This is a genomic window from Streptomyces sp. NPDC005931, assembly GCF_042871235.1.
Classification (GTDB): domain Bacteria; phylum Actinomycetota; class Actinomycetes; order Streptomycetales; family Streptomycetaceae; genus Streptomyces.
Map to the genome: position 1 here is coordinate 110720 of NZ_JBIAIG010000011.1, position 54230 is coordinate 164949.

Annotated in this window: 56 protein-coding genes and 1 pseudogene (2 of these 57 running past the window's edge); 30 read left to right on the plus strand and 27 right to left on the minus strand. The window is 73.9% G+C overall.

The window, feature by feature from the left end; all coding sequences use genetic code 11:
• From ACFYOV_RS24255 to ACFYOV_RS24275, 5 genes are all read right to left on the minus strand, one after another.
• Positions 1-372: the 5' portion of an ATP/GTP-binding protein gene (locus tag ACFYOV_RS24255; protein ID WP_389090546.1), read on the minus strand. Its footprint begins 234 nt before the window's first position; 372 of the gene's 606 nt are visible here — the first part of the coding sequence; it begins with the start codon at positions 370-372; its stop codon lies beyond the left edge, outside the window.
• Entirely contained in the window at positions 353-724 is a 372-nt protein-coding gene (locus tag ACFYOV_RS24260) for a DUF742 domain-containing protein (RefSeq protein ID WP_389090547.1), read from the minus strand. Before ACFYOV_RS24260 ends, ACFYOV_RS24255 begins: the two co-directional genes overlap by 20 nt.
• Positions 721-1131: a roadblock/LC7 domain-containing protein gene (locus ACFYOV_RS24265; RefSeq protein WP_389090548.1), complete on the minus strand. Its 411-nt coding sequence runs from the start codon at positions 1129-1131 to the stop codon at positions 721-723. The genes ACFYOV_RS24260 and ACFYOV_RS24265 overlap by 4 nt, the downstream gene beginning before the upstream one ends.
• The gene (locus tag ACFYOV_RS24270; RefSeq protein WP_389090550.1) at positions 1128-2852 is read right to left on the minus strand and encodes an ATP-binding protein; all 1725 of its coding nucleotides are present in this window, start codon (positions 2850-2852) and stop codon (positions 1128-1130) included. Before ACFYOV_RS24270 ends, ACFYOV_RS24265 begins: the two co-directional genes overlap by 4 nt.
• A 178-nt stretch (positions 2853-3030) precedes the next feature.
• A complete protein-coding gene (locus tag ACFYOV_RS24275; RefSeq protein ID WP_389090551.1) occupies positions 3031-4191 on the minus strand; it encodes a GlxA family transcriptional regulator in 1161 nt (386 codons plus the stop codon).
• Positions 4192-4261: 70 nt separating this feature from the next.
• Here ACFYOV_RS24275 and ACFYOV_RS24280 point away from each other — a divergent pair, with 70 nt between their 5' ends.
• From ACFYOV_RS24280 to ACFYOV_RS24295, 4 genes are all read left to right on the plus strand, one after another.
• Entirely contained in the window at positions 4262-5212 is a 951-nt protein-coding gene (locus ACFYOV_RS24280) for an NADP-dependent oxidoreductase (protein WP_389090552.1), read from the plus strand.
• Between the two features lie 191 nt (positions 5213-5403).
• Positions 5404-5781, plus strand: coding sequence for an anti-sigma factor antagonist (locus ACFYOV_RS24285; RefSeq protein WP_389090553.1), 378 nt, complete (start codon positions 5404-5406; stop codon positions 5779-5781).
• 140 nt (positions 5782-5921) lie between these two features.
• Positions 5922-6584 carry a DUF4230 domain-containing protein gene (locus ACFYOV_RS24290; protein WP_389090555.1) on the plus strand — a complete coding sequence of 221 codons (663 nt, stop codon included), beginning with the start codon at positions 5922-5924 and terminating at the stop codon, positions 6582-6584.
• Between the two features lie 85 nt (positions 6585-6669).
• The gene (locus ACFYOV_RS24295; protein ID WP_389090557.1) at positions 6670-7218 is read left to right on the plus strand and encodes a VanZ family protein; all 549 of its coding nucleotides are present in this window, start codon (positions 6670-6672) and stop codon (positions 7216-7218) included.
• A 106-nt stretch (positions 7219-7324) separates the two neighbouring features.
• Here the strand turns inward: ACFYOV_RS24295 and ACFYOV_RS24300 are convergent, their stop codons facing one another.
• Both ACFYOV_RS24300 and ACFYOV_RS24305 read right to left on the minus strand, forming a co-directional pair.
• A complete protein-coding gene (locus ACFYOV_RS24300) occupies positions 7325-7570 on the minus strand; it encodes a hypothetical protein (protein ID WP_389090560.1) in 246 nt (81 codons plus the stop codon).
• A gap of 76 nt (positions 7571-7646) precedes the next feature.
• Positions 7647-8459 (minus strand): SDR family oxidoreductase, encoded by an 813-nt coding sequence (locus tag ACFYOV_RS24305; RefSeq protein WP_389090561.1) that lies wholly within the window; start codon positions 8457-8459, stop codon positions 7647-7649.
• Positions 8460-8584: 125 nt separating this feature from the next.
• On the opposite strand from ACFYOV_RS24305, the gene ACFYOV_RS24310 reads away from it, so the two are divergent.
• The 4 genes from ACFYOV_RS24310 (at position 8585) to ACFYOV_RS24325 (ending at position 13027) form a co-directional block, all read left to right on the plus strand.
• A complete protein-coding gene (locus tag ACFYOV_RS24310; RefSeq protein ID WP_389090564.1) occupies positions 8585-9625 on the plus strand; it encodes a PHP domain-containing protein in 1041 nt (346 codons plus the stop codon).
• A gap of 42 nt (positions 9626-9667) precedes the next feature.
• A complete protein-coding gene (locus tag ACFYOV_RS24315; RefSeq protein ID WP_389090566.1) occupies positions 9668-10324 on the plus strand; it encodes an HAD family hydrolase in 657 nt (218 codons plus the stop codon).
• A gap of 30 nt (positions 10325-10354) precedes the next feature.
• A complete protein-coding gene (locus ACFYOV_RS24320) occupies positions 10355-11566 on the plus strand; it encodes an aromatic acid exporter family protein (RefSeq protein WP_389090569.1) in 1212 nt (403 codons plus the stop codon).
• A 429-nt stretch (positions 11567-11995) separates the two neighbouring features.
• Positions 11996-13027 carry an SDR family oxidoreductase gene (locus tag ACFYOV_RS24325; RefSeq protein ID WP_389090571.1) on the plus strand — a complete coding sequence of 344 codons (1032 nt, stop codon included), beginning with the start codon at positions 11996-11998 and terminating at the stop codon, positions 13025-13027.
• A gap of 113 nt (positions 13028-13140) precedes the next feature.
• Here the strand turns inward: ACFYOV_RS24325 and ACFYOV_RS24330 are convergent, their stop codons facing one another.
• Together ACFYOV_RS24330 and ACFYOV_RS24335 are read right to left on the minus strand one after the other, a co-directional pair.
• Positions 13141-13491: a hypothetical protein gene (locus ACFYOV_RS24330; RefSeq protein ID WP_389090574.1), complete on the minus strand. Its 351-nt coding sequence runs from the start codon at positions 13489-13491 to the stop codon at positions 13141-13143.
• A 59-nt stretch (positions 13492-13550) separates the two neighbouring features.
• Positions 13551-14840, minus strand: a complete 1290-nt coding sequence (locus ACFYOV_RS24335) for an ROK family protein (RefSeq protein WP_389090576.1) — start codon at positions 14838-14840, stop codon at positions 13551-13553.
• Positions 14841-15147: 307 nt separating this feature from the next.
• Here ACFYOV_RS24335 and ACFYOV_RS24340 point away from each other — a divergent pair, with 307 nt between their 5' ends.
• The 4 genes from ACFYOV_RS24340 to ACFYOV_RS24355 all read left to right on the plus strand — a co-directional run bounded on the left by ACFYOV_RS24340 (position 15148) and on the right by ACFYOV_RS24355 (position 19855).
• Positions 15148-15639, plus strand: coding sequence for an FBP domain-containing protein (locus ACFYOV_RS24340; protein WP_389090579.1), 492 nt, complete (start codon positions 15148-15150; stop codon positions 15637-15639).
• 523 nt (positions 15640-16162) lie between these two features.
• Positions 16163-17416 carry an aromatic acid exporter family protein gene (locus tag ACFYOV_RS24345; RefSeq protein WP_389090581.1) on the plus strand — a complete coding sequence of 418 codons (1254 nt, stop codon included), beginning with the start codon at positions 16163-16165 and terminating at the stop codon, positions 17414-17416.
• A gap of 92 nt (positions 17417-17508) precedes the next feature.
• A complete protein-coding gene (locus ACFYOV_RS24350; protein WP_389090583.1) occupies positions 17509-18564 on the plus strand; it encodes a hypothetical protein in 1056 nt (351 codons plus the stop codon).
• A gap of 94 nt (positions 18565-18658) precedes the next feature.
• Positions 18659-19855: a lactonase family protein gene (locus ACFYOV_RS24355; protein WP_389090585.1), complete on the plus strand. Its 1197-nt coding sequence runs from the start codon at positions 18659-18661 to the stop codon at positions 19853-19855.
• On the opposite strand, the gene ACFYOV_RS24360 is transcribed toward ACFYOV_RS24355, so the two are convergent.
• Together ACFYOV_RS24360 and ACFYOV_RS24365 are read right to left on the minus strand one after the other, a co-directional pair.
• Positions 19823-20551 carry a DUF2470 domain-containing protein gene (locus tag ACFYOV_RS24360; RefSeq protein WP_389090587.1) on the minus strand — a complete coding sequence of 243 codons (729 nt, stop codon included), beginning with the start codon at positions 20549-20551 and terminating at the stop codon, positions 19823-19825. The genes ACFYOV_RS24355 and ACFYOV_RS24360 overlap by 33 nt on opposite strands.
• A gap of 102 nt (positions 20552-20653) precedes the next feature.
• The gene (locus ACFYOV_RS24365; protein WP_389090589.1) at positions 20654-21262 is read right to left on the minus strand and encodes a TetR/AcrR family transcriptional regulator; all 609 of its coding nucleotides are present in this window, start codon (positions 21260-21262) and stop codon (positions 20654-20656) included.
• A 125-nt stretch (positions 21263-21387) separates the two neighbouring features.
• Here ACFYOV_RS24365 and ACFYOV_RS24370 point away from each other — a divergent pair, with 125 nt between their 5' ends.
• Positions 21388-22911, plus strand: a complete 1524-nt coding sequence (locus ACFYOV_RS24370) for a cytochrome P450 (RefSeq protein ID WP_389090592.1) — start codon at positions 21388-21390, stop codon at positions 22909-22911.
• On the opposite strand, the gene ACFYOV_RS24375 is transcribed toward ACFYOV_RS24370, so the two are convergent.
• The 5 genes from ACFYOV_RS24375 to ACFYOV_RS24395 form a co-directional block, all read right to left on the minus strand.
• Positions 22873-23715 (minus strand): pentapeptide repeat-containing protein, encoded by an 843-nt coding sequence (locus tag ACFYOV_RS24375; RefSeq protein WP_389090594.1) that lies wholly within the window; start codon positions 23713-23715, stop codon positions 22873-22875. The two genes, ACFYOV_RS24370 and ACFYOV_RS24375, sit on opposite strands and share 39 nt — an antisense overlap.
• 63 nt (positions 23716-23778) lie before the next feature.
• The gene (sigJ, locus tag ACFYOV_RS24380) at positions 23779-24663 is read right to left on the minus strand and encodes an RNA polymerase sigma factor SigJ (RefSeq protein WP_389090597.1); all 885 of its coding nucleotides are present in this window, start codon (positions 24661-24663) and stop codon (positions 23779-23781) included.
• A gap of 5 nt (positions 24664-24668) precedes the next feature.
• Entirely contained in the window at positions 24669-25412 is a 744-nt protein-coding gene (locus ACFYOV_RS24385; protein WP_389090599.1) for a PIG-L deacetylase family protein, read from the minus strand.
• 89 nt (positions 25413-25501) lie between these two features.
• A complete protein-coding gene (locus ACFYOV_RS24390; RefSeq protein ID WP_389090601.1) occupies positions 25502-26803 on the minus strand; it encodes an alpha/beta fold hydrolase in 1302 nt (433 codons plus the stop codon).
• A 114-nt stretch (positions 26804-26917) separates the two neighbouring features.
• Complete coding sequence (locus ACFYOV_RS24395; RefSeq protein ID WP_389090604.1) at positions 26918-27943, minus strand: LacI family DNA-binding transcriptional regulator; 1026 nt, start codon at positions 27941-27943, stop codon at positions 26918-26920.
• Positions 27944-28031: 88 nt separating this feature from the next.
• Between ACFYOV_RS24395 and ACFYOV_RS24400 the strand changes: the two are divergent.
• From ACFYOV_RS24400 to ACFYOV_RS24425, 6 genes and pseudogenes are all read left to right on the plus strand, one after another.
• Positions 28032-28495, plus strand: a pseudogene (locus ACFYOV_RS24400) (FGGY-family carbohydrate kinase); the annotation flags it as partial.
• A gap of 99 nt (positions 28496-28594) precedes the next feature.
• Positions 28595-29350 carry a (Fe-S)-binding protein gene (locus tag ACFYOV_RS24405; RefSeq protein WP_389090839.1) on the plus strand — a complete coding sequence of 252 codons (756 nt, stop codon included), beginning with the start codon at positions 28595-28597 and terminating at the stop codon, positions 29348-29350.
• Positions 29347-30825, plus strand: coding sequence for a lactate utilization protein B (locus tag ACFYOV_RS24410; protein WP_389090606.1), 1479 nt, complete (start codon positions 29347-29349; stop codon positions 30823-30825). The genes ACFYOV_RS24405 and ACFYOV_RS24410 overlap by 4 nt, the downstream gene beginning before the upstream one ends.
• Positions 30822-31526 carry a lactate utilization protein C gene (locus ACFYOV_RS24415; RefSeq protein ID WP_389090609.1) on the plus strand — a complete coding sequence of 235 codons (705 nt, stop codon included), beginning with the start codon at positions 30822-30824 and terminating at the stop codon, positions 31524-31526. The genes ACFYOV_RS24410 and ACFYOV_RS24415 overlap by 4 nt, the downstream gene beginning before the upstream one ends.
• A 103-nt stretch (positions 31527-31629) precedes the next feature.
• Complete coding sequence (locus tag ACFYOV_RS24420) at positions 31630-32490, plus strand: AAA family ATPase (protein WP_389090841.1); 861 nt, start codon at positions 31630-31632, stop codon at positions 32488-32490.
• Positions 32487-33845 (plus strand): VWA domain-containing protein, encoded by a 1359-nt coding sequence (locus ACFYOV_RS24425; protein ID WP_389090611.1) that lies wholly within the window; start codon positions 32487-32489, stop codon positions 33843-33845. Before ACFYOV_RS24420 ends, ACFYOV_RS24425 begins: the two co-directional genes overlap by 4 nt.
• Positions 33846-33893: 48 nt before the next feature.
• Here the strand turns inward: ACFYOV_RS24425 and ACFYOV_RS24430 are convergent, their stop codons facing one another.
• The gene (locus tag ACFYOV_RS24430) at positions 33894-34736 is read right to left on the minus strand and encodes a class I SAM-dependent methyltransferase (RefSeq protein ID WP_389090612.1); all 843 of its coding nucleotides are present in this window, start codon (positions 34734-34736) and stop codon (positions 33894-33896) included.
• 193 nt (positions 34737-34929) lie between these two features.
• Between ACFYOV_RS24430 and ACFYOV_RS24435 the strand changes: the two genes are divergently transcribed.
• Positions 34930-35607 (plus strand): winged helix-turn-helix transcriptional regulator, encoded by a 678-nt coding sequence (locus ACFYOV_RS24435; RefSeq protein WP_389090614.1) that lies wholly within the window; start codon positions 34930-34932, stop codon positions 35605-35607.
• A gap of 403 nt (positions 35608-36010) precedes the next feature.
• On the opposite strand, the gene ACFYOV_RS24440 is transcribed toward ACFYOV_RS24435, so the two are convergent.
• From ACFYOV_RS24440 to ACFYOV_RS24450, 3 genes are all read right to left on the minus strand, one after another.
• The gene (locus ACFYOV_RS24440) at positions 36011-36370 is read right to left on the minus strand and encodes a cupin domain-containing protein (RefSeq protein ID WP_389090617.1); all 360 of its coding nucleotides are present in this window, start codon (positions 36368-36370) and stop codon (positions 36011-36013) included.
• A gap of 142 nt (positions 36371-36512) precedes the next feature.
• Complete coding sequence (locus ACFYOV_RS24445; protein ID WP_389090619.1) at positions 36513-37490, minus strand: pyridoxal-phosphate dependent enzyme; 978 nt, start codon at positions 37488-37490, stop codon at positions 36513-36515.
• Positions 37487-38290: a transcriptional regulator gene (locus ACFYOV_RS24450; protein ID WP_389090622.1), complete on the minus strand. Its 804-nt coding sequence runs from the start codon at positions 38288-38290 to the stop codon at positions 37487-37489. The genes ACFYOV_RS24445 and ACFYOV_RS24450 overlap by 4 nt, the downstream gene beginning before the upstream one ends.
• 243 nt (positions 38291-38533) lie before the next feature.
• Here ACFYOV_RS24450 and ACFYOV_RS24455 point away from each other — a divergent pair, with 243 nt between their 5' ends.
• Positions 38534-39094, plus strand: coding sequence for a DM13 domain-containing protein (locus ACFYOV_RS24455; protein WP_389090844.1), 561 nt, complete (start codon positions 38534-38536; stop codon positions 39092-39094).
• 148 nt (positions 39095-39242) lie between these two features.
• Here the strand turns inward: ACFYOV_RS24455 and ACFYOV_RS24460 are convergent, their stop codons facing one another.
• Positions 39243-39518, minus strand: coding sequence for a hypothetical protein (locus ACFYOV_RS24460; RefSeq protein WP_389090624.1), 276 nt, complete (start codon positions 39516-39518; stop codon positions 39243-39245).
• A 481-nt stretch (positions 39519-39999) separates the two neighbouring features.
• On the opposite strand from ACFYOV_RS24460, the gene ACFYOV_RS24465 reads away from it, so the two are divergent.
• On the plus strand, positions 40000-40953 hold the full coding sequence (locus ACFYOV_RS24465) for a Ku protein (RefSeq protein WP_389090627.1): 954 nt from the start codon (positions 40000-40002) through the stop codon (positions 40951-40953).
• Here the strand turns inward: ACFYOV_RS24465 and ACFYOV_RS24470 are convergent.
• Positions 40950-41288 carry a DUF6233 domain-containing protein gene (locus tag ACFYOV_RS24470; protein WP_389090629.1) on the minus strand — a complete coding sequence of 113 codons (339 nt, stop codon included), beginning with the start codon at positions 41286-41288 and terminating at the stop codon, positions 40950-40952. The genes ACFYOV_RS24465 and ACFYOV_RS24470 overlap by 4 nt on opposite strands.
• A gap of 45 nt (positions 41289-41333) precedes the next feature.
• On the opposite strand from ACFYOV_RS24470, the gene ACFYOV_RS24475 reads away from it, so the two are divergent.
• On the plus strand, positions 41334-41555 hold the full coding sequence (locus ACFYOV_RS24475; protein ID WP_389090632.1) for a LexA family protein: 222 nt from the start codon (positions 41334-41336) through the stop codon (positions 41553-41555).
• Between the two features lie 202 nt (positions 41556-41757).
• Here ACFYOV_RS24475 and ACFYOV_RS24480 read toward each other — a convergent pair whose 3' ends face one another.
• Entirely contained in the window at positions 41758-42360 is a 603-nt protein-coding gene (locus ACFYOV_RS24480; protein WP_389090633.1) for a TetR/AcrR family transcriptional regulator, read from the minus strand.
• A 78-nt stretch (positions 42361-42438) separates the two neighbouring features.
• Here ACFYOV_RS24480 and ACFYOV_RS24485 point away from each other — a divergent pair, with 78 nt between their 5' ends.
• The 3 genes from ACFYOV_RS24485 to ACFYOV_RS24495 all read left to right on the plus strand — a co-directional run bounded on the left by ACFYOV_RS24485 (position 42439) and on the right by ACFYOV_RS24495 (position 46652).
• Positions 42439-43578: an acyl-CoA dehydrogenase family protein gene (locus ACFYOV_RS24485; protein ID WP_389090636.1), complete on the plus strand. Its 1140-nt coding sequence runs from the start codon at positions 42439-42441 to the stop codon at positions 43576-43578.
• Between the two features lie 66 nt (positions 43579-43644).
• Positions 43645-44415, plus strand: coding sequence for a 3-hydroxyacyl-CoA dehydrogenase (locus tag ACFYOV_RS24490; RefSeq protein ID WP_389090638.1), 771 nt, complete (start codon positions 43645-43647; stop codon positions 44413-44415).
• A 491-nt stretch (positions 44416-44906) separates the two neighbouring features.
• Positions 44907-46652 carry a VanW family protein gene (locus ACFYOV_RS24495; protein ID WP_389090640.1) on the plus strand — a complete coding sequence of 582 codons (1746 nt, stop codon included), beginning with the start codon at positions 44907-44909 and terminating at the stop codon, positions 46650-46652.
• Positions 46653-46742: 90 nt separating this feature from the next.
• Here the strand turns inward: ACFYOV_RS24495 and ACFYOV_RS24500 are convergent, their stop codons facing one another.
• Positions 46743-47708 carry a pirin family protein gene (locus ACFYOV_RS24500; RefSeq protein WP_389090642.1) on the minus strand — a complete coding sequence of 322 codons (966 nt, stop codon included), beginning with the start codon at positions 47706-47708 and terminating at the stop codon, positions 46743-46745.
• 58 nt (positions 47709-47766) lie between these two features.
• Here ACFYOV_RS24500 and ACFYOV_RS24505 point away from each other — a divergent pair, with 58 nt between their 5' ends.
• The 3 genes from ACFYOV_RS24505 to ACFYOV_RS24515 all read left to right on the plus strand — a co-directional run bounded on the left by ACFYOV_RS24505 (position 47767) and on the right by ACFYOV_RS24515 (position 50716).
• On the plus strand, positions 47767-48198 hold the full coding sequence (locus ACFYOV_RS24505; protein ID WP_389090846.1) for a tetratricopeptide repeat protein: 432 nt from the start codon (positions 47767-47769) through the stop codon (positions 48196-48198).
• A 61-nt stretch (positions 48199-48259) separates the two neighbouring features.
• Positions 48260-49012, plus strand: a complete 753-nt coding sequence (locus tag ACFYOV_RS24510) for a peptide deformylase (RefSeq protein ID WP_389090645.1) — start codon at positions 48260-48262, stop codon at positions 49010-49012.
• Between the two features lie 117 nt (positions 49013-49129).
• Entirely contained in the window at positions 49130-50716 is a 1587-nt protein-coding gene (locus ACFYOV_RS24515) for an ABC-F family ATP-binding cassette domain-containing protein (RefSeq protein ID WP_389090647.1), read from the plus strand.
• Between the two features lie 28 nt (positions 50717-50744).
• Here ACFYOV_RS24515 and ACFYOV_RS24520 read toward each other — a convergent pair whose 3' ends face one another.
• The gene (locus tag ACFYOV_RS24520) at positions 50745-52175 is read right to left on the minus strand and encodes a dihydrolipoyl dehydrogenase family protein (RefSeq protein WP_389090650.1); all 1431 of its coding nucleotides are present in this window, start codon (positions 52173-52175) and stop codon (positions 50745-50747) included.
• 119 nt (positions 52176-52294) lie between these two features.
• Between ACFYOV_RS24520 and trxA the strand changes: the two genes are divergently transcribed.
• Positions 52295-52693 carry a thioredoxin gene (trxA, locus tag ACFYOV_RS24525; protein ID WP_389090652.1) on the plus strand — a complete coding sequence of 133 codons (399 nt, stop codon included), beginning with the start codon at positions 52295-52297 and terminating at the stop codon, positions 52691-52693.
• 30 nt (positions 52694-52723) lie between these two features.
• Here the strand turns inward: trxA and ACFYOV_RS24530 are convergent, their stop codons facing one another.
• Both ACFYOV_RS24530 and ACFYOV_RS24535 read right to left on the minus strand, forming a co-directional pair.
• Positions 52724-53761 (minus strand): LacI family DNA-binding transcriptional regulator, encoded by a 1038-nt coding sequence (locus tag ACFYOV_RS24530; RefSeq protein WP_389090654.1) that lies wholly within the window; start codon positions 53759-53761, stop codon positions 52724-52726.
• A 129-nt stretch (positions 53762-53890) separates the two neighbouring features.
• Positions 53891-54230, minus strand: partial view of a TetR/AcrR family transcriptional regulator gene (locus ACFYOV_RS24535; protein WP_389090657.1) — the 3' portion only. It continues 323 nt past the right edge of the window; the window shows 340 of its 663 coding nt (coding positions 324-663); its start codon lies off the right edge, out of view — the gene reads right to left on this strand; its stop codon occupies positions 53891-53893.

Below are 54230 nucleotides of genomic sequence, written 5' to 3' on the forward strand. Positions count from 1 at the left end.
GCTGGAGGCCAGCCGCCGGGTGTCCACCAGGACCACCGCGCCGAGCGCGCCCTTGAACAGGCCGTTCCACAGGAACCAGAACCGTTCCTGGCCGGGCGTGCCGAACAGGTACAGCACCAGGCTGTCGTTGAGGCCGATCTTGCCGAAGTCCAGGCTGACGGTGGTCTGCGTCTTGTCGGTGACCCCGATGAGGTGGTCGACGTCGGCGCTGGCCTGGGTCAGGGTCTCCTCGGTGGTGAGCGGCTTGATGTCGCTGACCGAACGGACCATCGTGGTCTTCCCGGTGCCGAAGCCGCCGGCGATCATCACCTTCACCGAGCGGGTGTCCCCGGCAGCCTGCCGACCGGGTTGGTCAAAGCCTTTGAAGTCCACTGAGTACCTCCTCAAGGAGCGCGAGGTCGGGCCCGCGGCCGGCGCCGTGCGCCGGGATGGGGTCACGGGCTTCGACACGGCCTGCGTCCAACAGGTCCGACAGCAGCACCGCGAGAATGTTGAACGGCAATCCGAGGTGGGCGCCGAGTTCGGCGACCGAGAGCGGATCACGGCAGCGCCGGATGATCTCCTCGTGCTCGTGCTGCATGCCCGGGACGGGCCCCGAGCGGGAGACGATGAGGGTCGCCACGTCGAGGCTCGACGCCGAACCGCCCGGCCCGCTGCGCCCTCCGGTGAGGACGTAGTAGCGCTCGAGACCGGACGGGTCCGTCGGTCGGCGGGGAGCACTCATCCAGAGTGCTCCTCCAGGCGCGGAGTGGTGCCCAGGAGCTCGCCCATCCTGCGGGCCAGGTCCCTCATCTGGTGTCCGAGCAGGCCCTGGTCGAGGCCCTCGCGGGCGAGGACGCCGAGATAGGTCTCCACGCCCGCGCGGACCACGAAGAGATGGCCGCCGTCGACCTCGATCATCGCCAGCCGCAGTTGTCCCGCGTAGCTGGGGAACTGCTCGGCGACCGGCTGGGCCAGCGCCTGCAGGCCGGCCACCACGGCCGCGAAGCGGTCCACGTCGTCGGGGTCTTCGGCGCCGTAGGAGGTGATGGCCTTGCCGTCGCTGGAGGCCACGAGGGCGAAACGGATCTCCTGGATGCTCTCCACGAGATCACGGAGCGCCCAGCTCACGTCGGTTCCCTGTTGCGTCATGGGGTCTGGTCGCTCTCCTCGGTGCGGTGCTCGGCGGACTCGCGTCCTGGGGGGGTGCCGCGGACGTCGGCCGGTTCGCTCGCCTCGCCGGTGCCGCGTCCGGCGGTGGCGAAGGCGGCGAGTCCGGCGAAGGACGCGTCCGGGGGTACGACGGCGACGGTGGCGCGTTCACCGGGTTCGGTGTGCTCGCCGGCGTCGGCGGTCCGGCCGGTGGGACGCGGCCGGTCCTCGGCGGACCGCCTGCTGCGGCGGCGGGGCAGCCCGCCGGGGGTGGTGTCCATCGACCCGGCCGGCGCGTCCGGGGCGGGGCTTCCCGCGCGCTCCGGGACGGACGGCACGGCGGGCGCCTCCGGCGCCGGGGCGGACGCGGCGGCGACGCTCGTGGGCAGCGGGCTGAAGTAGGTGTGCGGCACCACGACGACGACGGAGGTGCCGAGCCACGGCGAGTCCGCGAAGGTGACGCGGATGCCATAGCGGCGGGCGAGGGTGCCGACCACGCGGAGGCCGATGTTGGCGTCCTCGGTGATGCCGCCGATGCCCGCTCCGGGCGCGGTGCCCGCGAGGGCGTGCTCGGCCTCGCGCTTCTTCTCCTCGCTGAGTCCCTTGCCGGAGTCCTGGATCTCGATGCCGACGCCGTTCGGGACCTCCTTGCCGGAGACGACGACGGGTTCGCTGGGCGGCGAGTAGCGGGCCGCGTTGTCCAGGAGGTGGGCGAAGATCAGCGTGAGATGGTCCACCAGGCCGCCGTCGACGCCGAGTTCGGGCAGGTGGCGCAATTGGACGCGGTGGAAGTCCTTGATCCGGCCGATGCCGCCGCGCACCACGCTCAGCAGCCGCTGCGGCTCCTGCCACTGCCGGCCGGGCCGGTCCGTGCCGCCGAGCACGCCGATGCTCGCGGCGAGGCAGTCGGCGGGGCCGATCTCCTGGTCGAGTTCCATCAGACCCCGGGCGACGGCCGGCAGCCGGCCGTGCTCCCCCTGCAACTCGTGCAGCCGGCCGCGGAGTTTGCTGGTCAGTACGTGGATGCGGTTGCCTATGCTGATGACGGCCTGTTCCGCCGAGGTGGAGCGGTTGAACTCCTCCTCCAGGGCGATCAGGGCGGTGCGCAGCACCTTGCGCAGTTCGGTCTGGAGCTCCGCGCCGACCTCGGCGTCGGGGTCGACGACCGGCAGCAGGTCGTCGATGGCGTCGCCGGCGCGCAGCCGCTCGATGGCTCCCGGAAGCCGCTCCTCGGCGAGCCGGGTCACCGCGGCCAGCTGGCGCTCGACCTGTTTCCGCCACGCCTGCGTCCGCTCGGCCAGCGTCTCCTCGTAGGCCCTCGCTCGATCGGCGAACCGGGCCTCGTGGGCCGCGCTCTGCTCCGCGAGCCGGTGCTCGTACGCGGCGCCCTGCTCGGCGAGCCGGTTCTCCTGGGCCGCGCGCTCGGCGGCGAACTTCCTCTCCAGGCCGGCCACGTGCTGCTGCCACTGCTGGGTCGTCTCGGCCTGCGAGGCGCGGAACGCGCCCTCCGTCCGCCGCAGCCGGGCCCGGCAGCCGAGCAGCAGCCGTACGCAGGCGGCACCGGCCGCCGTCGCGGCGGCACCGGCGACGGCCACCGTGATGCGCTCCGTACTCATGAACGTGGCGGCGACCGTTCCGCCGCCCAGGCCGAGCGGCATGAGCCACCAGCCGTACCAGGCGACAGGGGGCCGCGCCGCCGGTGGCGGAGTGGCGAGTTCCATCGGCATCCTTCGAGGCAAACGATCGAACAGGGGGTGTGGATGGGGGACCGCACTCATGAGTACTACGCACCGCGCGCCGAGCATCGCTATTGCGTCAACTCGCAGCGCCGACAGGGAGCTTATCGGTTGCCGACCTGAAAAGATCAAGTTGGGAAGGCTGCCGGAAGTGAGGGTTCCGTCACGCGCCGGGGAAGGGCCGGGGGTCGGCGGGTCCGCCCGCCGACCGTGCGGCCGGCGGCTGCGTGCGCCGCTCTTCCCGGTGTGCCGCGCGGAACGTGCGCCGGTACGTCTGGGGTGACACGCCGATCGCGGCGTGCAGGTGCCGGCGCAGGGAGGCACCGGTCGCGAAGCCGACCCGGCCCGCAATCTGATCGACCGTCAGGTCACTGGCCTCCAGCAGGTGACGCGCCCTGGCCACCCGCTGCTGGATCAGCCAGCGCCCGGGGCTCAGGCCGACCTCGTCGTGGAAGCGGCGGGCGAAGGTGCGCAGACTCATCCGCGCGTGGGCCGCGAGGTCGGCCAGCGTCAGCGGTTCGCCGAGGCGCCCCAGGGCCCAGGCGCGGGTGGCCGCCGTGCCGGCGGCACCCTCCTCGGGGACCGGCTGCTCGATGTACTGGGCCTGCCCGCCGTCCCTGAACGGCGGCACCACACAGCGCCGGGCGACGGCGTTGGCCAGCCGGCTGCCGTGGTCCTTGCGCACCAGGTGCAGGCAGACGTCCAGGCCCGAGGCCGCTCCGGCGGAGGTCAGGATCCGGTCCTCGTCGACGAAGAGCACGTTCGGGTCGAGCTCCACGTGCGGGAACATGCGCCGGAAGAGCCCGGCGAGCTGCCAGTGCGTGGTCGCCCGTCGCCCGTCGAGCAGACCGGCCGCGGCGAGCACGAAGGCTCCGGTGCAGATGGAGACGATGCGCGCGTCGGCGGGGATCAGCGCGAGGGCCGCCGTGAGGTCGTCCGGCAGTCGACCGGTCACCCGGGCGGGGGAGACTGGCGGGATCACGACCGTGTCCGCCGTGGCGAGTACGTCCGGACCGTGGTCGGTGGTAATGCCGAAGTCGGCGTTGCTGCGCACCGGCAGGCCGTCGACGGTGCAGGTCAGCACCTCGTACCTGCCGTCGGCCGCGCCCAGGACACGGGCGGGGATGCCCAGTTCGAAGGGGTAGACGCCGTCCAGGGCGAGCACCACGACCCGTTCCGCGCGCCGCGTGCTCTCCGGGCGCTCACCGCGCCACGCACCGTACAGGCGCTCACCGCACCACGCGCTGTCCGGGCGCGCGGCGCGCCCCGGGCGTCGGCTGTCCCCCGCGGGGCCCGTCTCCGTCTCCGTCTCCGCCTCCGGCATGGCATGATCGTATCGAAAGGTGGCGATCGTGCCACTTTCCCGGGCGGGGCCGCCCCGGCAGGCTGGCCCCATGAGCACTGACATCACCATGCGCGCCATCAGCCAGGACGTCCTCGGCGGTCCCGAGGTCCTGAAGGAGGTGACGGTGCCGCGCCCGTCGCCGCGGCCCAACGAGGTACTGGTCCGGGTGCGGGCCGCCGGAGTCAACCCCACCGACTGGAAGCACCGCGAGATGGGTGGTTTCCTCGGTGAGCCGCCCTTCGTACTCGGCTGGGACGTCTCCGGCGTCGTCGAGGAGACCGGAATCGGTGTCGCCCACTTCCGGCCGGGCGACGAGGTGTTCGGCATGCTGCCCTACCCGTTCGGCCACGGTTCGCACGCCGAGTACGTCATCGCCCCGGTGCGCGCCCTGGCCCCGAAGCCGGCCGGGATCGATCACGTCCGGGCCGGCGCCCTGCCGCTGGTCTCGCTGACCGCCTGGCAGGCCCTGGTGGAGCACGCGGACCTCCGCGCGGGTCAGAGGGTGCTGGTCCACGCGGCAGCCGGCGGGGTCGGGCACGTGGCGGTGCAGATCGCCAAGGCGCGCGACGCCCATGTGATCGGTACGGCGAGCGCGGGCAAGCACGACTTCCTCCGCGGCATCGGCGTGGACGAGCCGGTCGACTACCGGGAGACCGACTTCGCCGAGGCGGTGAAGGACGTCGACGTGGTGCTGGACACCATCGGCGGCGACCACGCGCTGCGCTCCCTGCGGGTGCTGCGGCCGGGCGGGGTGGTGGTCTCGATCCTTCCCGTGGGCACGGACGAGTTCTACGAGGAGGCCGAGCGGCTCGGGGTCCGGGCGGTGCGGATGCTGGTGGACGCCGACCACACCGGCATGCAGGAGATCGCGGCGCTGGCGGCGTCGGGCGCGCTGCGCGCCACGATCGCCGGGACCTTCCCGCTGGCGGACGCCGCCGAGGCCCACCGGCGGGGCGGGACCGGCCGGACCACGGGGAAGCTGGTGCTGCTCGTCGACTGAGCGTCACCGCCGTACCCAGGGTTTCGTGCGTGTGACGCGTGCGTACTTCCGGGTAACTCGGCCACAATTCGAAGACATATGTCAATCGAACATGCTCAAATTCAGTCGTCCGAGGGTAACTTGCAGGGCGGGGACCGGCGTTGGGACCGGTCCCCGCCCCTCGTACGGAGCAGGCTGGAGGCGATGGCGTCGTGCGGCAGGAACCTGCACCGTTGACCCGGCATCTGCGTGTCCATCAGGACCGGGGTCACACGGTGCTGGAGTTCCGCGGTGAGATCGACATCGCCGCGGCCGCCGAGATCGCCCCGCACCTGGACGCGGTGACGGCCCGGCCGGACACCCCGGTCGTGATCGACCTGACGCCGGTGGAGTTCTTCGACTGCTCCGGACTGCGCCTGCTGTACCGGGCCCGGCACCGGATCCCCGACCCGGGCCGGCTGCACCTGGTGTGCGCCCATCGGCTGACCCTGCGCATGCTGCGCGTCACCGGCCTGTCGCGCCTGCTGCCGCCGTATCCGTCCCTGGACGCGGCCCTGACCCGGACCGGGGCGGCGACCGGACGGCAGTGAGCGGCGCCGCTCGCACCCACGGCTGCCCGGCGTGCGCCCCCGCGTGCTCCCGCCGGCGCCGTCCGGACCCCAACCCGCTTGCCTGACACGGGGAGTGAGGGGCATCCGGACAGCAGGAGGCAGGAAGGAGGGCCGTCGCCGTGACGACTCCCATCAGGCGCGCGTCCGGGCGCGTACCGGGCTGGGCGAAGGTGCTGGGCGTGGTGGTGCTGCTGCTCATCGTGCTGTTCGCCGGTCTCCGGCTGACCGTGCTGCCGGGTCTGAAGGACGTGTTCGGCACCGAGACCCGCGACCGCTCCGGTCCCGCGCTACTGGAGTCCGTCCGGGACATCAGCCGCTACGAGGCCGCCACCGGCACGTTCCAGGTGGTGGTGGACCTGGAGAAGGACGCGAAGTTCCTGCCGGACGCGGTGCGCGGCAGCCGCACGCTGTACGTCGGCTCGGGCACCGTCGACGCCTACGTCGACCTCGGCACGGTCGACGGGGACGACGTGAAGGTGAACGACGATCGGACGTCCGCCACTCTGCGGCTCCCCCACGCGCGCCTGGGCACACCGGCGCTCGACCCCGAGCGCTCGTACGCCGTCTCCAAGCAGCGTGGTCTGCTGGACCGGATCGGCGACCTGTTCTCGGACAACCCCAACAGCGAACAGGCCGTGCAGAGGCTGGCGGCGCGACACATGGGCGACGCCGCGGAGGAGAGCGAGCTGACCGCCCGGGCGGAGACCAACACCACGCGGATGCTCCAAGGGCTGCTGCGCTCGCTGGGGTTCGAGCACGTGCGCGTCACCTACGGCGGCTGATCGCCGCCGGGAACCGGCCGGCGTGTCCCTGCCGCTGAGGGGTAACCGGCTTACCACGCAAAGACGTTGACGACCGGAGGACCGAATGTCCCGCGCCGCCCCACGTCCGCGCACGATGTCGCGACGGCGACCCGCCCCGCCCCGCGAGGACCCCGCCCGGACCGGTGGGCGGCGTCCGCTCCCCCTGCCGCTGCGGCTGCTGGCAATGTTGTGCGCGTTCACGTTCATGGTGGTGTTCGCGGTGGTCCTGGCGCGGCTCACGCTCCAGCCCTCCCCCGCCTCGGAGGCGCTGACGCACACCAACCTGCGGCCGGGCCGCTCGCTGAGCGCCTACCTGGACCAGCCCGCGCTGCGCGACGCCGTGCGCCAGATCGGCGGCAACATCCTGCTGGGGGTGCCCTTCGGGGTCCTCGCGCCGGTGGTCGCCCCGCGCACCCGGGGATTCCTGCGCGTACTGCTGCTGACCGCGGTCGTGATGCTGCTGGTGGAGTTCGCGCAGGGGGCTCTCATCACCGGGCGCGCCTTCGACATCGACGACGTCATCCTGAACACCGGTGGGGCGCTGATCGGTTACCTGCTGCTGGGACGGCGGATGAGCCGTGCCGTGCACGCACGCGGCGAGCGCCGCGCCTGACCGGCCACCGGCACGCGGCGGCACGTCCCGGCATCCCGCCCACGGGGGGCGGTACGTCCCGGCGTACCCACCCCGTGGCGGGCCGCCGTCCCCGAAAGGGGGACCGTCACCGACGACGGTGGACGGTCCAGGTGAACTTGTCGCCGCCCACCCAGCGGACCACGTCGGGATCGTCCAGGTCGTGGACCGTGATCCCGAAGGCGGCGGCAGCCTGGAGCACATCGGTGACCGCCTTGGCCTCTCCGACCACCTGTCCGTCGATCTCCACGATCCGGAACGGCGGCTTCCCGGGCTGCACCCCGAGCACCATGATCCGGGGGTGGGCGATGTACGGGCTCTCGCTTTCGGTCATGCATCGAGGGTAGAGCGCAAAGCGCGCGAACGCGGCATATCCACCCATCGCCGCAACGACCGGCGGACGCGCGGTCTCAGGGCCGCCGCCAGTCGTCGCTCGTCAGGTGCGAGCCGGCCTGCGGGCCCATCCGGAGCATGCCGCCGTCCACGGTCCAGGACGCACCCGTGACGTAGGAGGCGTCCGGTCCGGCGAGGAAGGCGATGACCGCGGCCACCTCGCGGGCGTCCCCCGGCCGGCCGAGCGGGACCCCGGGGCGGCTCTCGGTGTGCGGGTCGGTGTCCTCCTGACCGGTCATCGGCGTGCTGATCTCGCCGGGGGCCACCGCGTTGACGGTGATGCCGTGCTCGGCGAGTTCCAGCGCCATCACCTGGGTGAGGAGCCCGAGGCCGCCCTTGGCCGCGCAGTAGGGCGCGGCGCCCACCCTGGGCTGGTGCTCGTGCACGGAGGTGACGTTGACGATGCGGCCGCCGTCGCCCTGCCGGATCATGTGCCGCGCCGCCCTCTGCCCGCACAGGAACGGGCCGACCAGGTCGACGTCAAGGACCTCCCGGACCGTGTCGAGCCCCAGGTCCAGGAAGGGTGTCATGGTGCCCGTACCCGCGTTGTTGACCAGCATGTCGAGGCGGCCGAGCCGCTCGCACAGCTCGTCGACCGTGTCCGCGGCCTCCGGCAGCCGGGTGAGGTCCATGTGGGCCACCTCGGCCCGCCGGCCGAGCGCGCGGACCTCCTCGGCCGTCTCCTCGGCGCCCTCCCGGTCGCTGTGCCAGGTGATGCCGACGTCCAGGCCGGCACGGGCCAGGCGTACGGCGGTGGCCCGGCCGATGCCGGAATCGGCGCCGGTGACCACGGCGGCCTTGCTGCTGCGGGGGGCGGTGGGTGCGGACATGCGGGCCTCCTGATCGGCGCCGGACGGAACGACGCTTCGCAGTACCCGGGCGCGTACCGGGCAAACCGTGCGTTCCGCCGTGCGGCCGTACGTGGCCTGGGGAACTCTGGAGCCAGGAGGTGGCGATGGACCCCGTCGAGGCGTTGGACCGGATCGCCTTTCTGCTGGAGCGCTCCCTGGCGCCGACCTACCGGGTGCGCGCCTTCCGCACCGCGGCCCGGGTGCTGTCGCGGCTGGGCGAGGACACGGTGCGCGAGCGGGCGGCGGCCGGGTCGCTGGAGTCGCTGAAGGGGGTCGGCCCGAAGACCGCGCAGGTGGTGCGGGAGGCACTGGCCGGCGAGGTGCCCGGCTATCTGGAGAAACTGGAGGGCGAGGCGGCGCGGGAGCCGCGCGGCCGGGGCGGGGAGCGGCTGCGGGCGCTGCTGCGCGGGGACTGCCATCTGCACTCCGACTGGTCGGACGGCGGCAGCCCCATCGAGGAGATGGGCCGCACCGCGGCGGAACTCGGGCACGAGTGGGCGGCCCTGACCGATCACTCTCCACGGCTCACCGTGGCGCGCGGGCTCTCCGCCGAACGGCTGCGCGAGCAGTTGGAGGTGGTGGCGGAGCTGAACGAGACCTGGGCGCCCTTCCGGCTGCTGACCGGCATCGAGTGCGACATCCTCGAGGACGGCTCCCTCGACCAGGAGGAGGAACTGCTGGAGAAGCTGGACGTGGTGGTGGTGTCCGTGCACTCCAAGCTGCGCATGGACGCCCGGTCGATGACCCGCCGCATGGTGGCCGCCGTGCGCAACCCGCACTCCGACGTCCTCGGGCACTGCACCGGACGGCTGGTGACCGGTCGGGGGCGGCCGGAGTCGGAGTTCGACGCCGACGAGGTGTTCGCGGCGTGCGCGGAGACCGGCACGGCCCTGGAGATCAACAGCCGGCCCGAGCGGCTCGACCCGCCGCGGCGGCTGCTGCGCCGGGCGGTGGAGGCCGGCGTGCTGTTCTCGGTGGACACCGACGCGCACGCACCCGGCCAGCTGGACTGGCAGATCCTCGGCTGCGCGCGGGCCGAGGAGTGCGGCGTGCCGCCGGAGCGGGTGGTGACCACCTGGACCTTGGAGGAACTGCTGGGCTGGACCGGGCAGCGCGAGGTGCCGTCCGGAGTGCGCGGAGGCTGAGGTGGTACCCCCGCGGCGAAGCGGGAGAGGAAGGGACTGCGCATGGAACGGGCGGCCGTGTTCGACGTCGACGGCACTCTGGTCGACACCAACCACTTGCATGTGACGACCTGGTGGGAGGCGTTCCGGCAGGCGGGCCACCGGGTGCCGACGCACGCCGTCCACCGGGCCGTGGGCCTGGCCTCCTCGGACCTGGTCGCGCACCTGCTGGGCGACGAGGCGGCCTCGGAGCTCGGCGAGCAGCTCGGCGCCGCGCACAAGGCGTTGTACGGGCAGTACTTCGGCCGGTTGCCCGCGCTGCCGGACGCGGGACGCCTGCTGAGGCGGCTGCACGCGGACGGCTGGAAGGTGGTGCTCGCCACCTCGGCGAGCGGTGCGGAACTGAGCGCGCTGCGCCGGGCGATCGACGCGGACGAGGCGATCACCGCCACCGCCAGTGCCGATGACGTCGAGGCGGGCAAGCCCGCGGCGGAGCCGGTCGAGCACGCCCTCGAACTCGCCGGGGTGCCGAGCGAGCGGGCGGTGTTCGTCGGGGACACGGTGTGGGACATGCGGGCGGGTACCCGCGCCGGGGTGCGCTGCGTGGCCCTGCTGTGCGGCGGCATCCCCCGCGGCGACCTGGAGGAGGCGGGCGCGGAGGCCGTCTACGACGACCCGGCGCACCTGCTGACGTCGCTGGCGGACAGTCCCCTGGCATGAGGCCCGGGCCCACCGGGATACCCGCAGCGCATGACGTGTGTGAGCGAAGACGTGGGGCAGCGGCGTGCCGCCGGGCGGGCGACGGTGTCACGGCTGGCGGACGCCGTACGGCGGGACGTCGGGGCCGCCGGGCGGGCGGCGCGGGCGGCCTGGCGGGCGCCCGGCCGGGAGCGGGACCTCGTCGTCCAGTCGCTGAAGGCGGCCGCGGCGGCCCTGCTCGCCTGGCTGGTGGCGCGTGTCTGGCTGGGTGACCCGATGGCCCTCATGGCGCCCTGGGTGGCGCTGGTGCTGGTGCAGGCCACGGTCTACAGCTCGCTGGTGCAGGGCACCCGGCAGTTCGCGGCGATCTGTGTCGGGGCGCTCGTCGCCTCGGGGGCACAGGCGGTCACCGACGACACGACGGGCGCGCTCGCGCTGTGCCTGCCGGTGCTGATGCTGCTGTCGAACTGGCCGCGCTTCGGCGACCAGGGCATCCACGCCGCCACCACGGCGGTCTTCACGGTCGCCTCGGGGACGGTGAGCGCGGCGGCGGTGGGGCACCGGCTGGGGCAGGCGGCGCTCGGCGCGGTCATCGGCGTCGCCGTCAACGCACTCGTGCTGCCGCCGATCCATCTGCGGGACGTCCGGGAGAACCTGGCGGCGCTCGCCCGGGAGGCGGGTGACGTGCTGCACGCCGTCGCCGGGGACCTGCGGGAGGGCGAGTGGGACGCCCAGACCACCGCGGACCGGCTCGCCGCCTCGGCACGCTTGCGGGTCCGGCTGGACGCGCTGCGCTCGGCCCGTGGCTGGAGCCGGGAGAGCCTGCGCCTGACCTCGGGTGCGCTGCGCGCCCTGCACCGGGCGCCGACCGAGGCCGTGCCCCCGGAGGACGAGGACCAGCGGCTGGCCCATGTCACCGGGCACGTCGCGGCGCTGACCCGCACGCTGGCGGTCGCCGCCGACGAGGACCGCACCCCCGCCCCGCCGGACCCCGTGGCGCTGCGCCGCTACGGGCAGTTGCTCGGGCTGATCGGGGACACCTGCCACGCACAGGCCCACCGCCTGAAGGAGGGCGGTCCGGCCGCCTCGGCCCGCCCCGACGGCCGGGCCGAGGCGGCGATGCGGGAACTGCACCGGGAATTGCGGTTTGGGCTGCGCGAGCACGCCGGACGGGACACGGGACGCACCGCCGTCCTGGGCACGCTGCTGCTCCAGGCCGAGAACCTGTGGGCCGACCTCCTTCCGGACGCTCGGGGCACGTGAGTCACCTCACCCCAGGAGAACCCCACGGGTGGAACACCGGCCGATGGTTGTCCGTTGAACCACACGTGGGTGCGGACGGGACAGTGTCTCCGGGCCTCACTTCCTGCACCCACCGGGACGATCGTTCGGCTGAAACCCGGTGGAGCCTTTCGCCGAGCGGCGACCGCCGTGCGCACACCCCGACCGCCCCGGCCGTGATTCCCCCGTCACGGTCGGGGCTCCTCTCTGCCCGCGTACCGGGACGGTCCGGACCTGCCTCCCGGACGGCCCCGTCACGGGCGCGACGGTGGCCGCCTCCTGCCCGGGTCCACCCTCGCCCCACGGACCCCGCGCCGAACGACGACCGTTTCGGCGCGTCGCCGGGGTGCGGTGCCCGGAGCCGGGTACTCGGTCGGCTCCGCGGATGCGTGCGGCCGAGAGGAGCGGATGGTGAGCAGTGCAGCGGGCAAGAGGGTCGTCGTCACGGGTGCCACCGGCAACGTCGGTACCAGCGTGGTGCGGGTGCTCTCCGAGGAGGCGGAGGTGGGGTCCGTACTGGGCCTGGCCCGGCGGATCCCCGAGTGGTCGCCGCCGAAGACGGAGTGGGCGGCGGTCGACGTGGCCTCCGAGCAGTCCGGCCTCGTGGAGAAGTTCCGGGGAGCCGACGCGGTGATCCATCTCGCGTGGGCCTTCCAGCCGACGCACGATCCGGCGACCACCTGGCGCACCAACGTGCTCGGAGGCATGCGGGTGTTCGACGCGGTGGCCGAGGCGGGGGTGCCGACGCTGGTGCACGCCTCGTCGGTCGGCGCGTACTCACCCGGCCCGAAGGACCGCGCCGTGGACGAGTCGTGGCCCACCCACGGCTGGCCGGACGCCGCGTACTGCCGCGAGAAGGCGTACCTGGAGCGGGCCCTGGACACCTTCGAGCGCGACCACCCGCGCACCCGGGTGGTCCGGATGCGCCCGGCGTTCCTCTTCAAGCGGGAGTCGGCGAGCGAGCAGCGCCGGATCTTCGGCGGCCGGTTCCTGCCGGGCCCGCTGGCCCGTCCGGACCTGCTGCCGTTCCTGCCGGAGGTCCCGGGGCTGCGGGTGCAGGCACTGCACACGGACGACGCGGCCGACGCCTACCGGCTGGCGGTGCTGTCCGCCGAGGCCCGGGGCGCCTACAACCTCGCGGCCGAACCGCCGGTCGACGCCGAACTGCTGGGCGAGATGCTCGGTACCCGCCGGGTCCGGCTGCCGCGCACCGCCGTGCGGTCGGCCGTCGCCGCGGCCTGGGGGCTGCATCTGCTCCCGGCCTCCCCCCACCTGTTCGACGCGGTGCTGAGGCTGCCCCTGATGGACTGCACACGCGCGCGGGTGGAACTCGGGTGGCGGCCGGTGCGCACGGCGACGGAGGTCGTGGAGGAGTTCCTCCAGGGCATGCAGCAGGGCGCGGGTGCGGATACGGCGCCCTTGAAGGGACGCAAGGTCGGCTGAGCCGACGCGACGGCCGGGCCGGTCGCCGGGCCGGTGCTCGGCGGAACGACCGGACCGTTCGCGCCGGGCGGGTCCCTCCCCTGCCGGGGTACTGCTACGCGCTGCCGGTCCTGCTACGCGGAGGGCTCGTCCGGCACCGGCTGCTCGGGGTTGCCGGACGCGGAGTGCGGTGCGCCCTGCCGGCCCGTGCCGGCCTCGTCGGTGTCGGGGACGTCGGAGGCGGCCTCACCGGAGCCGGCATCGTCGCCGGTGGTCCGCTCGGACCGGGCGGGTTCGGTGGACGCGGCGGGTCGCTCCGCATCCGTGTCGCCGTCCCGGCCCTCGCCCCCCTGCCTGCTCTGGCTCTCCGCCGCCGCGGGGGCCACCTCCCAGGGGTCCTCACCGGCGCCGGCCTGCTGGTCGGGCAGGTCCCGCGGGATGCCCGCGCCGTTCTCGCCCGGTCCTTCGAGGCGGTGGTCGGTCACGGCGTTCTCCCTTCCGTGTACGAGGTCCACGCGAGTACCCCGCCCCGGTGCGCGAAACCTCAGCCCGGGGCCCGCTCCGCGAGCGCTGTGCGCCATGCGGGCGGCGGGGGCGCGGGATCCGGTTCGGGGCGGCGTCCGCCGCGCGCGAAGAACTCGGCGAGCGGCAGGATCGCGGCGCCGACGGTCACCGCGTCGGGTCCGAGGCGGCCCAGTTCGATCGTCACCTTCCCGGCCGGGTGGCGCAGCGCGTACGACAGGGCGTACCGGCGTACGGCGGGCAGGAAACGGGAGCCGAGCTGGAGACCGGCCCAGCCGCCCATGAGGATGCGCTCGGGCTGGAAGAGGTTGATCAGGTCGGACAGGCCCGCTCCCAGGTACTCGGCGGTCTCCTCGAGGACCGCGAGCGCGACCCGGTCGGCCGGGGTGGCGTCGGCCGGGTAGGCGGCGGCGAGCATGGCGGTCAGCGCCGTCTCCTCGTCGGTGCCCTCGGGCACCCGGCCGCCCTCCTCGCCCCACCGGGCGAGGAGCGACTCGGCGCCCGCGTACGCCTCGAGGCAGCCGAGCGCGCCGCAGCGGCAGCGGCGGCCCCGCACCCGTACGGTCAGATGGCCCCACTCGACCGCCCGGCCGTGCTCGACCTCGGGGGTGACCAGGCAGGCGCCGACCCCGGAACCGAAGAGGACGACGAGCGCGTTGCGGGCGCCGCGTCCGGCGCCGAACCACATCTCGGCCTGACCGAGGGTCCTGGCGCCGTTGTCGATGAGGTAGGGCACGGTGCCGGGCAGGGGGGAGCCGGCGCGCACCAACGCCTCGAGCGGGACCGCGTCCCAGCCGATGGTCTGCCCGTGCACGACGGCGCCCCGGTCGGGGGTGCGCTCGACGATGCCGGGCACACCGATGCCCACGCCGAGCAGCCGCTCGGGGGCGGGGTCCGCGCCGGCGAGCACCTCGGCGATGCCGGAACGGATGTGGTCGACGATGACGTCGACCTCGTAGCGCTGTTGCTCCAGCGGGCGCTCGGCGCGGGCCAGCTCGGTGAGGGTGAGGTCGAACAGCTCGACGCGGACCCGGGTCTCGCCGACGTCGACGCCGATCATGTGGCCGCTGGCCGGCGTCACCCGCAGCAGGGTGCGGGGGCGGCCGCCGTCGGAGTCGACGCTGCCCGCCTCCTCGACCAGGCCGTCGGCGACGAGGTCGGCGACGACATTGCTCACCGAGCCGGAGCTGAGCCCGGTGGCCGGGCCGAGCTCGTAGCGGCTGAGGGGGCCGTCGAAGTAGAGCCGTTGCAGCACGGTGGTGCGGTTGGCCCGTCTCAGATCGCGTACCGTGCGCCCGTTGCGCCCCGCCATGTGAGTCCCTCCGCACCCTGCCCGACCTGGAACATACCTCCGCCGACCGACTTGGCGCGGCTTTCCTGCCCCCTTAGTTCAGGATGTGAACTAAGCACGGCCCGGCTCGGGTGCGCTCCAGCCCGCGGAACCCGACCGCCGACCCGGTTCGGCGCGCTCCCGGCCACGACGGCCGGCGCGCCGCAGCGGTGAGGGCGCGACGGTCCGGCCGCCGGAAAACCAATGGCTCCCCCCTCCACGGAGTCCCTACCCTGGGGCGAAAACCTAGACCCCCTAGGTTTCGTAGGAACACGCCAGGAGATCCCCCATGAGATCACTCACCGAGCAGGACATCCGCAGCTCCTTCGTCAACTGCTCGAAGGGTGAGGCCAAGCGCCTGTCCGTACCCCGCGATCTCGCCGAACGCCCTTGGGACGACCTGGACTTCCTCGGCTGGCGGGATCCCGGTGCCCCGGATCGCAGTTGTCTGGTGACCGAGCGGGACGACCGGCTCGTGGGCGTGGCCATGCGGTTCCAGCCGGCGCAGCGCGGCTTCCTGCACCGCAGCATGTGCTCACTGTGTCTGACGACCCATCCGCGCGGGGGCGTCTCCCTGATGACCGCGCGCAAGTCGGGCGCGGCCGGCCGCGAGGGCAACTCGGTCGGCGCCTACATGTGCACCGACCTGGCCTGCTCCCTCTACCTGCGCGGCAGGAAGGTCCCGGAGACGGGGGCGCGCTTCGAGGAGAGCCTCACGCTGGAGGAGCAGATCGCCCGCACCAAGGACAGTCTCTTCGGCTTCCTCGACAAGCTGCGCTGACCCCCGCACCGCCGGCGCGGCCGGACCCCGTGGTCCCGCGCGGGAGCGGTGGGTCGCCTCGCCGAGGCCGACCACCACGGCGTCGCGGGTCATCCGCGCCAGGGGACGCAGGTCGTGGGTGTCGCCGCCCGGTTCGACGGTGCGCAGCGGATGCAGGGCGCGGTCGAGGGCCGCGACGACGGCCGGCTCGGCGTCCGGAGCGGCGTCCGCCCTCGCGAGGACCGAGCCGGTGACCGCCGTGTCCGTCGCGGGGGCCGTGGCCCCGGCCGTCACCGTGCCGAGCGTGGTCGGCACGACGAGCGTGGTGAGGACGATGCGGGTGCGCTGTCTCATGCGCCGAGGCTTTCGTCACGCGTCCGCCGGGACCATCCGGTGGACCCCGTCCTCGGGTGCGGCGAACCACGCCGCGCCCCGGGCCTTTTTGCGGGCCGACGCGTGCGGGTGCGTCCGTGTTCGTCCCCCGGCCGACTACCGTCGTGGCCGGAAACGTTCGTCGCGCGCGGGGAAGGGGAACCGTCGGAGGATGCGAGAGGTACGTGAGTGGACGGCTTCGGCCATACGGTACGTCAAGCGGCGCCGGGACCCGGTGGTCGTGCAGACGGTGCGTTCGGCGGCGGCGGCGACCGTCGCCTACGTCATCGCGCTGCGGCTGAGCCCGGAGGCCGCCCCGCTCACCGCGCCGCTGACGGCCCTGCTCGTCGTCCAGGTGACCCTGTACTCCACCCTCACCACCGGCGTGCGCCGGGTGAACTCCGTGGTGGCCGGGGTGGTCGTGGCCATCGCCTTCAGCCTTCTGGTGGGTCTGACCTGGTGGAGCCTCGGGCTGCTGATCCTCGCGTCACTGGTCGTCGGCCATCTGGTGCGCGTGCACGAGTTCGTGCCCGAGGTGGCGATCAGCGCCATGCTGGTGCTCGGGGTGACCTCCGTCGGGGACACGGCGTGGGCCCGCATCCTGGAGACACTGATCGGCGCGGTCGTCGGGCTGGGTTTCAACCTGCTGCTGGCCCCGCCGGTGTGGGTGGAGGAGGCCGGGGAGTCCATCGAGGGACTGGCCCGCCGGGTGCGGCAGTTGATGCTGCGCGTCGGCGAGCAGGCCGCGGGCCGTACGCCGGCGCACCGCGCGGCGGCCCGGCTGCACGAGGCGCGCCGTCTCGACCACGACATCGTCGAGGTGGACGCGGCGCTGCGGCAGGCCGAGGACAGCCTGCGGCTCAACCCGCGCGTACGCGAGGGGCTGCTGCACCGGGTGGTGCTGCGCACGGGTCTGGACACGCTGGAGATCTGCACCGTCGTGCTGCGGGTGCTGGCGCGCACGCTCACCGACCTCGCCAAGGAGCGGGAGCCGGATCCGCTGTTCGAGCCCGAGACGGGCGCGACCCTCGAAGAGTTGCTGTCCGAGATCGCCGACGCCGTGGTCAGTTTCGCGGTGCTGGTGACCACCAGCGTCAGCGCGAGCGCCGAGTCGGCGGAGGAGCGGCTGGCCTCGGAGCTGCGGCAGGCCGCCGCCACCCGCGACAGGCTGGCCCGTCTCCTGCTGGACGGAGTGCGCCGGGACGCCCGCCAGTGGCAGTTGCACGGCGCGGTGCTGACCGAGGTCAACCGGATTCTCGACGAGATGGACACCGAGCACCGCTCGCACCGGCTGCTGGAGGAACTGGACCGGCACACGCGCGAGCAGCGCGAACGCCTGCCGCGGCTCACCGGGTTGCAGGAGCGGATGCGACTCCCCGCGCGGCTGCGCCGGAACCGCGGCACCGCCGCCCGTCGTTCTAGGTGACGGGAGCGGCGGGTGCCGCTCCCGCGAGGACGACGGCCGCGGGCGTGCACGCCCGCGCGGGCGACCGGGGCGAACACGAAGGGGGCGGGCCGATGACCGGTACCACTGTGCGGATCGACGGCAACACACTGCGGCTGCCGGGCGGAGTGGCGGTGCGGTTCATCCGCACCCTGCGCCTGCCGGAGACGGGCACGCACCCGCTGCCGCCCGGTCTCGGGGAGTTCCCCGTCCGGCGGGTCGAGGACTACGGCGACGCGGTGCCCGAGGCGTGGCGGGCACGCGGTGGTGTGATGCTGCCGGTGTACCTGCGCGAGGCCATGTGGCTGAGTTTCGCGGGCACCGGTGAGCCGGCCGCACTGCAGGTGGGTGTCGGCAAGGTCTGCGCGGTCTCCGGGCGGCCGTGGAGCGACCGGCTGGTACGGCGGCCGCAGAACTACGTCGTGCTGCCCCGTCAGCCGTGGCTGGACGGCATCAACTCCGGCGAGGGCACGGTCCGCCAGTTCGTGGCGGTGCCGCTGGGCCTGGGCGCGACCGTGGAGGGCCAGGTCACCGGCGAGGAGGCGTGGGGCGGCGTCCAGTTGCAGACCTTCCCGCTGAACGACCGGGAGCTGGCCCGCTGGCGCGCGGAGCAGGAGCGGCAGCGGGCCGCGCGGGCGCGCTCGGCCCCCGTCGGCGGCTTCGGGCCGGCGGCTCCCATGGCGGCACCGCCCGCGCCGGGCGCGGCCCCGGCGTACGGCGCGGCCCCCGCCGCGGCGCCGCGGGCCGCCGCGGCCATGGGTCTCGGTGTCGGGGGCTCCATGCGGCAGGAGGTCTACCGGGACGACCGGCCGCTGTCCGACTGGTCCGGGCGGCCCGCCGGACGGGTGTTCGTGCATCTGGTGACCCCGCCGGAGTGGCGGCGCATCACGGGCGAGCCGGCACCGCCGTCGCCGGTGGACCGGGCCGCCTACACCGCGGCCGGGCTGCCCTGGTTCGACTACTACGACGAGGACGCTCGGGACCTCGCCCCGGCGGACGCGCTGGAGGGGGTGAAACCGGTCGGCAACTGGCTCGGCGACGACCACGAGCCCTGGCAGGCCCCCTCGTCCCATCAGGTCACGCCCCTCGGCGACGCCCCGGGCCGGCCGGTCGGCGACGGCGACTGGTAGCCGCGCCCGCGGGCGGGGGTCCGCTTGCACCCGGTGGGTGCCCGGCGCCAAGGTGGCTGTGGCGACCGGGACGAGCGAGGGCCGAGGTGCGTGGATGGGCAGGGGCGACTGGAGCAGGCGCCGATTCGTCGGCGCCCTCGCCGGGACGGCCGCCGCGGCCGTCCTCCCGGGATGCGGCGGCACTTCGCCGCCCGCCGCGTCGCGGTCCCCGGCGTCCCCCGGGACGGGCACGGGCGAGCCGGGCACGAGCCGCCCGCCGTCCGGGCCGCGCCCCCTCTACCTGGGCACGTACACCTCTGCCGAGGGCGGCGGCAAGGGCATCGGGCTGGCCGCGTACGACCCGGCGACGGGGCGGATCACCGGCACCGGCACGCTCACCGGCGTCCCCGACCCGTCGTATCTCGCGGTCCATCCCGACGGCCGGACACTGTACGCGGTGAACGAACGCGAGGACGGTGCCGTGACCGCCGTCCGGCTGTCCGACCGCAAGATCCTGGGCAGGCGGAGCAGCGGCGGGGCGGCCCCGTGCCATCTGTCGGTGCATCCGGGCGGACGCTGGCTGCTGAGCGCCCACCACGGCACGGGCAATGTGGCCGTGCACCCGATCGCTGCTTCGGGCGCGCTCGGGGAGCGCACCGATCTGGTCACGCACTCCAGCCCGCCGCCCGGTCCCGGGCAACAGGGCCCGCACGCCCACCAGTTCGTCACCGCTCCGGACGGGCGCCATCTGCTCGCCGTGGACCTGGGCACGGACACCGTGTACACCTACCGGCTCGACGAGCGCGCCGGCAGGCTCACCGAGGTGGCGCGGGCACGCGCCCGGCCCGGCGCCGGACCGCGCCACCTGACCTTCCATCCCGGGGGCCGGTACGTCTACGTCGCCAACGAGGTCGACAACACGGTTTCGGTGGGCGCGTACGACCCGGCCTCGGGGCGGCTGGAGATCGGGCCGGGCCGGTCCACGGGGTCGGGTCCGGGGACCAACTACCCGGCGCAGGTCCTGGTGACGGGCAACGGCAGGTTCGCCTATCTCGCCAACCGTGGTCACGACAGTCTCACGCGCTACGCCGTGGAGGCGGACGGGGCCCGGCTGCGGCTGCTGGACACCGTGCCGGTGGGTGGTGAGTTCCCGCGGCAGATCGCCTTCTCCCCCGACGGCGCGCTGCTGTTCGCGGCGAACCAGCGGTCCGGCACGGTCAGTGTGTTCCGCGTGGACGAGGACAGTGGTGAACTGCGCCGCGCGGGCGAGCCGTTCGCCTCACCGGTCGCCGTCTGCGCGCTGCCGCTGTAGGGCCCGGGGGCAGGTGGCGGCGCTCGCCTGGGAGAGCAGGACGTGCATGCGTTCGGTGAGCTGGGCGGGGTCGTCGGCGGGCGCGTGGAACGGCAGGCGGACGTCGCCGCCCGCGCGGGCGCGTTCGATGCGCAGCGTCAGCCCGTGCCGGTCGACGGCGAGCGGCTGGACGCGGACCGCGCCGTGCAGGCTCACCGGGTCGACCAGACGGGTGAGCCGTTCGACCGCGTCGGCGTGACAGTCGGCGAGGTGGGTCAGCAGCCGGGCCTCGGCGGTGGCCAGCGGGTCCGGCGCGGCCGTGGCGAACTCGTCCAGGTCGACGACCACGGCGCCGGAGCGCTGCCGCAGCACCACGCGCGTGGCCCGGAAGGCGAGACGGCCGTCCTGCACGGAGCACCAGCCGGCCAGCCACAACCGGGCGCGGATCCTGTCGCGCACCGGGACGGGCGCCACGTCGGCGAACTCCAGCACGGCGGACGGCTCCCCGCGGGGCGCGCAGACAGCGGTGGCGAGCAGGGCACTGTCCTCGGGCACCCGCAGCAGCATCCGCCCGTCGTCGGACACGGCGTGCGCGCCGACGAACTCCTCCCGGCCGCCCTCCGCGGTCACCGTGCAGGACCATGCGGCGGCGAGCACCGACCGGGCCCGCTGCGCCGCGGTGGGTGCGGCCGTCCAGCCGTGCGTGTCATCACCCATCCTAACCTCCTCTTAGGTAAGCCTTGCCTAACCTACCGAAGATCGGGGTGTGCGCCAACCCCGCACCGTGTCCCTGTCGGGGAGGGACCCTCGGGAGCCCTCTCAGGGAGTGAGCACACCCAGCAGGGCGCGCGCACACAGATCGCGCACCTGCTCACGGTCCAGCTCCGAGCCGCGCAGCCACTCCAGGCAGACCGAGGTGGTGAACGCCAGCCAGCCGCGCACGGCGAGGCGCACGTCCGGCCGCCGTTCGAGGACCGGGCCGAACTCGGGGTCCCCTGCCAGGGCCGCCAGGATCTGCCGTTCCTGGGCGGCGAGCGCCCGACGGTAGACACGGCGCACCGCCCGGTCTCCCGCCGCGTCGGCGCGGTGGAAGGCCCGGTACCCGTGGGCGTGCGTCCGGACGTACTCCAGATACGCGTCGAGGCCGGCCGTGAGCTGCTCGCGCAACGGGACGCCGGGAACCGCCGCCGTCATGCGCAGCATCCGCTCGCTCTCCCGCTCCACCACCGCGGCGAAGAAGTCCCGCTTGGTCGGGAAGTAGTGGTACAGCAGCCCGCGGGAGACCCCGGCGATCTCGGCGACCTGCTCGATCCACACCTCGTCGTAGGGGCTCTCGGAGAACAGCCGCGCCCCGACCGACAGGAGCTGCTCGCGGCGCTCCTCCGTGCTGAGCCGACGGCGCGTGCGCCCGCCCTGGTTCGCGGCCATGGCCGCACTCTACTTGACGCCGGTTCAACAACCGGACCAGACTGAACGCGTTATTGAACCCACGTACAACACCATCCACGCACAGTGCGTCGCAGGGACTCGCCGGATCGAAGGAGATCGCGTCCATGGCGGAGACGACGGCACGGGCCGGAATGCCGAAGGGGTTCCGCAGCGCGGAGCTGGGCTGGCCCGCACTGCACCGCATCCCGCACCCGCCGTACCGGCTCCCGCTGCTCGGTGACGTGATCGGCGCGAGCCGGCGCACTCCCCTCCAGGACACGGTCCGCCACGCCCGCCGGCTGGGGCCGATCTTCCGGCGCAACGCCTTCGGCAAGGAGTTCGTGTTCACGTGGGGTGCCGGCCTGGTCGCGGACCTCTCCGACGAGTCGCGGTTCGCCAAGCACGTCGGTCTCGGCGTCGCCAATCTGCGGCCGGTCGCCGGCGACGGGCTGTTCACCGCGTACAACCACGAGCCCAACTGGCAGCTGGCGCACGACGTTCTCGCGCCCGGGTTCCACCGCGAGGCGATGGCGGGCTACCACACGATGATGCTGGACGTGGCCGAGCGGCTGACGGACCACTGGGACCGCGCGGTGACGGCGGGGCGGACCGTGGACGTGCCCGGTGACATGACCAAGCTGACGCTGGAGACGATCGCGCGGACCGGGTTCGGGCACGACTTCGGCTCGTTCGAACGGCCCCGCCCGCATCCCTTCGTGACCGCGATGGTCGGCACCCTCACCTACGCGCAACGGCTCAACTCCGTGCCCGCGCCGCTGGTCCCGCTGCTGCTGCGCCGGGCGGGCCGCCGCAACGCGGCCGACATCGACCGCCTGAACCACATCGTCGACGAGGTGGTGCGGGCCCGCAGGGCAGGGGGCGGCGGCGAGGGCGACCTGCTCGACCGGATGCTGGACACGGCCCACCCCGAGACCGGGGAGCGGCTGTCCCCCGAGAACGTCCGGCGGCAGGTCATCACCTTCCTGGTCGCGGGCCACGAGACCACCTCGGGAGCGCTGTCCTTCGCCCTGCACCATCTCTCCCGGCACCCGGACGTCGCGGCCCGTGCCCGCGCCGAGGTGGACCGCGTCTGGGGGGACGCGCCGGCACCGGCCTACGAGCAGGTGGCCCGGCTGAGGTACGTGCGCCGGGTGCTGGACGAGTCGCTGCGGCTGTGGCCGACCGCGCCCGCCTTCGCCCGGGAGGCCCGCGAGGACACCGTGCTGGCCGGGGAGCATCCCATGCGGCGCGGCGCCTGGACGCTGGTGCTGACGCCCATGCTGCACCGCGACCCGGACGTGTGGGGACCGGACGCCGAACGGTTCGACCCGGACCGCTTCGACACCCGGGCGGTGCGCTCCCGGCCGCAGCACACCTTCAAGCCGTTCGGGACGGGGGCGCGGGCCTGCATCGGCAGGCAGTTCGCGCTGCACGAGGCCACCCTGGTGCTGGGGCTGCTGCTGCGCCGCTACGAGCTGCGGCCGGACCCGGACTACCGGCTGCGGGTGACCGAGCGGCTGACGCTGATGCCGGAGGGGCTGCGGCTGCGCCCCGAGCGGCGCACGGACCCGGTCGGGCCCCGCGCCCGCGCCACCGCCGATGACGCGCCGTCAGAGACCCGTCGTCCAGTGCGCGGGACGGGCGAGTGACCCCGGCAGCCTGGTGCCGACGCTGCCGCGGGCCGCGTCGAGCTGGGGCTGGGTGAGGAAGAAGGCGCCGGTCAGGTCGGCGTCCGTAAGGTCGGTGTCCCGCAGGTCGGCGCCGATCAGGTCCGCGCCCCGCAGATCGGCACCGGTGAGGTCGGCGGCGATGAGGTAGGCGCCGCGCAGGCTGACCCCGCGCAGATCGGCCCCCTTGAGCCGGGCACCCATCAGATCCGCGCCCCGGCGGTCCCTGCGGCGCCCGCGCACCCCTGCCCGCGCCAGCTCACTGGCCCTGAGCAGCAGCACGTTGACGTCCTGCCGGTGTGCGCCGACGTCGAGCGCGGCCAGTTCCTGCGGGGTCCCCCGGCTGAGCCGCTCGGTCTTCTCCAGGGCGCGGCGCAGATCGGCGTGGACCGGCCGCGCCGCGGTGAGGGTGAGCGCTTCGGTCACGTACCACAGCAGCTCGTGCAGCTGCCGCACCACCGGGAACACGTCGAACATGCGCCGGGCGCGGTCCGGCGGGCCGGTGCGCCAGTCCTGCCCGCCGAAGGTGACCTGCGAGACCTTCTGCCCCGCGCCGAAGCAGTCGTAGACCGTGCAGCCGGTGAACCCCTCCCGCCGCAACCGCACGTGGATGCCGCAGCGGTGGTCCTCCCCCAGATTCCGGCAGGGCGTGCCGGCCGGCTTGTCCACCGCGAAGTCGGCCGAGGCGGCGAACGGCAGCGCGACGCAGCACAGTCCGAAGCACCGCTCGCAGTCGCCGCGCAGTCCCGCCCGGTCGGCCCTCTCTTCTCGCATGGCGTTCAGCATACGGAACAACCGGTCGGCGCCCGAGCGCCGACCGGTGCCGCTCGTCCCGGCACAGCACGCCGGCTAGGCCGGCACCTGGAGACGGGAGAGCCGCTCCGGGTCGGCCAGGATGTACATGCCGGTGATGCGGCCGTCGGTGACGGTGACGGACATCACCGACTGGGGGCGGCCGTCGACCACGCTGAGCAGGCCCAGCGCGTCGTTCACCAGCACCGTCCGGGCCGCCGCGGTGTAGCGGGCGAACAGGAGCGCCGACTCGGCCACCGTCCGCGCGCCCGTGAGCACCTTGGACGCGGCCGCGCCGCGGACCAGGGTGCCCGCGTCGGCCCGCAGGACGACGTCCGGGTGGAGTACGGCGACCAGCGCCTCGAAGTCACCGCCGCGCGCGGCGGCCATGAACGCGTCGAGCACCTCCTTCTGCCGGCCGAGGTCGGGCTCGGACGGGGGCGTCGTGTCCCGCACCCGGCGGCGGGCGCGGCTGGCGAGCTGCCGGGTGGCGGCCGGGGTGCGCTCCACGACCGGGGCGATGTCGTCGAAGGGCACGGCGAACATGTCGTGCAGCACGAACGCGAGCCGCTCGTCGGGGTCGAGCCTCTCCAGGACCACCAGCAGCGCGACGCCCACCGAGTCGGCGTGCAGCGCCTCCTCCTCCGGGTCGGTCCGGGGCAGGGGCCTGATCACCGGGTCCGGGACGAAGGTCTCGTCCATCGGCTGCTCGCGGCGGGCGGTGCGCGAGCGCAGCAGGTCCAGGCAGATCCGTCCGGTGACGGTGGTCAGCCAGCCGCCGAGGTTGCCGATCTCGTCGGGGTCGGTGCGTCCCAGCCTCAGCCATGCCTCCTGGACGGCGTCCTCGGCCTCGGCCAGGGAGCCGAGCATGCGGTAGGCGACCGCCTTGAGATGCCCGCGGTGCTCCTCGAAACGCTCCGCCAGCAGTTCCCCGGTGTCCATCGCCGTCACCGGGCGAACAGCTCGAAGGCGACCGCGGGCCGGTTCCCGAACCGTTTCCCCGTCTCCTCGGCGTACTGCGTGAGGAAGCCGCGGGCGTAGGTCTCGGGGTCCTCGTCGGTCAGCGCCTCGATGTAGGCACGGTGTTCGAGGAGCGAGCGCACCGCGCGCTCCATGCCGTCCGTGGCGTCCACCGCGTGGGTGGGGGTGCCGGACCCGGCGACGGCGACCCAGCGCACCCCGTCCCAGGGCTCGAGGCCCTGTTCGGTCAGCTCCGGGAAGATCCACCGGTTCCCGGCGTCACCGGCCGCGTCGAGGGTGGCGCGGCCCACGGCCACGTGGTCGGGGGTGTTCCAGTGGGTGCCGCCCCAGGTGTCCCGGTGGTTCAGGGTGATCACCAGCTCGGGCCGGTGGCGCCGGACGGCGGCGGCGATGTCCCGGCGCAGGGCGGGGCCGTACTCGACCACCCCGTCCCGGTGGTCCAGGAACTCCACCACCGACACGCCGACCACCGCGGCGCCGGCCCGCTGTTCCCGCTCCCGGAGCGCGGCGCACTCCGCCGGCTGCAGGGTGTCGATGCCCGCCTCGCCCCGGGTCGCCAGGACGTAGACGACCTCGCGGCCGGCGTCGGTCCAGGACGCGATCGCCGCCGCGCAGCCGTACTCGAGGTCGTCGGGGTGGGCCACCACGGCCAGGGCGCGCTGCCAGTCGTCGGGCATGGGCCGGAGTCGATCGGTCCTCGGCTCGGTCATGCCCGCAGACTAACCCGCGGCGCCGACATCCGCCGGAGGTCAACTCCTGCCCGGTACTAGCCGGTAGGCCCTCCCCGGAGGGCGCCCGCTCACGCCTCGTCGCGCGCCAGCGCGAGCAGCCGGTCCAGCACCCGGGGTCCGCCCGCCCGCACACCGTCGTGCTCGAACTCGTCGGTGACCCAGGTGCGCAGACCGCGCACGGCGCGGGCGGTCTGCAGGGAGTGGGCGGTGTCGACGTACATGTCGTCGTGGTAGACGGCCGCCGCGACCGTGACCTCGTTGGCCGCCAGGCGGGCCGGGTCGTACAGCGGCGTCCAGTCGGTGCGGGCGGCGAGCAGCTCGGCGGTCTCGCGCAGCGGGCGCAGCGCGGGATCGCAGTCGAACATCCACGGGTGGACGGTCTCGCCGGTGAACGGCAGCGGTCCGTCGCCGGCGAGTGCCGCGGCCGCGTCGAACTCCGGGAACTCGGCACGCACCCGCTCGGCGGACCAGGCGGTGGGGCGGGCGTCCTGGGCGTAGATCGCCTCGTGGACGAGCGCGTACAGCGGGTGGCCCGCGTACGACAGCAGGCTCTGCGCCTGCTCCTGGAACGCGTCGGACAGCGCGGGGCCGCCGGGCGTGCGGACGAAGGAGTCCTCGAGGAGGTAGTGCAGGCGGTGGCTGCCGTCGCCGCTGCCGAGGAGGATGCCGAGGGACTGGAACGCCTCCACGGTGAGACGGTAGCCGTTCGGCAGGACCACCTCGTGGCTGAGGAGGTGCTCGGCGATGCGGCGGGCGCGTGCGACGTCCTGCGGGTAGCGGGCGTAATGGGCGGCGACCTTGCGGGCGACGCGCGGGTAGGCGGCCCGGTAGACGTCGTCGGCGTGGGCGTCCAGGGAGGGCAGGCCGCCGGTGATCAGGGCGGTGTCCAGGCCCTCGGGGGCGGTGGACAGGTAGGCCACGGTGCAGAAACCGCCGAAGCTCTGGCCGAGGACGCTCCAGGGGGCGCCGGCGGTGACTTCGGGGCGGATCGCCTCGCAGTCGCGGACGATGGAGTCGGCCCGGAAGCGGGTGAGGTAGTCGGCCTGTTCGGCGGGGCCGCCGCGCAGCGGGAGGGTCTGGCGGCCGGCGGGGCTGGAGCGGCCGGTGCCGCGCTGGTCCAGCAGGAGGACGCGGTGGTCCTTCAGCGCCCGGCCGAGCCAGGCCTGCCGGCCGATGAAGCGGTTCGCCCCGAAGCCGGGGCCGCCCTGGAGGTACAGCAGCCACGGCAGGTCCTGGCCCGCCTTCTCGCCGGCGACGACCTCACGCGCGTACAGCTCGATCGTCTCCCCCGAGGGGTCGTCGTGGTCGAGGGGCACGGTGAAGCGGCGGTCGGTGAGGACGACTCCTGGCTGGCGGTAGCTGGAGTTCAACGGGGCTCCCGGGACGGACGGGGCGGACGGATGCGCGCCCAGTCCAGCACACGACCGGCGGACCGCCGGGACCGGGATCACCGGATTCCTCCGGGCGCCTCGCCCCACGTCCGGTCAGCGGGCCGACAGGCTGGAGCGGCGGACCACCAGTTCAAGGTGCAGGACGACCTTGCGGTGCTCGTGCGGCTCGTCCGCGGCCTCCGGCCGGGTCTCCTCCAGCAGCAGCTCCGCCGCGAGGGCGCCCATGGTGACGGCGGGCTGGCGCACCGAGGTCAGCGGGACGGCCGCGGCGGCGGCGAACTCGATGTCGTCGTAGCCGACGATGGCCAGGTCGTCGGGGACGCTCACCCCGGCCGCGTACATCGCCTGAGGCACGCCGAGGGCGAGCAGGTCGTTGGCGCAGAATACGGCGGTGGGCCGGTCGGCGAGGCCCAGGAGGCGGGCGCCGGCGTCGCGTCCGGCGGCGACGTCCGGACGGTCGGTGGGCAGCTCGCGCAGCGCCTCGTGGCCGAGCCCCGCCTCGGCGAGCGCGCCGAGGGCGCCGGTGCGGCGGTCGCGGACCTGGTTCGGTCGCGGCGGGCCGCTGACGTACGCGACGGACCGGTGCCCGGCGTCGACCAGGTGCCGCACGGCCAGCTCGCCGCCCGCCACGTCGTCCACGGAGACCGAGCACTCGGTGGTGCCCTCGGCGACCCGGTCGACCAGGACGAAGGGGATGCTGTGCCGGCGGAACGCCTCGATGTTGCGGCCGGTGGCGTCCGCCGGGGCCAGCAGCACGCCCCGCACGCGCTGTTCGGCGAAGAGCGAGAGGTACTCGGCCTCCTCGCTCGCGTCCTGGGCGCTGTTGCAGACCATCACGCCGAGCCCGGCCTTGCACGCGGCCCGCTCGGCGCCCCGTACCGCGTCGACGAAGAAGGGGTTGCCCATGTCGAGGACGAGCAGCCCCATGATCCGGCTGCGGCCGGCGCGCAACTGGCGTGCGGACTCGCTGCGGACGTAGCCGAGCCGGTCGATGGCGGAGAGCACCCGTGCCCGGGTCTCGGCGGCGACCGTGTCCGGACGGTTGATCACGTGGGAGACCGTGCCGACGGAGACTCCGGCGGCGCGGGCGACGTCCTTGATACCCACCGGCTGGGCCATCGGGCGTGGACCTCCGGGGCAGACACGGACGGTGGGGGCGCCTCCACATTACCGGCCCGGCCGCAGCCGCTCCCGGGAGCGGCTGCGGCCGGCGCCGCGGTCGGTGGTGGACGCGGGCGACGCGGCGTTCCTCACGCCGGGGCGGATGCCGGAGCGGATCGCCGACGCCCGCCGGGCCTCGTGGGTGCCGGTGCCCGTCTCCCCCGCCGAGTCGCGCAGTGCATCCTCGACTCGGCGGCCCTCGCGCACCGCGGGGCCGTCGAGGACGCCCAGCGGTTCGCCGGCCGTCCGGTGGACGTGGTGCACATCGTCGGCGACGGCACCCGCGACGCGCTGCTGTGCCGGCTGACCGCCGACACCTGCGGGCTGCCTGTGGTGGCCGGTCCGACCGAGGCGGCGGCGCTGGGCAACGTGCCGGCGCAGTCCCGCGCCCACGGGCTGGTCGGCGATCTCGCGGGGATGCGGCGGCTGCTCACCCGTACCCAGTCGCTGACCCGGTACGAGCCGCGCGGCTCGACCGCCCGCCGGCAGGCCGCTCGGGCCCGGCTCGCCCGGGACCGGCGGGGCCCGCCCGGGCCCGCTCCGCCGACTACCCTGCATCCACGCGACGATCGACGCCCGCACCCGATGACCGACCCGCAAGGAGCCGCGATGCGTGTCGCACTGTTCCTGACCTGTGTCAGCGACACGCTCTGTCCGGGCACCGGGCGCGCGGTGGTGAAACTGCTGACCAGGCTCGGCGTGGAGGTCGACTTCCCGATGGCGCAGACCTGCTGCGGGCAGGCGCACTACAACACCGGGTACCGGCACGAGGCGGAGCCGATGGCGGTGCACTTCGCCCATGTCTTCGGGGGCTACGAGGCGATCGTGACACCGTCCGGGTCGTGCGCGGCGATGGTGCGGGAACTGTATCCGCGGATGGGTGGGCGGGCCCGGGCCGAGGGCCGCGGGGACGGCCTCGCGGCCGCGCTGGCACCGGTGGTGCCGAAGACGTACGAGCTGACCGAGTTCCTGGTGGACGTGCTGGGGGTGACGGACGTCGGCGCCTGCTACCCGCACACGGTGACCTACCACCCGACCTGCCACGGCCTGCGCGGTCTGGGACTCGGGGACCGGCCCCGGCGGCTGCTGGAGGCGGTGAGGGGGCTGGAGCTGGTGGAGCTGCCGGGCGCGGAGGAGTGCTGCGGCTTCGGCGGCACGTTCGCGGTGAAGAACCCCGACGTGTCCGCGGCGATGGGCGCCGACAAGGTGCGTAACGCGGAGTCGACGGGTGCCGAGGTGCTGTGCGCGGCGGACAACTCGTGTCTGACGCACATCGGCGGGACGATGACCAGGCTGCGAACCGGCATGCGGCCGGTGCACCTCGCGGAGATCCTGGCGAGCACCGAGGAGGAACCGGCCGTATGAGCGGGGCGTTCGTCGGAATGCCGGCGTTTCCACGGGCCGCGCGGGAGGCGGTGTACGACGGCACGCTGCGCGGCAATCTGCGGCATGCCACGCACACCATCCGGGCCAAGCGGGCCAAGGCCGTGGCGGAGGTGTCGGACTGGGCGGAGCTGCGGGAGGCCGGCCGGCGGATCAAGGACCACACGCTCCGGCACCTCGACCACTACCTGGTGCGGCTGGAGGAGTCGGTCACGGCCGCCGGCGGCGTCGTCCACTGGGCGGCGGACGCCGGTGAGGCCAACCGGATCGTCGCCGGACTCGTCAAGGAGACGGGCGAGTCGGAGGTCGTCAAGGTCAAGTCGATGGCCACGCAGGAGATCGGGCTGAACGAGGCGCTGGAGGCGGAGGGCATCCGGGCGTACGAGACCGATCTGGCCGAGCTGATCGTGCAGTTGGGCAGGGACCGGCCCTCCCACATCCTGGTCCCGGCGATCCACCGCAACCGGGGTGAGATCCGGGACGTCTTCGCCCGCGAGATGGGCGAGTGGGGCCGCCCCGCCCCCGAGGGCCTGACCGACTCGCCCGCCGACCTCGCCGAGGCGGCGCGGCTGCACCTGCGGGAGAAGTTCCTGCGGGCCGGGGTCGGCATCTCCGGCGCCAACTTCATGGTCGCCGAGACCGGCACCCTCGTCGTCGTGGAGTCCGAGGGCAACGGGCGGATGTGCCTGACCCTGCCCGAGACGCTGATCTCGGTCGTCGGCATCGAGAAGGTCGTGCCGACGTGGCGGGACCTGGAGGTGTTCCTCCAGACCCTCCCTCGCTCCTCGACCGCCGAGCGCATGAATCCGTACACCTCGACCTGGACCGGCACGTCCGACGACGACGGCCCGCGCTCCTTCCACCTGGTGCTGCTGGACAACGGCCGCACCGACGCCCTCGCCGACGAGGTCGGCCGGCAGGCGCTGCGCTGCATCCGCTGCTCCGCCTGCCTGAACGTGTGCCCGGTGTACGAGCGGGCCGGGGGGCACGCGTACGGCTCGGTGTACCCGGGACCCATCGGCGCCATCCTCAGCCCTCAGCTCCGGGGCACGGCGAGCGAGATCGACGCCTCGCTGCCGTACGCGTCCTCCCTGTGCGGGGCCTGCTACGAGGTGTGCCCGGTCGCCATCGACATCCCCGAGGTGCTGGTGCACCTGCGGGAACGGGTCGTCGAGGGCGGACAGGCGACGCGGGAGGGCAACAAGGTGGTGCTGCGGCCCGCCGGGGGACACGCCTCCGAGCGGGCGGCGATGCGGGCGGCCCGCTGGGCGTTCACGCACCCGCGTGCACTGCGCACCGGCCAGCGCCTCGTCTCCCGCACCCGGCGCTTCCATCCGCGCACGCTGCCGGGCCCCGGCCGGGCGTGGAGCGCGACGCGGGACCTGCCGCCGGTACCGGCGGAGCCGTTCCGGGACTGGTGGCAGCGCACCCGCGGCGGAAAGGACGCGACCGAGTGAGCAGCAGGGAACGGATCCTGGGCCGGGTGCGGCGCGCCCTCGCCGACGTGCCGCGGGAGGAGACGCCCCCGGAGCCCGGACGGCCTGGGAGCCTCGCCCACTACGAGCGGGCCGTGACCCGTGACTATCTGGACGAGCACGGCGAACGCACCGTCGAGGAGACGGTGGAGCTGCTCGCGGAGAACCTGGCGGACTACCGGGCGGTCGTGCACCGCACCGACGCCGACGGGCTGGCCGGGACCGTCGCGGGGCTGCTGGCGGCGCACGGCTCCTCGTCCGTCCTGGTGCCGCCGGGGCTGGGCGGGGACTGGCCGGCCGCGACCGGCGTGACGCGGGTGGTGGACCGGGCGGAGGACACCCCGTATGACCTGGACCGGGTGGACAGCGTGGTCACCGGCTGCGCGGTCGCGATCGCCGAGACCGGAACGATCGTGCTGGACGGCTCCCCCGACCAGGGCCGCCGTCGCATCACCCTCGTCCCCGACCACCACATCTGCATCGTCCGCGTGCCCGGCCAGGTGGTCTCCTCTGTCCCGCAGGCCCTTCGGCGGCTCGACCCCGCCCGCCCGCTCACCTGGATCTCCGGCCCCTCGGCGACCAGCGACATCGAGCTCGACCGGGTGGAGGGCGTGCATGGACCACGCACGCTGGAGGTGGTCCTGGTCGGCCGGACGCGGTCCGCGCCGCGGCCGTCCCCGTGACGGGTCGCCGATGACCTCCGTGACAGGGCACCGGCACCCCGTGACAACAAGGTGAACAAGCGCTTGGATAGGGCTTCTGTCATCGCCGCCGACCTGGAGGCCCCTGGTGTTCACTTCCGTCGACGACGTCTCCGCGCGTCTCGCCGAGGCCGGCTACCTGGCCTCGCCCGCGGTCGCCACGGCCGTCTTCCTCGCCGACCGGCTCGGCAAGCCGCTGCTGGTCGAGGGCCCCGCCGGGGTCGGCAAGACCGAGCTCGCCAAGGCGGTGGCCCAGGTGGCCGGAGCCCGGCTGGTGCGCCTGCAGTGCTACGAGGGCATCGACGAGTCGCGGGCGCTGTACGAGTGGAACCACGCCAAGCAGTTGCTGCGGATCAGCGCGGGCCGCAACGAGACGTGGGACGAGACGCGCACCGACATCTTCGGCGAGGAGTTCCTGCTCCCCCGGCCGCTGCTCACCGCCATCCGCGGCGACGACCCGAAGGTGTTGCTGATCGACGAGACCGACAAGGCGGACGTCGAGGTCGAGGGCCTGCTCCTGGAGGTGCTCGGCGACTTCCAGGTCACGGTGCCCGAGCTCGGCACGATCACCGCCACCCGCCGGCCCTTCGTGGTCCTCACCTCGAACGCCACCCGTGAGCTGTCCGAGGCACTGCGCCGCCGCTGCCTGTTCCTCCACATCGGCTTCCCCGACGCCGAGCTGGAGCGGCGGATCGTACGGCTGAGGGTGCCGGGGATCGACACGGCACTGGGCGAGTCCGTGGTGCGGGTGGTCGGGGCGCTGCGCGCGATGGACCTGCGCAAGGCGCCGTCGGTCGCGGAGACCGTCGACTGGGCCCGCACCCTGCTGGCGCTCGGCGCGGACACCCTGGACGAGACGGTGGTGCGCGACAGCCTGGGCGTGATCCTCAAGCACCAGGACGACGTCCTGAAGGCGGCGGCCAAGCTCGACCTGGACGCCGTGTGACGGCCGCCCCGGACGTCACCGCACGGCTGACCGGCCTGGTCGGCGCGCTCCGCTCGCACGGCGTGCGCATCGGCACCGGCGAGACGGTCGACGCGGCGCGGGCGGCCGAGGCCCTGGGGTTCACCGACCGGGACCTGCTGCGCGAGGGACTGGCGGCGACCCTGCTGCACGGTACGGGTCAGCGCCCCGTCTTCGACGCGGTGTTCGACCTGTACTTCCCGCGCGCGGTCGGCGCTCCGGACGGCACCGCGGCGGACCGCGACGCACTGCGCGAGCGGCTGGCGGCGGCCCTCGCCGACAACGACACCGCGCTGATGGGCCGGTTGGCGGTGGAGGCGGTCGACGCCCTCGGGGGCTACGGCAGTTCACCGGCGTCGGACGGCTGGTCGGCATACCAGACGCTCGAGCGGCTGAGGCCGCAGACGCTGCTCGCCCGGGTGCGGGACGAGGTGCGGGCGGGCGGCGGCACCGCGGGCTTTGGCGACCGGCTGCTGGAGGACGAGATCCGGCGGCGCATCGAGGAGTTCCGGCGGATGGTGGCCGCGGAGGCGCGGCGCCGGGTCGCCGAGCGACGCGGCAGGGACGAGGTGGCCCGGCGCGCCGTGGCCCCGTCCGCGGACCGTGTCGACTTCCTGTTCGCCGGGAAGGACCGGCTGGCCGAGCTGCGCCGGACGGTGCAGCCGCTGGCGCGGAAGCTGGCCACCCGGCTCGCGGCACGCCGCCGCAGGGCCGCCCGCGGCAGCATCGACCTGCGCCGGACCCTGCGGGGCTCGCTGTCGACCGGCGGGGTGCCGATGCGGCCGGTGCTGCGCCGGCGCCGTCCGATGCGGCCCGAGCTGGTGCTGTTGTGCGACGTGTCGGGCTCGGTGTCCGGCTTCTCGGACTTCACGATGCTGCTGGTGCAGGCGCTGCACGACCAGTTCTCCAAGGTGCGGGTGTTCGCCTTCGTCAACCGGATCGACGAGGTGACCGGGCTGCTCGTGCACGGCGCCGCCGACCCGGAGGGACTGGGTGCCCGCATCCGGGCCGGGGCGACGCTCACCTCCTGGCACGGCAGCAGCGACTACGGCGCCGCGCTCGGCGAGTTCGGCGAACGGTACGCCGATGCGGTGGGCCCGCGCACGACCGTGTTCGTCCTCGGGGACGCCCGCACCAACATGGGCGACCCCAACCTCCCGGCCGTGCGCGAACTGGCCCGGCGGGCCCGCCGCGTGCACTGGCTCAACCCCGAGCAGCGCTCCCGCTGGGGCACCGGCGACTCCGCGGCTCCCGAGTACGCCGAGCTGGTGGAGATGCACGAGTGCCGCACGGTCCGCCACCTGAGCGCTCTGGTCGGACGGCTGTTGCCGGTGTGACCGCGGCCGGGCGCGGCCGGCGGATTGCGGGGCCCGGGGCAGGCCCCGTCAGCCGGCCCTGCGGGCGGTGAGCAGCAGGTACTCCCACTCCATGACCAGACGGCCCGCGCCGTCCTGCCGGCCGTGGCCACGGGCGAGCTCCGCCAGCTCGCGGTCCAGGGCGGCGGTGCTTCCGGGGTCGTCCGCGACGGCCTTGTAGACGCTGATCGTCGGGCCGTAGCGCTCCTTGAAGTAGTCGCGGAACGCCTCGGGCGTCGCGAAGCGGTCCACCACGACCGTCCGGCGTTCAGCGGTCACCCGGGTGACCCGGTCGCCGAGGAGCTCCCGCACGTGGTCCGGGTCCCCCCACAGCGGCGGCGGCTGCGCACCCGGCGGGGGCGGCGGCGCGTACGGCTTCATCGTGGCCAGCATCCGGCCGAGGAAGCCCTGGGGTGTCCAGCTGACGAGCCCGATGGTGCCGCCGGCCCGGCACACCCGGACCAGTTCGTCGGCGGCCGCCGCGTGATGCGGGGCGAACATGACGCCGACGCAGGACATCACGGTGTCGAAGGCGGCGTCGTCGAAGGGCAGCGCCTCGGCGTCGGCCTCGCGCCACTCCAGTCGCGCGCCCCGCTGCGCGGCGACCCGCCGCCCGGTCTCCAGCAGCTCGGGGGTCAGATCGGTGGCCACCACGTCCGCGCCGGCCAGGGCCGCCGGGATCGCGGCGTTGCCGCTGCCCGCCGCGACGTCCAGCACCCGGTCGCCCGCGCGCACGCCGCACGCCTTGACCAGGGTCTCCCCCAGACTCGGGATGATCTCGGCGGCCACGGACGGATAGTCGCCCTGGGCCCACATCGCCCGGTGCCGGGCCTTCAGCGCACGGTCGGCCTCGGCCGTGTTCCCGTTCGTCATGGCTGTGCTCCTCGGGTCGTTCCTCACGCGGTCCGCTCGCCGCGACTTCGAGCCTAGGAACACCCGGCGTCCGCCTCCCAGTACAGGATCTGTACCGCAGGCCCGTACGCGATCGGTACCGGCCACCCGTCGCACGGGACCGTCAGCCCTCCTCCGGGTGGTCCGGCGGCAGGGGGCGGCCTAACCTGCTCCCATGGGGTCGACGTACGGCCAGTTCTGTCCGGTCGCCAAGGCGATGGAGCTCCTCGACGAGCGCTGGACCCTGCTCATCGTGCGGGAGATGGTCATCGGGAGCCGTCACTTCAACGAGCTGCGCCGGGGCGTGCCGCGGATGTCCCCCACGCTGCTGTCCAAGCGGCTGCACCAGTTGGTGCGGGCCGGCATCGCGGAGAAGCGGACCGACGGCCGGGACGTGAGCTACGTGCTGACGCCGGCCGGGGAGGAACTGCGGCCCGTGGTCGAGGCGCTGGGCGTGTGGGGCACGCGCTGGATCGGCGAGCTGGGCGAGGACGACCTCGACCCGAAGCTGCTGCTGTGGGACATGCACCGCAGGATCGACTACGCGGCGGTTCCCGAGGGGCGCACGGTCGTCCGGTTCGACTTCTCCGACGTGCCTCCGCAGACCCGGCACTGGTGGCTGGTCATCGGCTCCGGCGAGACCGACGTGTGCGACATCGACCCCGGTCACGCGGTGGCCGTCACCTTCGCCGCCAGCCTGCGCGGCCTGATCCGGGTATGGCGCGGCGACCTCGGATGGTCGGACGCCCTGCGCGCGGGCTGGATCCGGCTGGAGGGCCCCGAGCCCCTGCGCCGGGCCGCCCCCGGCTGGTTCACCCTCTCCCCGTTCGCGGCCGTGCCGCGGCCCGCCTGAGCGCGACGGCCCGCTGCGACCGGGGCGCCGCAGGAGGGGCGTACCGGCGTCCGGAGTGGATCGGCGACCGATTACCATCCCGCCATGTCCGACACCGCAGCCGGCAACGGTCGGGCCCGCTGGGACTGCAACCCCGGTCGACCGCCGCCGTTCTGAGTGGGTGTCGTGACCGGCAGGGCGGGATCCGGCCCGCCGCGCCGGTCCGCCGGTGCGGGCCTGCCGCTCGATCACGCCGCGGACGCGGGGGCGGAGCAGCCCGACACGCGCACCTGCGGCGTTGTCGTCGGTTGTCCGATTCTCCGCGTCGACGCCCTCCGCCGTGCAGTCGCACGCACCGGGCCCGCTCACCGTGATGACGAGGCGCCGTCGCCGGCCACCCTGCGTCCTGATCCGAACGACCGGGCTAGTCCGCCTTGGCGTACTTCTGGGCCATGGCGCCCGCGAAGTCGTAGACCACCACCTGTTCGTCGCCGACGACCCACGCGTCGTGGCCGGGCGGGCAGACGAAGACGTCTCCGGGCCCCACCTCGCCCTCGGCGCCGTCGTCCATGCGGATGCGCATGCGCCCGCTCACGACATAGCCGTTGTGGTGGATCTGGCAGCTGTCGGTCCCCGCTATGGGGCCCACCGACTCCGTCCAGCGCCACCCCGGCTCGAAGGTGGCCACGGCGAAGTCCAGCCCCGTCAGGTGGACGGCTTCGAGATGCCCCTGGGGGAAGTCCCGCCGCTCGTCCGGCTTGTCCAGCGTCTTGACCTCGAACATGACGCCTCTCCCTTCCGGCCGTCGTCCCCTCGGCCGGGTCCGGTCTCCGTCCGCCCGAACGGACCGGCGGGGAACGGGCCCCGTCACTCCATCGTCCGCCGGTCCACTCGGGTGCGCCATTCGGGTGAGGGCGACGGTCCCCTCACCCGTCGGTGCCGCACAGCCGGGCGAAGCGTCCGGCGTCGATGTTGCCGCCGGAGAGGATCAGTCCCACGCGGCGCGGCAGCGGGCCCGCGCGGCCGGTGAGGAGGGCGGCCAGCGGGGTGGCGCCGCTCGGTTCGAGCACGATCTTCAGGCGCTCGAAGGCGAACCGCATCGCGTCCCTGATCTCGTCGTCGCCGACCAGGACGATCCCGTCGAGCAGCCGCCGGTTGAGGGAGAAGGTCAGCTCGCCGGGGGTGTGCAGCGCCTGGCCGTCGGCGATGGTGCGAGGGACGGGGACACTGATCCGGTGCCCCGCCTCCAGTGAGCGCTTGGTGTCGTCCCCGGCCTCCGGTTCGACGCCGAGCACCCGGGTCCCCGGGTGCAGTGCCTTCACCGCGGTGGCGCTGCCGGCGATCAGTCCGCCGCCGCCGACCGGTGCGAGCAGTGCGTCCAACTCTCCTACGTCTTCCAGGAGTTCCAGTGCCGCCGTGCCCTGTCCGGCGATGACGTGCGGATGGTCGTACGGCGGGACGAGGGTGAGTCCCCGTTCGGCGGCCAGCGCCTCGGCGACGGCGACGCGGTCGCCGCTGTAGCGGTCGTACGTGACGACCTCGGCGCCGTATCCCTCGGTGGCCGCCCGTTTCGACGGCGGGGCGTCCTCCGGCATGACGATGACGGCGGTGGTGCCGAGTTCGCGGGCGGCCAGGGCTACGGCCTGGGCGTGGTTGCCGGAGGAGTAGGCGGCGATGCCGCGCTCGAGCTGCTCGGGCGCGAGCCGGGAGGCGGCGTTGTAGGCACCGCGGAACTTGAAGGCGCCGACGCGCTGGAAGTTCTCGCACTTGAGGTGGACCTCGGCGCCGACGAGGGCGTCCAGGGTGCGGGAGCGCAGGACCGGGGTGCGGTGGGCGACGCCCTCGAGGCGCGCGGCGGCGGCGCGCACGTCGTCGAGGGTGACCGGCGGGGTGGTGGTCGTCACGTGGTGCCTCCGAGAGCGGTTGCGTCGGTCGGGTCGGCAGGGGCTTCGGGGCCGGTCGGGGCGGAATCGGTCGGGGCGGTGGCCAGTGAGCCGATCGGGGCGGTGCGGGCCTGCGCGTCGGTCTCGGCCGGCCCGGCGGTGGCCCTCGCCAGGGACAGGTAGTGGTAGGCGGAGGCGCGGGAGACGCCGAGCCGGGTGGCGACCCGCTCGATCGCGCGCCGCACGGCGAACACTCCCCGGGTGTCCAGATCATGGAAGAGCCGGACGCGTCCGGAACGGTCGAGTTCCGCCCAGCCGCGGTGCCGCAGCACGGGGTGGGCGTCGACGAGTGCCTCGACCACAGCATCGATGTCGTTGCCGAAGGTGGTGGCCGGCAGGACGGGCGGACGAGGATCGGCACCGGCACCGGCGAGGCCGGCGAGGAGGGCCTGCGCCCTGTCGACGGCGGTGACGTCGAGGTTGACACACAGGGCGCCGAAGACCTGCCCCGTGGAGTCGCGCAGCACCATGGTCGAGGACTTCACGTGGGTGCCGGTCCCCGTCCGGGTGAGGTAGTTGAGCTCGTCGGTCGCCTCGTCGCCACGGGCGAGCACGCGCAGGCCGATCTCGCTCATGGCCCCGCCGACCGTCCTCCCGGTCACCGAGCCGGCCACGGCGACCACCGACTCCTCCGGGCGCCGGTAGTCGTGCAGCACCACCTCGCACACCGGGCCGAAGGTCGCCGCGATCCCGTCGACGACCGGCGTCAATGCGGCGAGGATCGCGTCCCGCTCGGCGTCCAGGGCTCTTTGCGTGGGCATGGGCACGTCCTTCCCGCGAGTGCCGGCCGGCGGCCGTCTCCCCATCCTGGACCATACATCCAGTCGATGGATTTTTCGTCCAGACCCTCCGCAGGCCTTCGTGCATCCCTTACGAGAGTCTGACGGCCGGCCCTCCGGCGTACCGCCGGGCCGTTCCGTCCGCCACGCTGGTGGGTGTCCACAGAGATGGCGCACGGGCGAGTGGGCCGGTGCGCACCGGGAGGTGTGAGGTTCGTGGCACGGATGCGGGGGAAGAAGGCGCGGCGGGTGGCCGTCGCGGTCGCGGTGCCGACCGTGGCGGTGGCGGGTCTGGGGCTGTACTGGTTCCAGCCCTGGAAGTTGTGGGTGGACGAGGAGGTGAAGGAGGAACTCCCGGTGGCCGCCGAGCCCGCGGCACGGCAGCCGTCCCCCGGCGCGGACGCCACCGGCGCCCCGTCCTCGCCCGCCTCCGGCCCGCGGACCGTCGCCGACGGCGAGCTCGTCACCCATGAGCACCGCACCACCGGCACGGTGCGGGTGCTCCGGCTGGACGACGGCTCGCATGTCCTGCGCCTCGAAGGTCTCGACACCTCCAACGGCCCCGACCTGCACGTCTGGCTGACCGACGCACCGGTGATCGAGGGCAAGGACGGCTGGCACGTCTTCGACGACGGCGAGCACGTCAGTCTGGGCAGGCTGAAAGGCAACAAGGGCGACCAGAACTACCCACTGCCGAGCGGTGTCGACCCGGCGGACTTCAACAGCGTCACCATCTGGTGCGACCGTTTCGACGTGTCGTTCGGGGCGGCGGAGCTGTCCGTCTGAGGGACCCGTGAGGGCCCGGCCGGCCGTGGACGCGGGCCCGGCGTACGCGGTCGGACAATCCCCGCCACACAGTCCGGCCAGGGGCTGTCGGACTCCCCCCGTGCTCGCCTCACCGGGTTCGCGTGAGACAGGTGCGACCTGCAGACGTCTACTCGGCCAGTTCGTCGATCCGCCAACCGACGACCCCGGAGGATCCCGCGAGCGCGTCGACATCGAGCTCGAGCTGCGTCGGGGCGTCCAGGACGCGTTGACGGACCGGGACACCGTCGCACGGCACGGTCTGCCGCACCGGGCGTTTCACCGTCACGGTGAGGCGGACCTCTCCTGCTCCCGAGCAGACCACCGACAGCCTGTAGGACCTGCCGGCCGACAGGACCGCGTAGGTGTGGATTCCGTCGCTCGCGCGCTCCAGACCCGACGACACGAACAAGTCGTCACCGGTGCCGTCCGCCTCCTCCGTCCCCAGTGCCGCGCTCGCCTGCTCCTCGAGAGCTTTCTCCCGGTCACTCGGCGCACTCGTCGCACTCGTCGCACTCGTCGCACTCGTCGCAGAGGGTGGGGCGCTCGGCCCGGGATCCGGTACCGGTCCACCCCTGTCATCAGGATCGCTGCTGCATCCAACGATGAACGCGGCGGACAGGAGGGCGGCGAGGACGGGGGCACCGCGGCGCGCGAGCCGTGGGCCGTGGATCATCTCCGGGTCTCTCGATAACGCCACCGGACCTGGCCGGTGGGCCCCTTCGCGGTACCGGACTCCAGCTTGTTCTCGCCGCAACGCTCAGCACCCGTTTCGCACTTGATCCAGTCGGCCTCGACCCCGATCATGCCTGATGTCCCGGCGGGCGCGCGTGTCCGGTGGGGCACTCGTAGGCTGGGGTTGCTCGGGGCGACTGTGGAGGTCCGCCATGCCCCGAACCATCTGGTCCGGCGCCATCAGCTTCGGCCTGGTCACGGTACCGATCAACGTGGTCAGTGCCACCGAGGACCACTCGGTGAGGTTCCACCAGTACCACCTCGAGGACATGGGCCGGGTGCGCGTGCGGAAGTTCTGCGAGGTCGAGGACCGCGAGGTCACCGGCAGTGAGATCGGCAAGGGCTACCAGCTCACCAAGGAGCAGGTGGTCCCGATCACGGACGAGGAGCTGAGCAATCTTCCGTTGCCGACGGCGAAGGCGATCGAGATCGAGGCGTTCGTGCCGTTCGCGTCGGTCGACCCGATCCGGATCGGGGAGGGCTACTACCTCCAGCCCGCCGGGCAGGTGGCGGCCAAGCCGTACAAGCTGCTGCTCCAGGCCCTGGCCCGGTCGTCGAAGGTGGCGGTGGCGAAGTACGCCTGGTCCGGCCGGGAGCGTCTGGGCCTGCTGCGCGTCCGCGAGGACGTGATCGTGCTGCACGCGATGCGCTGGCCGGACGAGATCCGCGACCCCTCGGAGCTGCTCCCGCCGCCGGTCGAGCTGTCCGACGACGAGATCGACGGGGCCCTGGCCCTGATGGACACGATGACCCGCGACGACCTCGCGGGCGAGGAGTTCCGCGACACCTACACCGAAGCGCTCGAGCAGATCATCGAGGCAAAGCGGGAGCACCACGAACTGCCCGAGGTTCCGGCCGCGGCCGACGAATCCGGCCGCGTCGTCGACCTCATGGCCGCGCTGCAGGAGTCGGTGCAGCGGGCCCGCACCTCCCGCGGCGAGGACGCCGATGTGCACGAGATGCCGGAGCCGAAGAAGACCACGGCCAAGAAGACCGCAGGGAAGACCACGGCCGCGAGGACCGCACGGAAGACCGCGGCCAAGAAGACCGCGGGGAACACCGCGGCGAAGAAGACCACGGCCCGCAAACCTCGCCGGGCCTCCTAGCCGTCCAGGAAGCCCAGTTCGCTGTCCGGCCGGCATGCGCCGCACGCCTTCACGCCGCCGGACAGGGCCCGCAGGGCGTCGTCGCGGCTGACGCCCTTGATGCGCTTCCCGGCGTTCCAGCAGCCGCCCACGTGTACCTGGACCGGCGGCGAGTCGCGGTTGAGCCCGAGTTCCAGGAGCCAGTCGGGCGCGGGGGGCCGTGCCGCGATCCCGTGCTGCCGCTCCCTCTCCCGCCGCTCCGCTGCCGTGATGGCCTTCCGCACCTGGTCCAGGGTGAGCGCGAGCCAGGTCTCCAGCGTGCGCAGTCGTGGCAGGTCGGGCGGCAGGTCGGTCACCGCTCCAGCTTGCACCAATATTCGAACAAGGATTCTACTAAGGGCATGGCCAGGAGCAAAGTCGAGTACCTCACGACCACCCAGGAGCGGATCCTCCGCCACATCCGCATGGCCATCACCGACCAGGGCGATGCGCCGACCATCGCCGAACTCGCCGCCCTCATGCACATGCGCCCCTCGAGCGTGCATTACCAGCTGCGCGAGCTGGAGACCAAGGGAGCCATCGTCCGCGACCCCGGAAGGCCGCGAGGGATGCGGCTCGCGTGATCCCTGCCGAGCCGCCCGACGGAGGGTGACCGGACCCCACCGGTCCGCCGCACGGTCGGCCACGCCGCGGACGAGGCCGGGGCGAGGAGCTCGCCGCGCTCCGGGCGAAATGCGTCGGGAAGGGGGCGGCGGGCGGACACCGCGGCGCCCGACCGCGCCGCGTGACGCGCCGGGCTCGACCGGCGCCGACCGGGTGCGGTCGTCAGCGGGTCAGGCCGTGCAGCAGCAGGTCCGCGAGGTTCCGGTAGGCCTCCGCGTCGCTGAGGCCGGTGGCCGAGGCGACCTGACGGCGCTGGATGCGGACCATGACCGAGGAGATCACGTCGGCGGCGAACCTGGCGTGCACCTCGCGGAAGGCCCCAGCGGCCATGCCCTCGTCGATCAGCTGCTGCGCGGTGCGGGCGGCGGCCTTGGTGTTGAGGTCGTAGACCTCGGCCGCCGGTTCGAACGCCGCGACGTCGTCGAAGAAACGCCGGGAGGCGGGGGCCAGTTCGGTCGAGACGGCCTGGAGGAAGGTGGCCAGCCGGACGGCCGGGTCGCTCTGGGCCGCCAGCGCCGCCTCCACGCGCGCGGTGGCCCCCCGGAAGAAGTGCACGACGGCGGCCCGCACCAACTGCTCCTTGCTGCCGGCCAGCCCGTACAGGGTGCGCTTGGAGCAGCGCAGCCGGGCGGCGAAGTCGTCGAGCGTGAAGTGGGCGAACCCCTCACTGATCAGCAGCGCGACCAGGGCGTCGAACAGGGCGGTGCGGCGTGCGGCACCGCGGCCGGTGGGCCTCGGGGTCTCGGCGGCTGTTCTGTCGATCACCCGCACCAGTATCCCAGCCACTTCAGCTATGCTTTCCGGTACTGCAGGACCGCCTAGAGTACCGTTTGGGGAGTCGTCATGGCCGTGGACCGGCTGCTGCCCACCTCAGAGGCAGCCGACCTTCTCGCGCTGACCCGCGAGATCGCCGACAGGGAACTGGCTCCCCGCGTCGACGGGCACGAGGAGAGCGCGACCTATCCCGAGGGGCTGTTCGCCACCCTCGGCCGGGCCGGCCTGCTGGGCCTGGCCTATCCGGAGGAGTTCGGGGGCGGCGGACAGCCGTACGAGGTCTGGCTCCAGGTGCTGGAGGAACTCGCCGCACGGTGGGCGGCCGTGGCCGTCGCCGCCAGCGTGCACACACTGGCCTGCCATCCGCTCGCCGTGTTCGGCACCGCCGAGCAGAAGGAGCGCCGGCTGCCGCGCATGCTCTCGGGCGAGCTGGTCGGCGGCTACAGCCTGTCCGAGCCCCAGGCCGGCTCCGACGCCGCGTCCCTGACCTGCAAGGCCGAGCGCACCGGGGACGGCTATCGGATCAGCGGCACCAAGGCGTGGATCACGCACGGCGGCAGGGCGGACTTCTACGCCCTGTTCGCCCGGACCGCACCGGGCAGCCGCGGGGTCTCCTGCTTCCTGGCCCCCGGCAGCACTGAGGGCCTGTCGTTCGGCAAGCCGGAACGCAAGATGGGCCTCCACGCGATCCCCACGACCACCGCACACTGGGACGGCGCGCTGCTGGAGGCCGACCGGCTCGTCGGCGAGGAGGGGCAGGGCCTCCAGATCGCCTTCAGCGCCCTGGACCGCGGCCGTCTGGGCATCGCCGCCTGCGCCACGGGACTCGCCCAGGCCGCCCTGGACGCGGCGGTGGAGTACGCCACCCAGCGGACCACGTTCGGCAGGCGGATCATCGACCACCAGGGACTGGGTTTCCTGCTCGCCGACATGTCCGCGGCCGTCGACTCGGCCCGCGCGCTCTACCTGGACGCGGCCCGGCGCGCGGACGCGGGCCGGCCCTTCGGCCGGCATGCCAGCACCGCCAAGCTGGTCGCCACCGACGCGGCGATGAAGGTGACGACGGATGCCGTACAGGTGCTCGGCGGTTACGGCTACACCCGGGACTTCCCCGTGGAGCGCTACATGCGGGAGGCGAAGATCATGCAGATCTTCGAGGGCACCAACCAGATCCAGCGGGTGGTCATCAGCCGTCGGCTCGCCGGCTGACGAACCGCCGGCCGAACCCACACCGAACGCGCCCACGGTTCGTCCACGTCGAACGGAGAAGTCGCAGTGAAGATCGAAGGAAGCGTCGCACTCGTCACCGGCGGGGCCTCGGGCCTCGGTCTGGCCACCGCCCGGCGTCTGCTGGACGCCGGTGCCCGTGTCGTCCTCGCCGACCTGCCGTCCTCCGACGGCGCGGCCGTCGCCGCGGAACTCGGTGACCGGGCCCGCTTCGCCCCCACCGACGTCACCAGCGAGGCCGACGTCACGGCCGCCCTCGACGCGGCCGTCGGCCTCGGCGACCTGAGGATCGTGGTCAACTGCGCGGGTGTCGCCACCCCCGGGCGCGTGCTGGGCAGGAAGGGCCCGCTGCCGCTGGCCGGCTTCGGCGACGTGGTGGCGGTCAATCTGATCGGCACGTTCAACGTCATCCGGCTGGCCGTGGAACGGATGGCGGCCCTCGAGCCGCAGGCCCCGGACGCCGCGGAACGCGGGGTCGTCGTCAACACCGCGTCGGTCGCCGCCTTCGAGGGCCAGATCGGACAGGCCGCGTACGCCGCGTCCAAGGCCGGGGTGGTGGGCCTGACGCTGCCCGTCGCCCGCGAACTGGCCTCGTCCAAGATCCGCGTCATGGCCATCGCCCCGGGCCTGTTCGAGACGCCGATGCTCGCCTCGCTCCCCGAGGAGGCCCGCGCCTCCCTCGGCGGCCAGGTCCCCCACCCGGCCCGGCTCGGCCGCCCCGAGGAGTACGCCGCCCTCGTTCAGCACATCGTCGAGAACCCGATGCTCAACGGCGAGGTGATCCGCCTGGACGGCGCCATCCGCATGGCCCCGCGCTGACGCCCGGCCACCACGGGCGGGGACTCCGCGAAATCACCGGCCTGCCGGAGCCGTCCGTGGACCGGGCGCACGCTCCCGATCGGCCCCGCGGCGCCCCACCACGGCCGCCCTCAGCGGCGAACAGCGGGCAGCCCAGCCCCGCCGGACCGTCGGCGGAACGCCGGGAGCACGGCGCAGAGGTCAGCCCGGCACAGCCGTCCCGCGGACCGGCGCTACCAGGCCGCCCACGGAACGCCGAGAGCACGGCGGAGAGGTAGGCCGGGCACCGGGGTCGGCCACGGGCGACCCCGCCCTGCCTCGCGGCGGATTTCGATGCCTCCCTGGTGGGGCCGGTTCCCACGGGCCGCCGCACCAGCACGCCGGCGCCCGATGTGACCTGGGATATACCCAATGACGCCCGATTGTGCCTACCCTGTCCGACCGATCCCGCTCGCAGTGCCGCGCCGCGCCGACGCATCGGGTGTACGCCACATCGATCGTCCAGGAGTCCCATGCGCCCCCGAATACCGTTCGCCTCCCGCACAGCCGCCGCCCCGCCCGTCGCCCTGGCGGGCGGCGCGCTGGCGGTCGGCGCGGGCGGGCTGTACCTCGCCGGACTGCTGCTCACCGGCGGGGAGATCGAGGCGGGTACGACGGTGCGCGGCGTGGACATCGGGGGCCTGACCCGTGAGGAGGCCACCCGGAAGCTGGAGCAGCGCCTGTCGGCGGCCGGGCCCCGCAAGCTGGTGGTGAAGGTGGGCGACCGCGAGGGTGCGGTCGATCCGCGCCGGGCGGGGTTCGGCTTCGACATCCCGGAAACCCTCGACCGGGCGACGTCCACCGGGGCCGATCCGATCGGCGTGATCGGCGGGCTGTTCCGCTCGGGCGGTGACATCGAGCCGGTCGTACGGGTCGACGAGGGCAAGGCCCGCGCCGCACTCGGGAAGCTGGGGAGGACCCTGGACCAGAAGGTCCGCGAGGGAGCCGTCTCCTTCGGCGAAGGCCGGGTGGAGCAGGTCGCACCGCGCACGGGATACACGCTGGACGTGAACGCCGCGATCGGCGCCCTGCGCAAGCCCTTCCTGCGCGGCGCGGCGGACTCGGTCACGGTGCTGCCGGCCCGCGAGACCAGGCCGAAGGTCACGGCGGAGGAGGTCAGGCGGGCGGTGCGCGAGTTCGCCCGGCCGGCGATGTCCGCGCCGGTCACGCTCACCGCGGGCGGCAAGCGGTTCACCCTCACCCCGGCCGTTCTGGGCGCGTACCTGACCATGCGGCCCGACCACACCGGCAGGCTCACACCCGATCTCGACAGCAAGGGCCTACGTGACGCCCCCGCGGTGTCCGACGCCCTGAACGGCCTGCCCACCACGCCCCGGAACGCCCGGCTCGGGCTCGAGGGCGACAGGGTCGTGGTGGCCGCCGACGCCGCTCCCGGCATGGAGGTCACCGACAAGGCCCTGGGCAAGGCAGTCCTGCCCCTGCTCACCAAGTCGGGCGACGCCCGCACCGCAGAGGTGGACGCCCGGCGGATCCAGCCGGAGGTGACCCGTGAGAACGCGGCACGCCTGGGGCTGACGGAGAAGATGTCCTCCTTCACCGTCAACTTCGAACCCGCCCCCTACCGCACGAAGAACGTCGGCCGGGCCGTCGAACTCATCAACGGTTCCGTCGTCATGCCGAACGAGACCTGGAGCTTCAACCGGACCGTCGGCGAGCGCACCGAGGCGAACGGCTTCGTCGACGGCATCATGATCCTCGACGACCAGTACACCAAGGCGCCCGGCGGCGGCGTCTCCGCCGTGGCCACCACGGTCTTCAACGCTCTGTTCTTCGCCGGTGTCAAGCCCGTCGAGTACGGTGCCCACTCCTTCTACATCGAGCGCTACCCCGAGGGCCGTGAGGCGACGGTGGCGTGGGGCAGCCTGGATCTGAGGTTCGCCAACGACTCCGGCAACGCCATCTACATCCAGGCCGAGTCCACCGACACCTCGGTGACCGTCACCTTCCTGGGTACGAAGAAGTACGACGAGGTCACGTCGGTCAAGGGACCGCGCACCAACGTGCGGCAGCCCGCCAAGAAGGTGAGCGGTGGCGAGGAGTGCGTGCCGCAGACCCCGCTCGAAGGCTTCGACGTCACCGTGGAGCGGGTCCTCCGCGACGGCGGCCGTGAGGTGGGGCGGGAACCCTTCCGCACGCGCTACACCCCGCGTGACGAGATCGTCTGCGAGGAGACGCCGAGCACGCGACCGTCCTCCTGAGACCTCGGGGGCCGCGAGCTCCGGGGATCCAGCCGATGCGCGCCCGCGACGGCACCCGCACGTCGCCGGCCGACCGGCCTTCCGCGCGGGTCAGCGCACGCGCCCCCGCGGCTTCAGCGGCGTCGCCGGCAGCGCCGGAGCCGGCAGCGGAGCCCCGTCGTACCCCTTCACCTCGCCGAAGCGCGTACCTTCCGTCCAGTCCCGGCGGGCCTGTTCGATCTCCTCCTGGGTGCGGCCGATCCAGTTCCAGAACATGATCAGCTCCTCCTCGAAGGGCTCGCCGCCCAGGAGCATCAGGCCCGCGTCCGACTCCGCGCGCAGGGGGAGTTCGGTGCGGCCGCAGCCGAGGTAGAGCATCGAGCCGGGGAGCACCGGCACCCCGTCCACGTGCGCCTCGCCGGACATCGCGAGCACGGCGTACTCGAAGTCCGGCTCCAGCGGCAGGCGGACGTCCGCGCCGCGCGCCAGGGCCAGGTCGGCGCCGACGATCGGGGTGTACGCCGTGCCCGGTGAGGTCGCCCCGTCCAGGGATCCCAGGATCAGCGTGGCCTCGACGCCCCGCGCCGTGACGACCGGCAGGTCGGTGTGGTGCTCGAAGTGCGGGTCGGTGTGGCGGTGGCTGTCGGGGAGGGCGACCCACAGCTGCGCCCCGTGCAGGAAGCGGGCGTGCGGGCGGGGGCTCTCCTCGGAGTGGCTGATCGCCCGGCCCGAGGTCATCAGGCCCAGCTCGCGCGGGCGGATCATCTGGAGGCTGCCCGTGGAGTCGCGGTGCAGTACCTCCCCCTCGTGCAGCCAGCTCACCGTCTGGAGGCCCATGTGCGGGTGCGGGGGCACCTGCATCCCGGGCTCGTCGGCGATGTCGTCGGGGCCGTAGTGGTCGACGAAGCACCAGGCGCCCACCATGCGCCGGCCCAGGTTGGGCAGCAGACGCCGCACCTGGCTGGACTCGCCCAGCCTGACCTGCCGAGGGCTGAGGAGCTCGCGCACGGGCTCGGCCACCACGAAGCCGCGGCCGCCGCACAGCGAGGGAACCGCCTCGCGCTCAAGATTGCTCATGACGGACAACTTAGCCCCGGCGCGGGCGGTGCGTCAGTCGGGCGCGGCACCCCCGCCCATGGAAGTGGAACATTCAACTACCTGTCTTCGTTGTCGGCGGCGAAGGAGGTCACGAGTCGACACGACGTACTACGGCCACGGGACGCCCGCGGAACGCTGGGAGCGCGCGGGCATGTTCTTCGACGCCGAGGACTACGCCGCCGCGGCGCGTGTCCTGGGCCCACTGGTCGACGAGGTGCCGGAGCAGACGGGGCCGCGGCTGCTGCTGGCCCGCGCCTACTCCCACTCGGCCCAACTGCGCCGCGCGGAGGCCGAGCTGCGCGTCATCGTGGAGCGCGACCCGGTGGAGCACTACGCCTGGCTGATGCTCGGCCGCACCCTCCGGCAGGAGCGGCACGAGGAGGCCGCGTCGCACCTGCGGATCGCCTCGGCGCCGGCGCGGGACTTCGAGTCCTGGACCGTCCTGGCGGACGGCCCCGATCGACCCTGACCTGCGGTGACCAGAACGGCGGGGCCGTCCCGCGGGGCGGGGGGCGTGGCATCCTGGCGCGATGGGACATCCGGAGGACCACGGACCGACGCGAACGCCGGAAGGCCCCGGCCCGGGGGCGGACGCGGACCCTCGCGCGCCCCTCGTCGAGCGGGTCGAGGAACTCCTGTCCATCGAGGGACCGTTGAGGATCGTCACGGCCGGTGATCCGGTGCTGCGGCGCGGCACGGAGCGGTACGACGGCCTGCTGGGGCCCGCGCTGCTGGCCCGGTTCGTCGAGGCGCTGCGGCTCACGATGCGGGCGGCACCGGGAGTCGGACTGGCCGCGCCGCAGGTCGGGGTGGGGCTGCGGATCGCGGTCATCGAGGATCCGGCGCCGGTGCCGGACGGGGTGCGCCTGGCGCGCGGACGCGTGCCGCAGCCCTTCCGGGTGCTGGTCAATCCGGTCTACGAGCCGGTCGGCACCGGCCGGGCGGCGTTCTTCGAGGGGTGCCTGAGCGTCCCGGGGTACCAGGCGGTGGTCGCGCGGGCCGCCGCGGTGCGGCTGACGGGGCAGGACGAGCACGGGCGGGAGCTGGACGAGGTCTTCTCCGGCTGGCCCGCGCGGATCGTGCAGCACGAGACCGACCACCTCGACGGCACGCTGTACCTGGACCGGGCCGAGCCGCGCTCGCTGTCGTCCCACCAGGCGGTGGCGGAGCGCTGGTCGCAGCCGACCCCGGAGCGGGCGGCGCGGGCGCTGGGCTTCGAGCTGCCGTCGCCCTGGCCGCCCGGCGCCCGGACCGACGGGACCGAACCGCGGCGGGAAACCTGATGCGGCCGCCGCGGCGCCTCCGTTAGCGTGGCCCCATGTCGACGCCCCGCATCTCCTAGCCGAGGACCCGCTTCCACGCCACCCGTGTGTCCTCTGGCCCCTTCGGAGCGTCTTCCCATGATCACCTTCCGTGATGCCGACCTGCGCGTCGGCGCGCGTCTGCTGCTGTCCGGCATCTCCTTCCACGTCTCCCCCGGCGACCGCATCGGCCTGGTCGGCCGCAACGGCGCGGGAAAGACCACGCTGCTCAACACCCTGGCGGGGACCCTGCGCCCCGCCGCCGGGACCGTCACCCGCACCGGTGGCGTCGGCCACCTGCCACAGGATTCCCGCGCCGCCGACCCGTCCGTCACCGTCGGCGACCGCATCCTGTCCGCCCGCGGCCTGGACCGGGCCGTGCGGGCGCTGCGCCGCGCCGAGGCGGCGATGGCCGACGGCAGGGAACGGTCGATGAACGCCTATGTGCGCGCCGAGGCCGAGTTCCAGGCGCGCGGCGGCTACGCGGCGGAGGCCGAGGCGGCCCGGGTGGCCCACGGTCTCGGGCTGCCGCCCGACGTGACGGACCGCCCGCTCTCGGCCCTCTCCGGCGGTCAGCGCCGGCGGGTGGAGCTGGCCCGCGTCCTGTTCGCCGGGCACGGCACCCTGCTGCTGGACGAGCCGACGAACCACCTGGACACGGACGCCGTCGCCTGGCTGCGGGGCTTCCTGAAGGGCCATCAGGGGGCTCTGGTGATGATCAGTCACGACACGTCCCTGCTGGCCGAGACGGTGAACCGGGTGTTCCACCTCGACCCGCGGCGGGCCGCCCTCGACATCCACAACACCGGCTGGGACGCCCATCTGGCCCGGCGGGAGGCCGACGAACGGCGCCGGACGCGGGAACGGGCCAACGCGGAGCGCAAGGCCGCGTCCCTGCACGCCCAGGCCGACCGGATGCGCGCCCGGGTGTCCACCGCGGTGGCCGCGCGGAACATGGCCCGCCGGGCCGACCGCATGCTCGCCGGGCTGGAGCCGGCCAGGCGCGCCGAGCGCACGGCCCGGATCCGGTTGCCCGAGCCGGCGCCCTGCGGCCGGATCCCGCTCGGCGCCGTGAGTCTGACGCGGGCCTACGGCGACCGGCAGGTGCTGCGCGGCGTCGACCTGGCCGTGGACCGGGGCAGCAGGCTGGTGGTGCTCGGCCCCAACGGCGCCGGTAAGACAACCCTGTTGCGCATCCTGGCCGGAGGGGACACGCCGGACGACGGCAGGGTGGTGCGCGGCCACGGACTGAGGATCGGCTACTTCGCACAGGAACACGACACTCTGGACCTGAGCATGACGGTACGTCAACACCTGTCCGCCGCCGCTCCTCGGCTCACCGACGGTGAAGTGCGCGGCGTGCTGGGCTCGTTCCTGTTCACCGGCGACGACACGGACAAGCGGGTCGCGGTCCTCTCCGGCGGGGAGAAGACCCGGCTCGCGCTGGCGGGCCTGGTGCACTCGGGGGCCAACGTCCTGCTCCTGGACGAGCCCACCAACAACCTGGACCCGGCCTCCCGCGCCGAGGTGCTGGCCGCGGTGGGCACCTACCCGGGCGCGATCGTCATGGTGACGCACGACGAGGGCGCGATCGGTGCCCTGCGCCCGGACCGGGTGCTGCTGCTGCCCGAGGCGGACGAGGACCTGTGGAGCGAGGAGTACCTGGGCCTGGTGTCGTCCGTCTGAGCGGGAAGGGGTGGGCCGGGGCAACGGGTCAGCTGTCCCGGTACGCCTCCAGCAGCCGCAGCCACACCTCACTGATCGTGGGGTAGGACGGCACGGCGTGCCACAGGCGGTCCACCGGCACCTGCCCGGCGACCGCGATCGTGGCCGAATGGACGAGTTCGCCCACTCCCGGGCCGACGAGGGTGACACCGCGCAGGATCCCCTCGTCGAGATCGACGACCATACGGGCGCGTCCCCTGTAGCCGTCGCCGTACAGGCCCGCGCCGGCGACCGTGGACAGGTCGGCGTCGACGGCGCGGACACGGTGGTCCTCCTGCTCCGCCTCGGCCAGCGACAGACCGACGGCGGCCACCTCCGGATCGGTGAAGACGACCTGCGGGACGGCGGCGTGGTCGGCGGTGGCGGCGTGCGGGCCCCAGTCCTTCGCGCCCGCGGACCCGCCGGTGGCCCGGGCGGCGATGGCGGCGCCCGCGATGCGGGCCTGGTACTTGCCCTGGTGGGTGAGCAGTGCGCGGTGGTTGACGTCGCCGACCGCGTAGAGCCAGTCGTAGCCGCTGACCCGGAGGCTGTCGTCCACGCCGAGCCACGCTCCGGGCTCCAGCCCGACGTTCTCCAGTCCGATGTCGTCGGTGCGCGGGGCGCGTCCGGTGGCGAAGAGGATCTCGTCGGCCTCGATCCGGTCGCCGGTGCCGGTGATGACGACGACCGTGCCGTTCTGCCTGGTCACCGACCGCACGGAGGTGCCGGTGCGGATGTCGGCGCCGGCCTCGGTGAGCGCCTCGGCGACCAGTTCCCCGGCGAACGGCTCCATGCGGCCCAGCAGGCCCTTGCCGCGAACCAGGAGCGTGACCCGCGAGCCGAGGGCCTGCCAGGCCGTGGCCATCTCGGTGGCGACGACACCGCCGCCGACCACGATCAGCCGGCCGGGCGCGGACGACGCGCTGGTGGCCTCGCGGCTGGTCCACGGCCGGACCTCGGCCAGGCCGGGCAGGTCGGGCAGCTGGGCGCGGCTTCCGGTGCAGACGGCGACGGCGTGGCGGGCGGTCAGGACGCGCTCGCCGCCGTCGGCGCCGGTGACGGTCACGGTGCGGGGACCGGTGAGCCGTCCGTGGCCGCGGTGGAGGTCGGCGCCGATGCCCTCCAGCCACCGGGCCTGGCCGTCGTCCTTCCAGTGGGAGGTGTAGTCGTCGCGGTGGGCGAGTACCGCGGGCGCGTCGAGGGGGCCCTGCACCGACTGGCTCAGGCCGGGCACCCGGCGGGCGTCGGCGCGGGCGATCACCGGGCGCAGCAGGGCCTTGCTGGGCATGCAGGCCCAGTAGGAGCATTCGCCGCCGACGAGTTCGCTCTCCACGACCGCGGTGGTCAGGCCGGCCGCGCGGGTGCGGTCGGCCACGTTCTCCCCCACGGGGCCGGCCCCGAGCACCACGACGTCGTACGCGATGGGATCCGTTTCCGTCATGGGGTCAGTCTGGTGGGTGGTGTGCCCCCTGGCCACATGGGTAGGGGCGCGGAATACGCGACCGGTCGGCCGTGTTGTGCCGACGGCTCGACCCGATACCAGGAATGGGGAAACACGCCATGAGCAGCACGGTGGAGCTCACCAAGGAGAACTTCGACCAGACGGTCACGGACAACGAGTTCGTCCTGATCGACTTCTGGGCCGAGTGGTGCGGGCCGTGCCGTCAGTTCGCGCCGGTCTACGAGAAGGCGGCGGAGGAGAACCCCGACCTGGTGTTCGGCAAGGTGGACACCGAGGCGCAGCCCGAGCTGGCGGCGGCCTTCGGCATCCAGTCGATCCCGACGCTGATGATCGTCCGGGACCAGGTCGCCGTGTTCGCCCAGCCGGGCGCGCTGCCCGAGGCCGCCCTGACGGACGTCATCGGCCAGGCCCGGCGGCTGGACATGGACGAGGTCCGCAAGGCGATCGCGCAGCAGGAGGCCCAGCGGCAGGCCGAAGCGCCGAACCGGGGCGAGTGACACGGGGGCACCGGGCGCGCCCGAGCGGGATCAGCTGGACTCGCGGTGCACCACGGACGCCCCCAGCACCTTGTGGGCCTCGGGTGCGGCGGCCGGGTCGCGTACCGCACGGTCGACGAGTTCGGCCAGTTCGCGGCCGGACGGCAGTTCGAGGTGGACGGTGCTGAGCCGGGGCCGCAGCAGCCGGCCCAGCATGAGGTTGTCGGCGCCGACCACGGCCGTCTCCTCGGGGATGCGGATGCCCGCGTCCTGGAGGGCGCGCATCAGCAGCATCGCGTACTCGTCGTTGTAGGTGAACACGGCGTCGAGGCCCAGGTCGCGCCAGCGGGCGGCGAGCCGGGCGGCGGCGTCCTCGTCGTGGGCGAGTGGCAGTTCGGTGACCGTCGCGTCGGTGCCGTGCAGCGCCGCGCGTACCCCGGCCAGGCGCGGCGCGGAGAACGCCTCCAGGCCGGGCTCCCGCGGGACGACGACGCCGATGCGGCGCCGGCCGCGGTCGAAGAGGTGGGCGCCGGCGCTGTGGCCGACGATGTCGTGGTCCATCAGGAGGGAGTGGGCCCCCTCGACGGGCTCGGGGCCGAGGGTGATCACGGCCCGCGCGCCCGAGCCCTTGAGCACCGCCACGCCCAGCGGGCCGAGTCCGGAGCCGGGCACCAGCACGGCCACGGGCCGCAGTTCGGCCCAGGCGCGGGCGGCCTCGTCGTCGTGCACGCCCACGGTGCCGTACTGGACGACGGTGTAGTCGAGGCGGGCGAGCGCCCCTTGCAGGTCGTTGATGAACTGGCTGTAGAGCGGGCCGACGGGGAAGGCGGGCGCGGGCATCAGGACCATGCGGCTGTGCCCGGCGCGCAGACTGCGGGCCGCGGCGTGCGGCACGTACCCGAGTTCCCTCGCGGCCTCGCGGACCCGGCGCCGGGTGGGCTCGCTGATCCGGACGGCGCCGGCGTTGTTCAGCACGTAGGAGACGGTCGCGCGCGAGACGCCGGCCAGGCGGGCCACATCGGCGCTCGTGGGCACGGAGCGCGTCGGTGCGGGGGCCGCGGGGGCGGGCGTTTTCGGTATCTGCACCATGACGCACCGCATCTTCGCAGAAACGCCGACCGGCCATCGCGCCGGGGGAGTTGACGCGTCTGTCCGGCACGTCGGGGTGGGCCGCGCGGGCGGCCGTGGGGTTCGCCGGCCGTGCGCGTCGCGGCCGGTTCAGCCGGCAGGTGCCGTGCGCGTCACCCGGTCGACGAGGTCCGCCCACGCGGCCTCCAGGCGCGCCAGCGGCATGCCGCACTGCCGGGTCAGGTGGTGGACGAGGGCGGGGTCGAGCGGGGCCATGAGGGTGTGGGCGAGCAGTTCCCAGTCGGCGCCCGGGACCGCCTCGCGCAGCAGCAGGGTCACGTGGTGGCGCAGCACGCGGCGGGGCGGGCTGGTGAAGCGGCGGCCCGCGTCCGGTTCGGCGGCCAGCTGGAGTTCCAGTTCGTCGACGGTGCGGCGCAGCATGGCGACCCCGAAGGCGCGCAGCCGCTCGGCGGGAGGTGCGCCCGGTCCG

Coding starts and splice junctions, on each gene's coding strand:
- ACFYOV_RS24265 (WP_389090548.1), bottom strand. CDS start 1,131: ATGACGCAACAGGGAACCGACGTGAGCTGGGCGCTCCGTGATCTCGTG.
- ACFYOV_RS24385 (WP_389090599.1), bottom strand. CDS start 25,412: ATGACCGAGCCGAGGACCGATCGACTCCGGCCCATGCCCGACGACTGG.
- ACFYOV_RS24345 (WP_389090581.1), top strand. CDS start 16,163: ATGCGAGAGGTACGTGAGTGGACGGCTTCGGCCATACGGTACGTCAAG.
- ACFYOV_RS24530 (WP_389090654.1), bottom strand. CDS start 53,761: ATGGTGCAGATACCGAAAACGCCCGCCCCCGCGGCCCCCGCACCGACG.
- ACFYOV_RS24395 (WP_389090604.1), bottom strand. CDS start 27,943: ATGGCCCAGCCGGTGGGTATCAAGGACGTCGCCCGCGCCGCCGGAGTC.
- ACFYOV_RS24300 (WP_389090560.1), bottom strand. CDS start 7,570: ATGACCGAAAGCGAGAGCCCGTACATCGCCCACCCCCGGATCATGGTG.
- ACFYOV_RS24305 (WP_389090561.1), bottom strand. CDS start 8,459: ATGTCCGCACCCACCGCCCCCCGCAGCAGCAAGGCCGCCGTGGTCACC.
- ACFYOV_RS24520 (WP_389090650.1), bottom strand. CDS start 52,175: ATGACGGAAACGGATCCCATCGCGTACGACGTCGTGGTGCTCGGGGCC.
- ACFYOV_RS24495 (WP_389090640.1), top strand. CDS start 44,907: ATGCGCCCCCGAATACCGTTCGCCTCCCGCACAGCCGCCGCCCCGCCC.
- trxA (WP_389090652.1), top strand. CDS start 52,295: ATGAGCAGCACGGTGGAGCTCACCAAGGAGAACTTCGACCAGACGGTC.
- ACFYOV_RS24315 (WP_389090566.1), top strand. CDS start 9,668: ATGGAACGGGCGGCCGTGTTCGACGTCGACGGCACTCTGGTCGACACC.
- ACFYOV_RS24405 (WP_389090839.1), top strand. CDS start 28,595: ATGCGTGTCGCACTGTTCCTGACCTGTGTCAGCGACACGCTCTGTCCG.
- ACFYOV_RS24500 (WP_389090642.1), bottom strand. CDS start 47,708: ATGAGCAATCTTGAGCGCGAGGCGGTTCCCTCGCTGTGCGGCGGCCGC.
- ACFYOV_RS24455 (WP_389090844.1), top strand. CDS start 38,534: ATGCGGGGGAAGAAGGCGCGGCGGGTGGCCGTCGCGGTCGCGGTGCCG.
- ACFYOV_RS24360 (WP_389090587.1), bottom strand. CDS start 20,551: ATGGGTGATGACACGCACGGCTGGACGGCCGCACCCACCGCGGCGCAG.
- ACFYOV_RS24370 (WP_389090592.1), top strand. CDS start 21,388: ATGGCGGAGACGACGGCACGGGCCGGAATGCCGAAGGGGTTCCGCAGC.
- sigJ (WP_389090597.1), bottom strand. CDS start 24,663: ATGGACACCGGGGAACTGCTGGCGGAGCGTTTCGAGGAGCACCGCGGG.
- ACFYOV_RS24280 (WP_389090552.1), top strand. CDS start 4,262: ATGAGCACTGACATCACCATGCGCGCCATCAGCCAGGACGTCCTCGGC.
- ACFYOV_RS24350 (WP_389090583.1), top strand. CDS start 17,509: ATGACCGGTACCACTGTGCGGATCGACGGCAACACACTGCGGCTGCCG.
- ACFYOV_RS24310 (WP_389090564.1), top strand. CDS start 8,585: ATGGACCCCGTCGAGGCGTTGGACCGGATCGCCTTTCTGCTGGAGCGC.
- ACFYOV_RS24275 (WP_389090551.1), bottom strand. CDS start 4,191: ATGCCGGAGGCGGAGACGGAGACGGAGACGGGCCCCGCGGGGGACAGC.
- ACFYOV_RS24260 (WP_389090547.1), bottom strand. CDS start 724: ATGAGTGCTCCCCGCCGACCGACGGACCCGTCCGGTCTCGAGCGCTAC.
- ACFYOV_RS24430 (WP_389090612.1), bottom strand. CDS start 34,736: ATGACGAACGGGAACACGGCCGAGGCCGACCGTGCGCTGAAGGCCCGG.
- ACFYOV_RS24440 (WP_389090617.1), bottom strand. CDS start 36,370: ATGTTCGAGGTCAAGACGCTGGACAAGCCGGACGAGCGGCGGGACTTC.
- ACFYOV_RS24340 (WP_389090579.1), top strand. CDS start 15,148: ATGAGATCACTCACCGAGCAGGACATCCGCAGCTCCTTCGTCAACTGC.
- ACFYOV_RS24515 (WP_389090647.1), top strand. CDS start 49,130: ATGATCACCTTCCGTGATGCCGACCTGCGCGTCGGCGCGCGTCTGCTG.
- ACFYOV_RS24450 (WP_389090622.1), bottom strand. CDS start 38,290: ATGCCCACGCAAAGAGCCCTGGACGCCGAGCGGGACGCGATCCTCGCC.
- ACFYOV_RS24465 (WP_389090627.1), top strand. CDS start 40,000: ATGCCCCGAACCATCTGGTCCGGCGCCATCAGCTTCGGCCTGGTCACG.
- ACFYOV_RS24510 (WP_389090645.1), top strand. CDS start 48,260: ATGGGACATCCGGAGGACCACGGACCGACGCGAACGCCGGAAGGCCCC.
- ACFYOV_RS24320 (WP_389090569.1), top strand. CDS start 10,355: ATGACGTGTGTGAGCGAAGACGTGGGGCAGCGGCGTGCCGCCGGGCGG.
- ACFYOV_RS24410 (WP_389090606.1), top strand. CDS start 29,347: ATGAGCGGGGCGTTCGTCGGAATGCCGGCGTTTCCACGGGCCGCGCGG.
- ACFYOV_RS24355 (WP_389090585.1), top strand. CDS start 18,659: ATGGGCAGGGGCGACTGGAGCAGGCGCCGATTCGTCGGCGCCCTCGCC.
- ACFYOV_RS24375 (WP_389090594.1), bottom strand. CDS start 23,715: ATGCTGAACGCCATGCGAGAAGAGAGGGCCGACCGGGCGGGACTGCGC.
- ACFYOV_RS24270 (WP_389090550.1), bottom strand. CDS start 2,852: ATGGAACTCGCCACTCCGCCACCGGCGGCGCGGCCCCCTGTCGCCTGG.
- ACFYOV_RS24435 (WP_389090614.1), top strand. CDS start 34,930: ATGGGGTCGACGTACGGCCAGTTCTGTCCGGTCGCCAAGGCGATGGAG.
- ACFYOV_RS24365 (WP_389090589.1), bottom strand. CDS start 21,262: ATGGCCGCGAACCAGGGCGGGCGCACGCGCCGTCGGCTCAGCACGGAG.
- ACFYOV_RS24505 (WP_389090846.1), top strand. CDS start 47,767: ATGGAAGTGGAACATTCAACTACCTGTCTTCGTTGTCGGCGGCGAAGG.
- ACFYOV_RS24485 (WP_389090636.1), top strand. CDS start 42,439: ATGGCCGTGGACCGGCTGCTGCCCACCTCAGAGGCAGCCGACCTTCTC.
- ACFYOV_RS24475 (WP_389090632.1), top strand. CDS start 41,334: ATGGCCAGGAGCAAAGTCGAGTACCTCACGACCACCCAGGAGCGGATC.
- ACFYOV_RS24335 (WP_389090576.1), bottom strand. CDS start 14,840: ATGGCGGGGCGCAACGGGCGCACGGTACGCGATCTGAGACGGGCCAAC.
- ACFYOV_RS24295 (WP_389090557.1), top strand. CDS start 6,670: ATGTCCCGCGCCGCCCCACGTCCGCGCACGATGTCGCGACGGCGACCC.